The 57671-nt window shown below is 34.1% G+C and carries 53 protein-coding genes and 1 tRNA gene (2 of these 54 cut by a window edge); 2 read left to right on the top strand and 52 right to left on the bottom strand.

The window, feature by feature from the left end; translation table 11 throughout:
* The 46 genes from AC6FXG_RS01315 to AC6FXG_RS01090 form a co-directional block, all read right to left on the bottom strand.
* On the bottom strand, window positions 1-2295 hold the 5' portion of the coding sequence (locus AC6FXG_RS01315; protein ID WP_500571254.1) for a PolC-type DNA polymerase III. The gene continues 1749 nt to the left of window position 1, outside the view; the window shows 2295 of its 4044 coding nt (coding positions 1-2295); the start codon lies at window positions 2293-2295; its stop codon lies beyond the left edge, outside the window.
* A 163-nt stretch (window positions 2296-2458) separates the two neighbouring features.
* Complete coding sequence (locus AC6FXG_RS01310; protein ID WP_500571253.1) at window positions 2459-3412, bottom strand: helix-turn-helix transcriptional regulator; 954 nt, start codon at window positions 3410-3412, stop codon at window positions 2459-2461.
* A 220-nt stretch (window positions 3413-3632) separates the two neighbouring features.
* Window positions 3633-4724, bottom strand: a complete 1092-nt coding sequence (ispG, locus tag AC6FXG_RS01305) for a flavodoxin-dependent (E)-4-hydroxy-3-methylbut-2-enyl-diphosphate synthase (protein WP_500571252.1) — start codon at window positions 4722-4724, stop codon at window positions 3633-3635.
* A complete protein-coding gene (locus AC6FXG_RS01300; protein WP_500571251.1) occupies window positions 4705-5697 on the bottom strand; it encodes a M50 family metallopeptidase in 993 nt (330 codons plus the stop codon). Before AC6FXG_RS01300 ends, ispG begins: the two co-directional genes overlap by 20 nt.
* On the bottom strand, window positions 5697-6473 hold the full coding sequence (locus AC6FXG_RS01295) for a phosphatidate cytidylyltransferase (protein WP_500571250.1): 777 nt from the start codon (window positions 6471-6473) through the stop codon (window positions 5697-5699). Before AC6FXG_RS01295 ends, AC6FXG_RS01300 begins: the two co-directional genes overlap by 1 nt.
* On the bottom strand, window positions 6473-7150 hold the full coding sequence (uppS, locus tag AC6FXG_RS01290) for a polyprenyl diphosphate synthase (RefSeq protein ID WP_500571249.1): 678 nt from the start codon (window positions 7148-7150) through the stop codon (window positions 6473-6475). Before uppS ends, AC6FXG_RS01295 begins: the two co-directional genes overlap by 1 nt.
* A 205-nt stretch (window positions 7151-7355) precedes the next feature.
* Window positions 7356-7910 (bottom strand): ribosome recycling factor, encoded by a 555-nt coding sequence (frr, locus tag AC6FXG_RS01285; protein WP_173651638.1) that lies wholly within the window; start codon window positions 7908-7910, stop codon window positions 7356-7358.
* Window positions 7906-8622 (bottom strand): UMP kinase, encoded by a 717-nt coding sequence (pyrH, locus tag AC6FXG_RS01280; RefSeq protein ID WP_075573721.1) that lies wholly within the window; start codon window positions 8620-8622, stop codon window positions 7906-7908. Before pyrH ends, frr begins: the two co-directional genes overlap by 5 nt.
* A gap of 11 nt (window positions 8623-8633) precedes the next feature.
* Window positions 8634-9281, bottom strand: coding sequence for a translation elongation factor Ts (gene tsf, locus AC6FXG_RS01275; protein WP_500571248.1), 648 nt, complete (start codon window positions 9279-9281; stop codon window positions 8634-8636).
* A 28-nt stretch (window positions 9282-9309) separates the two neighbouring features.
* A complete protein-coding gene (rpsB, locus tag AC6FXG_RS01270) occupies window positions 9310-10086 on the bottom strand; it encodes a 30S ribosomal protein S2 (RefSeq protein ID WP_075573723.1) in 777 nt (258 codons plus the stop codon).
* Between the two features lie 380 nt (window positions 10087-10466).
* Window positions 10467-10706, bottom strand: coding sequence for a hypothetical protein (locus tag AC6FXG_RS01265; protein WP_500571247.1), 240 nt, complete (start codon window positions 10704-10706; stop codon window positions 10467-10469).
* Between the two features lies 1 nt (window position 10707).
* Window positions 10708-11739 (bottom strand): sensor histidine kinase, encoded by a 1032-nt coding sequence (locus tag AC6FXG_RS01260; RefSeq protein WP_500571246.1) that lies wholly within the window; start codon window positions 11737-11739, stop codon window positions 10708-10710.
* A complete protein-coding gene (locus AC6FXG_RS01255) occupies window positions 11724-12383 on the bottom strand; it encodes a response regulator transcription factor (protein WP_500571245.1) in 660 nt (219 codons plus the stop codon). The genes AC6FXG_RS01260 and AC6FXG_RS01255 overlap by 16 nt, the downstream gene beginning before the upstream one ends.
* A gap of 86 nt (window positions 12384-12469) precedes the next feature.
* Window positions 12470-14533 (bottom strand): type I DNA topoisomerase, encoded by a 2064-nt coding sequence (gene topA / locus AC6FXG_RS01250; protein WP_500571244.1) that lies wholly within the window; start codon window positions 14531-14533, stop codon window positions 12470-12472.
* A 14-nt stretch (window positions 14534-14547) separates the two neighbouring features.
* The gene (gene dprA / locus AC6FXG_RS01245) at window positions 14548-15648 is read right to left on the bottom strand and encodes a DNA-processing protein DprA (protein WP_500571243.1); all 1101 of its coding nucleotides are present in this window, start codon (window positions 15646-15648) and stop codon (window positions 14548-14550) included.
* Between the two features lie 2 nt (window positions 15649-15650).
* Window positions 15651-17177 carry a YifB family Mg chelatase-like AAA ATPase gene (locus AC6FXG_RS01240; RefSeq protein WP_500571242.1) on the bottom strand — a complete coding sequence of 509 codons (1527 nt, stop codon included), beginning with the start codon at window positions 17175-17177 and terminating at the stop codon, window positions 15651-15653.
* Between the two features lie 11 nt (window positions 17178-17188).
* Window positions 17189-17950 (bottom strand): EFR1 family ferrodoxin, encoded by a 762-nt coding sequence (locus tag AC6FXG_RS01235; protein WP_500571241.1) that lies wholly within the window; start codon window positions 17948-17950, stop codon window positions 17189-17191.
* A gap of 27 nt (window positions 17951-17977) precedes the next feature.
* A complete protein-coding gene (locus tag AC6FXG_RS01230; RefSeq protein WP_500571240.1) occupies window positions 17978-18343 on the bottom strand; it encodes a YraN family protein in 366 nt (121 codons plus the stop codon).
* On the bottom strand, window positions 18330-18920 hold the full coding sequence (gene rnhB / locus AC6FXG_RS01225; protein ID WP_500571239.1) for a ribonuclease HII: 591 nt from the start codon (window positions 18918-18920) through the stop codon (window positions 18330-18332). The genes AC6FXG_RS01230 and rnhB overlap by 14 nt, the downstream gene beginning before the upstream one ends.
* Complete coding sequence (ylqF, locus tag AC6FXG_RS01220) at window positions 18892-19746, bottom strand: ribosome biogenesis GTPase YlqF (protein ID WP_500571238.1); 855 nt, start codon at window positions 19744-19746, stop codon at window positions 18892-18894. The genes rnhB and ylqF overlap by 29 nt, the downstream gene beginning before the upstream one ends.
* A 56-nt stretch (window positions 19747-19802) precedes the next feature.
* Entirely contained in the window at window positions 19803-20144 is a 342-nt protein-coding gene (rplS, locus tag AC6FXG_RS01215) for a 50S ribosomal protein L19 (protein WP_075573734.1), read from the bottom strand.
* Window position 20145: 1 nt separating this feature from the next.
* On the bottom strand, window positions 20146-20877 hold the full coding sequence (gene trmD, locus AC6FXG_RS01210; protein ID WP_500571237.1) for a tRNA (guanosine(37)-N1)-methyltransferase TrmD: 732 nt from the start codon (window positions 20875-20877) through the stop codon (window positions 20146-20148).
* Entirely contained in the window at window positions 20868-21368 is a 501-nt protein-coding gene (gene rimM, locus AC6FXG_RS01205) for a ribosome maturation factor RimM (protein ID WP_500571236.1), read from the bottom strand. The genes trmD and rimM overlap by 10 nt, the downstream gene beginning before the upstream one ends.
* Window positions 21368-21604 (bottom strand): KH domain-containing protein, encoded by a 237-nt coding sequence (locus AC6FXG_RS01200; protein WP_075573737.1) that lies wholly within the window; start codon window positions 21602-21604, stop codon window positions 21368-21370. The genes rimM and AC6FXG_RS01200 overlap by 1 nt, the downstream gene beginning before the upstream one ends.
* Before the next feature lies 1 nt (window position 21605).
* Window positions 21606-21914 (bottom strand): 30S ribosomal protein S16, encoded by a 309-nt coding sequence (gene rpsP / locus AC6FXG_RS01195; protein WP_075573738.1) that lies wholly within the window; start codon window positions 21912-21914, stop codon window positions 21606-21608.
* Window positions 21915-21931: 17 nt separating this feature from the next.
* A complete protein-coding gene (ffh, locus tag AC6FXG_RS01190) occupies window positions 21932-23260 on the bottom strand; it encodes a signal recognition particle protein (RefSeq protein WP_075573739.1) in 1329 nt (442 codons plus the stop codon).
* Window positions 23261-23263: 3 nt separating this feature from the next.
* Complete coding sequence (gene ylxM, locus AC6FXG_RS01185) at window positions 23264-23617, bottom strand: YlxM family DNA-binding protein (RefSeq protein WP_500571235.1); 354 nt, start codon at window positions 23615-23617, stop codon at window positions 23264-23266.
* 83 nt (window positions 23618-23700) lie between these two features.
* Window positions 23701-25035, bottom strand: a complete 1335-nt coding sequence (gene ftsY / locus AC6FXG_RS01180; RefSeq protein WP_500571234.1) for a signal recognition particle-docking protein FtsY — start codon at window positions 25033-25035, stop codon at window positions 23701-23703.
* Window positions 25036-28524 carry a chromosome segregation protein SMC gene (smc, locus tag AC6FXG_RS01175; RefSeq protein WP_500571233.1) on the bottom strand — a complete coding sequence of 1163 codons (3489 nt, stop codon included), beginning with the start codon at window positions 28522-28524 and terminating at the stop codon, window positions 25036-25038.
* 47 nt (window positions 28525-28571) lie between these two features.
* Window positions 28572-28811: an acyl carrier protein gene (locus tag AC6FXG_RS01170; RefSeq protein WP_075573743.1), complete on the bottom strand. Its 240-nt coding sequence runs from the start codon at window positions 28809-28811 to the stop codon at window positions 28572-28574.
* A gap of 1 nt (window position 28812) precedes the next feature.
* On the bottom strand, window positions 28813-29790 hold the full coding sequence (gene plsX, locus AC6FXG_RS01165) for a phosphate acyltransferase PlsX (protein ID WP_500571232.1): 978 nt from the start codon (window positions 29788-29790) through the stop codon (window positions 28813-28815).
* 64 nt (window positions 29791-29854) lie between these two features.
* Window positions 29855-30034 carry a 50S ribosomal protein L32 gene (gene rpmF / locus AC6FXG_RS01160; protein ID WP_075573745.1) on the bottom strand — a complete coding sequence of 60 codons (180 nt, stop codon included), beginning with the start codon at window positions 30032-30034 and terminating at the stop codon, window positions 29855-29857.
* A gap of 31 nt (window positions 30035-30065) precedes the next feature.
* Entirely contained in the window at window positions 30066-31259 is a 1194-nt protein-coding gene (locus tag AC6FXG_RS01155; RefSeq protein ID WP_500571231.1) for an acetate/propionate family kinase, read from the bottom strand.
* Window positions 31260-31341: 82 nt separating this feature from the next.
* Entirely contained in the window at window positions 31342-31686 is a 345-nt protein-coding gene (gene rplT / locus AC6FXG_RS01150; protein ID WP_075573747.1) for a 50S ribosomal protein L20, read from the bottom strand.
* A gap of 16 nt (window positions 31687-31702) precedes the next feature.
* Window positions 31703-31894, bottom strand: coding sequence for a 50S ribosomal protein L35 (gene rpmI / locus AC6FXG_RS01145; protein WP_075573748.1), 192 nt, complete (start codon window positions 31892-31894; stop codon window positions 31703-31705).
* Between the two features lie 19 nt (window positions 31895-31913).
* Window positions 31914-32438 carry a translation initiation factor IF-3 gene (infC, locus tag AC6FXG_RS01140; RefSeq protein WP_157884893.1) on the bottom strand — a complete coding sequence of 175 codons (525 nt, stop codon included), beginning with the start codon at window positions 32436-32438 and terminating at the stop codon, window positions 31914-31916.
* Window positions 32439-32573: 135 nt separating this feature from the next.
* Window positions 32574-33968, bottom strand: coding sequence for a dipeptidase PepV (gene pepV, locus AC6FXG_RS01135; RefSeq protein WP_500571230.1), 1395 nt, complete (start codon window positions 33966-33968; stop codon window positions 32574-32576).
* The gene (gene thrS / locus AC6FXG_RS01130) at window positions 33969-35882 is read right to left on the bottom strand and encodes a threonine--tRNA ligase (RefSeq protein ID WP_075573751.1); all 1914 of its coding nucleotides are present in this window, start codon (window positions 35880-35882) and stop codon (window positions 33969-33971) included.
* Between the two features lie 301 nt (window positions 35883-36183).
* Window positions 36184-36257, bottom strand: a tRNA-Cys gene (locus AC6FXG_RS01125).
* 84 nt (window positions 36258-36341) lie between these two features.
* Window positions 36342-37787 carry a TrkH family potassium uptake protein gene (locus AC6FXG_RS01120; protein WP_500571229.1) on the bottom strand — a complete coding sequence of 482 codons (1446 nt, stop codon included), beginning with the start codon at window positions 37785-37787 and terminating at the stop codon, window positions 36342-36344.
* A 1-nt stretch (window position 37788) separates the two neighbouring features.
* Complete coding sequence (trkA, locus tag AC6FXG_RS01115) at window positions 37789-39144, bottom strand: Trk system potassium transporter TrkA (RefSeq protein ID WP_500571228.1); 1356 nt, start codon at window positions 39142-39144, stop codon at window positions 37789-37791.
* A 36-nt stretch (window positions 39145-39180) separates the two neighbouring features.
* Entirely contained in the window at window positions 39181-39615 is a 435-nt protein-coding gene (locus AC6FXG_RS01110; protein ID WP_500571227.1) for a deoxycytidylate deaminase, read from the bottom strand.
* Window positions 39608-41359, bottom strand: a complete 1752-nt coding sequence (gene pyk / locus AC6FXG_RS01105) for a pyruvate kinase (RefSeq protein WP_500571226.1) — start codon at window positions 41357-41359, stop codon at window positions 39608-39610. Before pyk ends, AC6FXG_RS01110 begins: the two co-directional genes overlap by 8 nt.
* 8 nt (window positions 41360-41367) lie before the next feature.
* The gene (gene pfkA / locus AC6FXG_RS01100) at window positions 41368-42324 is read right to left on the bottom strand and encodes a 6-phosphofructokinase (protein WP_075573755.1); all 957 of its coding nucleotides are present in this window, start codon (window positions 42322-42324) and stop codon (window positions 41368-41370) included.
* The gene (locus tag AC6FXG_RS01095; protein WP_500571225.1) at window positions 42321-45737 is read right to left on the bottom strand and encodes a DNA polymerase III subunit alpha; all 3417 of its coding nucleotides are present in this window, start codon (window positions 45735-45737) and stop codon (window positions 42321-42323) included. Before AC6FXG_RS01095 ends, pfkA begins: the two co-directional genes overlap by 4 nt.
* A gap of 4 nt (window positions 45738-45741) precedes the next feature.
* The gene (locus AC6FXG_RS01090; protein ID WP_500571224.1) at window positions 45742-46950 is read right to left on the bottom strand and encodes a hemolysin family protein; all 1209 of its coding nucleotides are present in this window, start codon (window positions 46948-46950) and stop codon (window positions 45742-45744) included.
* A 170-nt stretch (window positions 46951-47120) separates the two neighbouring features.
* Between AC6FXG_RS01090 and AC6FXG_RS01085 the strand changes: the two genes are divergently transcribed.
* Window positions 47121-48839 (top strand): ABC transporter ATP-binding protein, encoded by a 1719-nt coding sequence (locus AC6FXG_RS01085; RefSeq protein ID WP_500571223.1) that lies wholly within the window; start codon window positions 47121-47123, stop codon window positions 48837-48839.
* Entirely contained in the window at window positions 48832-50580 is a 1749-nt protein-coding gene (locus AC6FXG_RS01080; protein WP_500571222.1) for an ABC transporter ATP-binding protein, read from the top strand. Before AC6FXG_RS01085 ends, AC6FXG_RS01080 begins: the two co-directional genes overlap by 8 nt.
* 88 nt (window positions 50581-50668) lie before the next feature.
* On the opposite strand, the gene tkt is transcribed toward AC6FXG_RS01080, so the two are convergent.
* From tkt to alr, 6 genes are all read right to left on the bottom strand, one after another.
* Entirely contained in the window at window positions 50669-52624 is a 1956-nt protein-coding gene (gene tkt / locus AC6FXG_RS01075) for a transketolase (RefSeq protein WP_500571221.1), read from the bottom strand.
* A complete protein-coding gene (locus tag AC6FXG_RS01070; RefSeq protein WP_500571220.1) occupies window positions 52621-53361 on the bottom strand; it encodes a WecB/TagA/CpsF family glycosyltransferase in 741 nt (246 codons plus the stop codon). Before AC6FXG_RS01070 ends, tkt begins: the two co-directional genes overlap by 4 nt.
* A complete protein-coding gene (gene csaB, locus AC6FXG_RS01065; protein ID WP_500571219.1) occupies window positions 53348-55552 on the bottom strand; it encodes a polysaccharide pyruvyl transferase CsaB in 2205 nt (734 codons plus the stop codon). Before csaB ends, AC6FXG_RS01070 begins: the two co-directional genes overlap by 14 nt.
* A complete protein-coding gene (locus tag AC6FXG_RS01060) occupies window positions 55552-56490 on the bottom strand; it encodes a GNAT family N-acetyltransferase (RefSeq protein ID WP_500571218.1) in 939 nt (312 codons plus the stop codon). The genes csaB and AC6FXG_RS01060 overlap by 1 nt, the downstream gene beginning before the upstream one ends.
* The gene (locus AC6FXG_RS01055; RefSeq protein ID WP_500571503.1) at window positions 56490-56831 is read right to left on the bottom strand and encodes a type II toxin-antitoxin system PemK/MazF family toxin; all 342 of its coding nucleotides are present in this window, start codon (window positions 56829-56831) and stop codon (window positions 56490-56492) included. Before AC6FXG_RS01055 ends, AC6FXG_RS01060 begins: the two co-directional genes overlap by 1 nt.
* 134 nt (window positions 56832-56965) lie before the next feature.
* Window positions 56966-57671, bottom strand: the 3' portion of a protein-coding gene (alr, locus tag AC6FXG_RS01050; RefSeq protein ID WP_075573762.1) for an alanine racemase. The gene runs 455 nt beyond the window's last position; 706 of the gene's 1161 nt are visible here — the last part of the coding sequence; its start codon lies beyond the right edge, outside the window; it ends in the stop codon at window positions 56966-56968.

The raw sequence follows: 57671 nt of genomic DNA, 5'->3' as shown, positions 1-57671 counted from the left end.
AAGTTCCTTTTCAAGTCTCTTCTCAACTATTTCAGGTAAGTCATCACCATAAATAGACCTCGCTTTTTTAAGACAAGACTCTCTTAATTCCACATCTGAGCCTTCAACTATAGGTGGAAACTTTTCTTTAGGAATTGGTCTTAACTGTTCACATGCATCCAAAAGTTCATTTGTATTTTCAACTGCAAATTCGTAGGCCCTATCAGAAATAAAGTTAAAGCCCGCTAGCATCTCATCTGTTGTCTTCAAGAACATAGGGGGATCATTTTCACCTCTAAAGTCTCCACGACCCTTGGCCAAAATTCTTCTAATAATTACATCATTTGGAACCATCTCATAGACATTGCCGCCCGCAATTATTTTTTTATTATAAAAATCAGCAGTACCAATATATTCTTTTAAAATAGAAGTTAAATCATCAACCGAATTATATCTATTGGACATCAGAAGGCCTGCATAGTTATCAAAAGGTTGAATTTCAACAAAATCGTATTTGCTAATCATATCTTCAAGATCTTCTTTTAAAAATCCCGATTGAATTTTATTAAATAAATCGCCCTTTATTGCCTCTGCACCAAGGATTAATCCTTCTCTATATTTTTCCAAATCACTTAACATAATCTTTGGCCCATGCATAAAGCTATCTGTATGAGAATCTGAAACCAAGTGATAAAGATTTATCAAACCTGTATAGTTCCTCGCATAAATAAGTGCATTAAAACTAGAAAACTCATTGATATATTTAATATCCTTTAGGCCATAGTAGTCTTCTATATCTCCTTGCCTAATCAAAATATTTACAAGAGCAATAAAAATTTCTGCTGTAGCGTTGGCGTCGTCTACTGCCCTGTGGTGGTTTTGTAGACTTACCCCTAATCTTTCAGCAACAATATCAAGCTTATGTCTCTTTAAGTCAGTTAAAGTATATCTGCTGATTTTAAGCGTGTCAGCGTATGGATTGTCTAAATATATTCCATATTCGCTGTATTTTCTTTTCATAAAGCCAATATCAAACTCAGCATTGTGGGCAACCAAAATAGTTCCCTTGATGAAATCATAGAAGTCATCTTTTATTTCTTCAAAGCTTGGTTTATCAGCCAAGTCTTCGTTAGTAATACTAGTTAATTGCGTTGTAAAAGCAGATATAGGCCTGCCTGGATTTATTAATTGGTTGTACCTATCAACAATTTCACCATCCCTAATCTTTACAGCACCAATTTCAATTACATCGTCGCTAAATGGATTAAGCCCAGTGGATTCAATATCAAAAACAACAAAGTCTTTGAAGCCATCTTTATAATCAACAATAAGCCTTTCGTTATCATCAATTAAAACGCCTTCAATACCATATACAATTTTAAAATTTTCATCAGAAGCATCCATTACATCAGGATAACTTTGAACGTTAGATAAGTCTGTAAGGCAAAAGCCCCTGTGTCCCCATGCCTTTAATTGCTTGACCAAATCTCCAGCATCAATTGACCCCGCTAAAGTACTCATCTTTGTATGGGCATGAATTTCTACTCTCTTAACATCTGCATTGTCTTGACGAGCTTCTTTCTCTACAATCTCATAATTACGCATGGTAAGAGCCATACACTTATCAAAATTGTTGTAAGCGTAATCACCATTTAATCTTATATACTGACCATCAAATAAATTGTTCTTTATTTCATCCAATTTATCTGAATTTATAAAAGCCCTAACCATTAAAGATTCAGTCTCATCATATACATAAAAGCCAAGAATCTTAAGATCCTCACGTCTGGTATCTCTAATATTTAAAGCAAAAATTTCCCCTTCTACAGTAGGAAAAACATCATCTTGGGTTAGATCTTTTATTTTAATAATATTCTTAAAATCTTTTTTGGAGAATTTATAAAAACTCTTCTTGTTTTCAGTCTTCTTACTTTCCTTTGCTGGTTCCACTTCTTCGGTTAAAACTTTATTTGTAAAAGCTAAATCCTCTTCTTCGAACTCATCATCAAATTTATATTCATCTACTAAACTTTCGGTGCTATCAAGCAAGTTCTGAGCATCAACATCCTTCTCGTCTTCAACGTCAGTCTTTATAATTTTGTTGTTTACTATAACTTCCAGAGAAGATAAGTACTTTTCAAAAGCCTTCTTGATGAAATCTAAATCAATTTGATTGATGTTTTGATTAGAACAAGAGCTGACTTTTATAGAATTGGTCTTGGTATCTAAGTCCACCCTTTCAACTTTAAAGTTCAAACTATTAAAATGTTCAATATCATCGCCAGTTAATATCACTTCTAAAATCGAATTATCCATTTTACTCACCATCCATTCTTTTACTCTTTTTCTGCCTATCAAACTGTCTTATGTTCATTTATGACTCCTTTTCATTATTTATTAATGAATTTCTCCATTTTATAATCCTTTAAATATTAATATTTCTAAATCTATCTATAGCAAATACAAGAAAATGTTGCTGCTAGTTCTTATAACTATTGTTATTTAAAATCCTTATTATCTCTTCCCTAACATTTATTGGTTCAACAACCTCTACATATTCTAAAAATTGTAAGGCCCAATAAACCAAGCCTTTTGTTGGTCCATTAAATTCTGCCGTAAAAAATTCCTCATCCTCTTTTTTAATATTGATATTATTTCCAAGCTCTTCTATCAGATAGTCTATCACTTCATTTTTACATCTTAAAATAATTTTTTCTGGACTACCACTAAATGCATAAATAGAATTTTCTATTTGTTTTTTAATGTCTTCATCCTTGATTTCCAACGAACTTTCTTCTAAAATTTTTAAATCTTTTATCAAATCCAACCTATAAAAAGAAATGTTGGTATACGGATCTTTGGAGCATATTAAGTAATATTTGCTATTTTTTACAATCAAGTCAAAGGGATTTACAACATATAATTCATTTTTCCTTGGTACAAGTTTCTTGTTTAAATCATATTGTAGATATACAAACGATACTTTTCTTTTATTTGAAATAGCTTCTTGTAAAATCTCAATATTTAAAAAGATCTCTCTTATTGTTTCTGGATTAGTGTCTGTTAAATCTTTATATTCCTTGCGTTTATAAATTGATACTAGGCTTTTCAATTTTCTATCAATATCTTTTTTGTATTTGATATCAAGAAATTTAAAATTGACAATCATATCTGAAAGCATCGATATTTCACTTGCTTCAAACATTCTGTCCCTGAGAAAGTATCCTTTACCATTTTCTTTATACTTTGAAATATCATATCCAAAGTCAATTAAAGTATCGATTGCTTTATAAATCGACCTTCTATCAGGACTTATACCATATTCATCTTCCATATAGTTTTGAATTTGATCAATGGATAAAATATGATTCTCATCAGAATATTTTTTTAAGATTTCTAACAATCCCAACAAATTAACCCTTGAATAATTCATATATAAACCTCTTTCTCATCTCTTTTTTATATTATAACACGGAAGATTTCTCTCTGCTATACACAAATATGTACAGTAACCATTAATAAATTTTTTTATAAAAATATTATATGTAAATAGACGTGACTATTTATCACGCCATTAATTCTAAATTATTTGAGCATAAGCATGCTAAATACAAAAACCTTAGTTAACCCATTTTCTAAAATACGAAATAGAATCAATTATTAGCTTCATAATCCATTATTTTTATCTCATCGATCAATTCACTAACAGCCATATACTTATCAAGAGTTCTAATGATTTTTCCCTTTTTAAAGAGATTTACCTTGTTTTTCATAAGAGCAATTCCTATGTCAGCCTCTCTGGCTTCTCCAGGTCCATTTACGCTACAACCCATAATTGCAACATTTATCTTCCCATTAATATTTGGCATTTTCTCTTTAAATTCTTTAACCATCTCAATCATTTGACCATTTGTCCTTGCGCAAGTTGGGCATGAGATAAGGTTAATTCCTTTTGCATTTAAATTAAGAGACTTTAAAATATTTTGACCAGCTATGACCTCTTTATAAGGATCATCTGTCAAACTAACTCTAATAGTATCACCAATGCCTTCGTGTAGTAATATTCCCATTCCTATCGCTGATTTTACCATTCCCTCTTCGTATGGGCCAGCTTCAGTTATCCCTAAGTGAAGAGGATAGTCCATGGCTTTAGAAAAATTTTCATAGGCTGCAACAGCCACATATATATCCGAAGATTTAATGGAAACTTTGATGTTTGTAAAATTTAAATCCTCTAAGGTCTTAACCTCAGAAAAAGCACTTTCAACCAGGCTTTTTGCATTAACTCCACCAAATTTATCGATTATTTTCGTATCAATAGATCCAGAATTAACGCCAATTCTAATAGGAATATCCCTTTCATTTAGCAAGGTAACCAAGGATTTTAAACCCTCTTTGTCTTGCATGTTGCCTGGATTTATCCTAATACAATCAGCCCCATTTTCAGCGGCCCACATAGCGAGCTTATAATCGTACTGGATATCTGCAATAAAAGGTACATTAATTTTTTCTTTAATTTTTTTAATGGCAAGAGCATCCTCTTTTGTATTAATAGCTGCCCTAACTAAGTCCAAACCGTAGCTTTCGCACTCTAAAATTTGCTTAACAGTAGCATCAACATCAGAGGTTATGGTATTTGTCATTGTTTGAACACTAATAGGAGCGTCTCCACCTACAAATACATTACCAACTTTAATTTTTTTAGTAGGCCTTCTCTTGTACTCACTAAAATCTTGAAAAGTCATTCATTAAACTCCTTATAAAAATATAAAGTATAAAAACTATACCAATACTCATAATAATCGTTTTGGCTTTGTCGCTAAGTTTTCTACCGATTATACTTTCAATTAATACAAGTAAAATTTGTCCACCATCTAGCGGCGCTATAGGAAGTATATTAAATACTGCTAGTGATATAGAGATATTTACTATAATCATCAGTATTACATTTAAGTTAACCCCTTGCATTGTGCCAACTGTGGCAACAAAACCGACTATGCCCATCAAATTATCAGCCTTGCCGACAAAAATCTCTTTGATGGCCTTAAAAATTTCACTTATAAACATGCCTGCTGTAGCAAAACTCTGTTTAATGGCAATTCCAGGATTTTTTCTCACTGCAAAATAAACTCCGATCTTGCCATCCTTAGAGTCTATTGGAATTAAAAGCTCTTCCCCACTTCTAATTACAGTAAGAGTATATTTTTTATTTTTATATGCTTCCGTTCCCATTAGTTCACTTGCGGTATTGACTTTGATATCGTCAATCTTTAAAATATGGTCTCCTTCTTGGATGCCCACTTCCTCTGCTATAGATCCTGGGACAATTTTTTCAACATAGGTTGAAGGATATCCATAAAAAGAAAACATCAAAAATAAAATTAATAAAGCAGTAAACATATTCATAAGAATACCACTTATTAAAATAATTAGCTTTTTGCCATTTGATGCATCCTCATAATCAACTTTGTCAGAAGATTTATAAGAAAATCCAAGGTTCTCTTCGTCCTCCTCATCGTCAAATCTGCAATAGCCACCAAGTGGCAGAGCTCTTATGCTAAATAAAGTTTCCACTCCCTGCTTTTGATATAATTTTGGTCCAATTCCTATAGAAAACTCCTTGACCCTTACTCCGACAATTCTGGCTGCAATAAAATGCCCAAACTCATGGATGGTAATTACGCCAAGTAAAATTAAAAATGCGTAGATAAATTTCATTATAAAAATAACTCCAATGCAAATGCCACAAATAAAATGCTATCAAACCTATCCAAAAGTCCTCCGTGGCCTGGTAGAAGATTACTAAAGTCCTTAACTCCCAAGGCCCTTTTTACAGATGAAGCGAATAAGTCTCCAAATTCAGCCATAATTGATGCAAACAATAAAACTAAAATGCTTTTAAAATTAACAGATAAGTTTAATACTAACGAACCTGCAAGTAACCCAAGTCCAATACCACCCAATAGGCCGAAAACTGCACCTTCAATTGTCTTTTTAGGACTGATTTTTGGCATGAGTTTGTGTTTGCCAAGCAGGCTGCCACCTAGGTAAGCAAAAACATCAGCACCAGTTGTAATGGCAATAATTAATAAAAATCTGTCAGAATTAAATACCTGATAGGTATAGAAAGTTCTGCCTAAAATCAGGATATATACATAGATAAAGGTACTTGCACATACATTCATAAGCTTATTTTGACTATCATCAAAAATAAAATAAATCAGCATGGCTAAGATTAAAATATTATCTATATGAAAATAACTGTATTTAAAAAGCAGGAATGAATTTATTGATCTAAAGATTACTATTCCCATCAAAAAAATACTATAAGGCCTTATGTCCTTTGTTTTAAAGCACTTATCAAGCTCATAGATAATGCCCAATATAATAAGACTAGTTGCTATTGTTGCAACAGTGCTACCCAGTAAATACATTCCTATATAAAAAATCGCTATTCCAATCGATGTGATCAACCTTGTTTTAAATGTGCTCATTACTTAAGTCCCCCAAAATTTCTCTTTCTGTGATTGAACTCTTCAAGACAAGCGTCCAAATCGTCCCATGTAATATCTGGCCAAAAAAGATCCCTAAAAATAAATTCTGAATAAGCCGCTTGCATCAACATAAAATTAGATAGACGCAGTTCTCCTCCAGTCCTTAAAATAAAATCTGGATCAGGCATTCCAGCGGTAAATAAATTTTTCCTAATCAAATCCTCATCAACTTTTTCTGCACAAATACCTGACTCTACAATCTTTTGTGTGGCAAAAACTACATCTTGCCAGGCAGAATAATTTATTGCAAAGTTTACTACTAGGCCAGTATTATTTTTTGTCAAATCAACAGCATACTCAAGTTTCTCGCGACACTTTTCTGGAAGCTCTTTTAAACTTCCAAAAATATTTACCTTGGCATTCTTTTCGTGAAGAGTTCTAAGCTCCTTATCTATATATTCAATCAAAAGGTTCATCAAAAAAGAAACTTCATTTTGTGGCCTCTTCCAGTTCTCTGTTGAAAAAGCATAGAGGGTTAAGTATTTAATATCATTTTCATCAGCCCACTCTATGGATTCGATTACCTTTTGCATTCCTTTTCTGTGGCCAAAGGCTCTTGGCAAACCACGTTTTGTAGCCCACCTACCATTGCCATCCATAATTATTGCTATGTGCAAAATATCACCTCTTTAATAGATATAGAATATCATATAAAATAAAAAAATACAAAATTCACTTTATTCTGTAGAAGTATTCAAAAACTCATGATAACAAAGACTTAATGAATTGTGAATTTAATTTAAGTTTATTATTAAGAAAAATTAAAATAAAATACCCACAAAAAAAGCACCTTGCATAAAGCAAAGTGCTTTGACATGAAAATTAAATTTCCATCAGTTCAGCTTCTTTTTCTTTTGTAAGCTTATCAATACTTTCAATAAATTTATCTGTTAGCTCTTGAGCTTCAGTTTCTGATCTCTTTCTATCGTCTTCTGTGATTTCTTTATCTTTTTCGAGTTTTTTAATTCCATCAATCAGGTCACGACGAATATTTCTAATATTAACCTTAGCTTCCTCGCTAGACTTTCCTACAAGCTTTGTTAAGTCTTTACGTCTTTCCTCAGTGAGTTGTGGGATTGCAAGTCTAACAACCTTTCCATCATTAGCAGGGTTTAGTCCCAAATCAGATGCCAATATTGCCTTTTCAATTTCAGGGATAACATTTGCATCGAAAGGTTGAATTACAATCAGCCTTGGTTCTGGAGCAGATATATTTGAAAGTTGTTTAATTGGAGTCATTACGCCATAGTAATCAACATCAATTCTATCTAACAAAGCAGGATTTGCTCTTCCAGCTCTAACAGCTGAAAGATCTTCTTTATAAACAGATACTGACTTTGACATTCTGTCTTCAGCATCTTTAAAAATTTCGTTAATCATTGTTCCTCCTTATGATAGTTCCAATTTCTTCGCCTTTTAGAGCTCTAGTTATATTTTCTGTGTCGTCAATTCCAAATACAAGCAAAGGAATATTGTTATCCATACATAGGCTTGTAGCAGTGGAATCTAATATTTTTAAGTTTAATCTTAAAATATCGGAGTATGTCAAGCTGTCAAATTTAGTAGCACTTGGGTCAATCTTTGGATCAGCTGAATAAACACCATCAACACCTTTTTTTGCAACAAGTATTGATGAAGCACCAATTTCAGCAGCCCTCAAGGCAGCAGTAGTATCAGTCGAGAAGTAGGGATTACCAGTACCAGCTGCGAAGATAACTACTCTTCCTTTTTCTAAATGACGAATAGCCCTTCTCATAATATAAGGCTCTGCGACTTCTTGCATTTGTATAGAGGTTTGAACTCTGGTTTCTACACCAATTTTTTCTAGAGAAGATTGAAGTGCCAAAGCATTCATTACTGTTCCAAGCATACCCATATAATCTGAGGTTGCCCTTTCAATAATCTTGGCATCTCTGCCCCTCCAAAAATTGCCTCCACCAACAACAATTGCAATTTCATTGTCTGCTGTCTTACCTTCTTTGATAGATTTTGCTAATTCATAAACAAAATCCATATCAATTCCAGTACCTTTTCCTCCAGCCATTGATTCGCCAGATAGTTTTAATACTACTCTATTTTTCGTTGACATAAAAGCTCCTATTAAACGTTCATTTGCTTTGCAACTTCATCAGCGAAGTTTTCTTCTCTTTTTTCTAGTCCTTCACCAACTTCATATCTTGTAAAGCGTCTAACTTTAATGTTTTCTCCAATTTTTGTAATCAAATCATTTAAGAGATCTTGAACTGACTTGTCTGGATCTTTGATGAATGGTTGTTCTAGCAAGCAAACTTCTGTGTAGTATTTTTTGATTCTACCTTCAACCATTTTGTGAGCAATTTCTTCAGGTTTTCCTTCATTAACTGCTTGTTGTTTTAGAACTTCTTTTTCATGTTCAATAACTTCAGCTGGAACTTCTTCTCTTGAAACATATTGAGGATTGCTTGCTGCAACTTGCATTGCTAAGTCTTTAACAAAAGCTTTGAAGTCTTCGTTCTTTGCAACAAAGTCAGTTTCAGTATTTACTTCAACCAAAACACCGATTCTTCCACCGTGAATGTAGCTTTCAACAATACCTTCAGCAGCAATTCTGGATGCTTTTTTAGCAGCTTTTGAAAGTCCTTTTTCTCTTAAATAATCAATAGCTTTTTCAACATCTCCATTTGTTTCTTGAAGAGCTTTTCTGCAGTCCATCATGCCTACGCCAGTTTTATCTCTTAGTTCTTTAACCATGCTTGCTGTAATTTCCATAATTTACCACTCCTATTCTTAATAATATTTATTCTTGATCTTCTTTGGAGCTGTTGATTTCAGCTTCCATTGTATCTTGATCTACTTCTTCTTCAGCGTCATCTTCTTCAACAGAATATTGTTCACCTTGTTTAGCTTCGATAACTGCATTAGCGATTGTTTCTGTAATAAGTTTAACGCTTCTGATAGCATCGTCATTTGCAGGAATTGGGATATCAACTTGATCTGGGTCACAGTTTGTATCTACAACACCAACTACAGGAATTCCAAGAATTCTTGCTTCATTAACAGCAATGTATTCTTTGCTTGGGTCAATTACAAATAAGCATTGTGGTAGACCTGGGAAATCCTTAATTCCGCCTAAGAATTTTTGTAATCTTTCGATTTCGTGACGAAGTTCGATAACCTCTTTCTTAGGAAGAGCTTCAAAAGTTCCATCTTCTTCCATTTGTTCTAGTTCTTCTAACCTATCAATTGATTTTTTAATTGTTTGATAGTTTGTCATCATGCCGCCTAACCATCTTTGGTTAACAAATGGCATTTCGCATCTCTTAGCTTCTGATTCGATAGCTTCTTGGGCTTGAGTCTTTGTTCCTACAAACATAACTTTGCCGCCATCTTCTACAACTTCTTTTACAAATTTGTAAGCCTTTTCAATTTGCTTAACAGTTTTTTGTAGGTCGATAATGTAGATTCCATTTCTTTCTGTAAAGATGAACTCTGCCATCTTTGGGTTCCATCTTCTTGTTTGGTGTCCGAAATGAACACCTGCTTCTAATAAGCCTTTCATAGTAATTACACTCATTTTACACCTCCGGTTTATATTCTTCCGCACCCATCTTCTGCAAGTGAGACCTTAAAGGCAACCGTACCTGCATCAAAGTGCGTGAGTAATCACAGACGTATTGTACCATAAAAATAGGATTAAAGCAAGCGTTTTAGTAGATTTATTGTGATTTAAAGAAACAAAAATACTGCTAAAGATTATGGTCTTATCCTTAGCAGTCTTTATCTTTTTTATTAACTTCTTTCAACTTTTATATTAAACCTATATTTTCAAAACAGTTCTTAAAATCATACCAACGACAATCCCTGCTACAAATAAAAATACATATTTAATATATTTTTTCTCGTTATTATCTCTTGCCATTTTTATTATCCTCCTTCATAAATTCAAAACTCGTTCTACTCTTTTACTTCTTCCATTTTATTTAAGCATCTTAATATAAATAAATAGCATATAAACATATACATTAAAGCAACATACAAGGCTTCAATTATTATGTTATCTAAAATATACCTGTAAATTATAACCAGCGATAGCGGCCTATAAAAAGTATAAAAGTCAATTCTACCTCTAAGTATTTTATATAAGTCAATCAATATAAATAATGCAAGCACTGTTATAAATAAAATATTTTCCATATTATTCACCCCTACTAACTGGGATTTGCATTCTCTGCAATGCCCCGCCATCATTATTGTTTTGTAAAATTAACTCACCCGATAAACTTTCCATATAGGAATCTACATAATAGAGTCCAATCCCATAACCCTTTCCAGAAGTCCTACCATAATTATCTGTATAAAATATTTCCTTTGCTCTGTTTATCGATTCTTTATTAAATCCCAAGCCATCATCTATTACATCAATTAATAGTTTTTCATCTTGAATACTTGTTTTTATTTTAATATACTCTCTTCTATGCTCGTATGCATTGTTCAAAAGATGAACAAAAGATTTTTGTAGCTTGTTCATATTAGCTATAACATAGACGTCTTCACCCACACTACTTTCAAAAATAATCTCTTCTTCTCTTAAATCAGAATATATCTCCACATTCTTTTTTAAATTTGCTAACAAATCAACAATTTTTATTTTTTCCCTTTCCTCTATCTCATAAAAACTTTGACTTACATCCATTAATTTTTCTATATAATCCGATACTTTATCTGCTTCAGCTTCTATCCTATTTAATCTTTCTATATTCTTTCCTTCAAGCATTTTTGTGTTTTTTATTAAATTCACATTTGTATTTATTACAGTAATTGGCGTTTTCATATCATGGCTTATATAGGATAGACTTGAGTAAACAAAATTTTCCTTTTCTACAATTTTTTTATTTTTATCAATTAATGCATCTTGAATCATTTTAAATTCTACAGTATTCATATCACTTGTATAGTAATTGTAGTTTATTCCATTGATTATATTGCCTAAATCTTTCATTATCAGACTATCTATTTTTTCATAAAACTTATAAGAGAAAAATATAAACGCTAATACAAAAACTCCAAATGTAAACTCAATCGAGGTTTTAAATTTAATATTAATAAGTCTAAACCCATATTTTTGATATATATTAATGACTATTAACGATAGTATTGTTGTAAGTAATATTTTTAATAAATAACCCAATATATAGCTAGATATTATCTGCCTTATCTTTCTTTCCATCTATATCCTACTCCCCATTTATTTTCTATTGGATCATCTGCATTTATCTCCAAAATCTTTTTTCTAATATTATATATATGAGACACAATTGTCCGCTCTGTAACCTCTTCACTTTGTGTTGGCAACATTGAAATCATCTGTGCTTTTGATAAAATTTTGTTTATATTTGTATAGAGTAATTTTAAAACTTCTAATTCAAAATTTGTCAGTCTAGAAATTTCGCCCTTCTTGCTAATGGTCCCTATATTTAAATCAAATTCAGTTTCCTTAAATACAACTTTTTCTTTATTTTGATTTCTTAATTGCGTATTAATTCTTGCTATTAAAATATCTGCATCAAATGGTTTTGTAATGTAATCATCTGCTCCAAGATTCAAACCTTTTATTTGGTCATGTTTTGAAGATTTTGCTGTTAAAATTAAAATCGGCCTATTTATATCATTACGAATAATTTTTAAAAAATCTAAACCATCCCTCTTGCCAAGCATTAAGTCCAAAATTATTAAGTTATATTTATTAAGGATCATATAATCTTCAATATCATCTATATCATAATAATAATCAACTTCATACCCTTGAGATTCCAATAAATCCTTCAGGGATTCAACCAATGACCTGTTGTCTTCTATAAGTAATATCCTCATCCCATCACCACCTTAAAGATATTATAACATAAGAAAAATCAAATTATAGTAAAGAAAAAATGCAGCCTTTTTCAGCTGCATTTAAATTATTTTTCTCTTTTTTCTGTGTAATCACAATTTGTGCATTTGATTTGCTTGTACTTGGAGTAATTTTTTTCTGTCAGCGTGCCTCCGCACTCTGGACATTTTTCTTTTATAGGCAAGTCGTAAGTTGCAAAGTCGCAATCTGGATATTTGTTACAACCGTAAAAAACTCTTCCGTACTTGCTTTTTTTCTTGACTATTTCTCCATCCTTACACTTAGGACACTTTACTCCAACCTTTTCTTCTATGCTCATTGTGTTTTTGCATTCAGGAAATCCTGGGCAAGCCAAGAACTTACCGTACTTGCTGTATTTGTAAACCATCATACGGCCACACTTGTCGCACTTTACATCTGAAACTTCATCTTCAATCTTGACTTCTTCTATATTTTTATTCGCTTTTTCAACATCTTTTTCGAATGTCTTATAAAAATCTTTTAAGACTTTTTGCCAAGCTAGGTCTCCATCACTAACATCGTCCAGGACCTCTTCCATCTCTGCTGTAAATTTAACATTGATAACAGATGGGAAATTTTCCTTTAATATTTCATTTACTATTTCCCCTAATTCTGTTGGGACTATAGTTTTTTTATCGAATTTTATATAAACTCTATTGACCAAGGTTGAAATTGTAGGTGCGTATGTGCTCGGCCTGCCAATCCCTTCATCTTCAAGGGTCTTTATCAAGCTTGCTTCTGTAAATCTTGCAGGCGGTTTGGTGAAATTTTGTTCTGGAATGATTTTATTTGGATTTACCTTTGAACCAATTTTAAATTTATCAAAATCAACTTCTTTAAAGCCAGACTCTATTCCATTAACGCGCATATAACCGTCAAATATAATGGCCTCTGCTTCTGTCTTGAATAAATAAATTCCATTTTCTAAATCAATGGTCTTCTTTAAAATTTTAGCACTTGCCATCTGCGAGCTTACAAACCTATTCCATATCAAAGAATATAATTTGTATTCATCGGCAGATAAATATTCCTTAATAGATTGTGGAGTCCTGTTTACATCTGTAGGTCTAATAGCTTCGTGAGCATCTTGAGTCCCCTTCTTTTTATTGTGATAGTGCTTAGGTCCAGAATAATATTCATTGCCAAAACTTTTATTAATAAATTTACCAGCTTCGCTAATAGCTTCTTCACTTAAACGGTAAGAGTCTGTTCTCATGTAAGTGATAAGCCCTACTTCTGAGCCTGCACCAACTTTCTTACCTTCATATAGCCTTTGGGCAATTTGCATGGTCTTAGATGATTTAAATCCTAAGCGCCTATTGGCATCTTGTTGCAATAAGGATGTGGTAAATGGTGGAAATGGATTTTTTGATCTCTTTGTTTCTTTGTTGGCAACTACTATATAATCGTTTTTCTTTAGATCTTCGATTATCTTGTCGCTAGCCTTCTTATTTGGAATTTCAATTTTCTTATATGAACTTCCGTCTTTAAATTGCTTTAGATCAAAAATTATCTCATCAGCCTTGTCTTTAAAAAGAGCTTTTATAGTCCAATATTCATCTGGTTTAAAATTTCTAATCTCTTCTTCTCTATCGCATATAAGCATAAGGGCAACTGATTGAACTCTACCGGCACTGAGTTTTCCCTTTACCTTTTTCCAAAGTACTGGGGAAAGATTATAGCCAACAACCCTGTCCAAGACTCTCCTAGCTTGTTGAGAGTCCACCAAATTTTCATCAATAGTCCTTGGGTCTTCCATTGCTTTTAAAATTGATTTTTTGGTTATTTCATTAAACTCAATTCGATTTTTTTCGCCTTCAAGGCCCAACAGGTATGCAACATGCCAGGCTATTGCCTCACCTTCTCTATCATTATCTGTTGCGATATAAACTTTATCAGCTTTTTTGGCTGCGCTTTTAATTTCATTTATAACAGGTGCCTTGCCCCTAATATTTATATATTCGGGTTCGAAAGTTTCAAGGTCAACACCCAGTCTTGATTTTGGTAAATCTCTTACGTGTCCCTTAGTGGCTAAGACCTTATTATTTTTTCCTAAAAATCTTGAAATTGTCCTGGCCTTGGTAGGAGATTCTACAATAATTAAATTCAAAATAAACTTCCTTTCTAAAGTTTTAACATATATTTTCCAGCAGCTGTGCTCTTTACAATATCGAGTAATTCAAGTTTGGTTATAAGCATCTGCGTGGTTTGAACATCAAGTTCAGTCTTATCCATAATTTCATCCATAGAAAATTCTCCCAATTGGAGGACGTCAACTATGGATTTTTCTTGGTCAGATAAGTCCAAATTATCTGTTGAAACTTCTTTTGATTTATAGTCGTCAGTAAATTCTTCAAATTCACGAACTTCATTATATATATCTTGAGGCGAAATTACAAGTTTTGCTCCATCTTGTATTAATCTATTGGCTCCCCTCGAGTAAACACTATTTATATTCCCAGGAATTGCAAACACATCTCTGCCTTGTTCTCCAGCTATTCCCGCGGTTATTAGTGATCCGCTTTTCTCCTTAGCTTCTACAACTAAAACGCCGAGGCCTAGTCCACTAACTATACGATTTCTCCGTGGAAAATTATATGGAGCCCCCTTTGTGTTTGCGGGAAACTCGCTTATTACGGCTCCGTTTTGAGAAATTTCATGGTAGAGTTTTTCATTTCTCTTTGGATAAATAACATTTAAACCCGTACCTAAGACAGCAATCGTTCTACCACCGACTTCTAAAGCTGCTTTATGGGCAACTGTATCAGCCCCATTGGCCATGCCAGAAACAATGGTTATACCGTTTTTAGCTAGGTCACTTGCAATATACCTGCAACTCTCTTTGCCGTATTCAGTAATCTTTCTACTGCCGACAATAGAAAATGCAAGCTCATCTTGAGGAAGAATTTCACCTTTTACATACAAAACTGCAGGTGCATCATCTACATTGCTAAGTCTTTTGGGATATTCATCATCAAAAATTGTAATAATATGGGCACCAAAATTCTCGTATTCTTTAAAAATCTTTTTTATTTTATCCTCGTCTCTAGAAGACATTATAAAATCAATCTTTTCCTCACTTAAGATAGCAGAATTCTCTATTTCTTTTCTATCGCAGGAAAAAATTTCCTTAATATCCCCAAAGTATTCAATTAACTTTAATATTTGCTTGTTTTGGACAAATAAATAATTTAACCAAACAAGTGCTTCTCTGTTATTAATCATATCTAAAAATACTTTGAATCAAAGGACCTATATCTCAAGGCCTCTAGCAAGTGTTCGTCTTTTATATTTTCTGAAGAGTCTAGATCTGCAATTGTCCTAGCCAATTTTAATATTTTATTATAGGCTCTAGCAGAGAAAGAATATTTCCTGTAAGCCATATCTAAAATCTTTTCAGAACTGTCCGTCAAGTGGATGTATTCATGTAAGTGTTTGCCAGAAAGCTGTGAATTGTTGGTGATATTTATATCCTTGTACCTTTCGATTTGCAAGTTTCTTGCATTATTAACCCTCTGGCGTATGTCCTTAGACTTTTCGCCTTCAGCTTTCCCCTTCAAATCATCATAGTTTACAGCAGAAACCTCAATATGCATATCAATCCTATCCAGAAGTGGATTCGAAATTTTTCCAAGATACCTGTCGATTTGATTTTGCGTACATGTGCACTCATGATTAGGATCGCCGTAGTAACCACAAGGACAAGGGTTCATAGACGCAACAAACATAAAATTTGCGGGATAAGTTATTTGTGCATTTACACGCGAGATATTTACAACCCCATCTTCCAAGGGTTGTCTCAACACTTCAAGTGTACTGCGGTTAAATTCTGGTAGCTCATCCAAGAACAAAACGCCGTTGTGGGCAAGACTAACCTCACCTGGTTTAGGTATCCTGCCACCGCCGACCACGGCAACAGAACTTGAACTGTGATGTGGCGACCTAAAGGGTCTGGTTCTTATTAATCCATCGTCAGTTGTAAGTCCTGCAACTGAATAAATTTTTGTTACTTCTATGGCCTCTTCTTCAGTCATATCTGGTAGTATAGTTGGAAGTCTACGGGCTGCCATTGTTTTGCCAGCTCCTGGAGGACCAATAATTAAAATATTATGGTTTCCTGCAGCTGCAATTTCAAGAGCCCTCTTTAAGGTCTCTTGAGATTTTATTTCAGAAAAATCAACGTCGTAGTGAACTTCTTTGTTGATATTTGTATCTGATTTAAATGGTTTGAACTCTCTTTCATTATTTAAAAAGGTAAATACATCTCTTATATATTCAAAAGCGTAAACATCAACATCTTTTAAAATAGAACACTCTTTTCTATTGGCAAAGGGCACAACAAATTTACGGTAACCCAAGTCCCTCATAGAAATTACCATAGGTAATACGCCTTCAACTGCATTTAATTTACCTTCTAAGCTAAGTTCTCCAATAAAAATGTAAGGGTCTGAACTTCCCTCGACCAAGTTTCCATTAGCAGTTAATACAGCAACTGCAATTGCGAGGTCAGTATGTGAGCCTTCTTTTTTTATGCTTGCAGGTGCAAGGTTAATTGTAATTCTTTTATCCAAAGGAAATCTGATTCCAGAATTTATTACAGCCCTTGTTACACGCTCTTTCGATTCTCTAATTGCAGCATCAGGTAGACCAACTATATTAAAAGCAGCTTGTCCACCCCCAGATACGTCGCATTCAACTTCTATCATGCTTCCTATAAGTCCTGTAAGTGCAGCACTTTTTACGCTTGAATACATATCTCCTCCTATTAATTGTTTTTTATTATTTTCTTAAGTAAGTATCTATCCTTGCCAACAGTTTTTTTGCCATATTCAATAGCACCTGTAGGACATTTTGAAATGCAGGCAGCGCAATGAGTACACTTTCCATTCCAGCGAGGATATCCATCGACATAATCTATATTGTTTAAAACGCATACTTGTGAGCACCGGCCGCATTTTATACATTTTTCTGTATAATAAAATTTCTTATCCTTGACCATAAAGTTAAAGAAAAAACTGTTTACTGGGCCAGAAATAAAACGGTCAATTAAACTTATCTTGGCTTTTTTAAATTGCTTTTTATTATTAATAATATCTGCGATTTTTCTTAATTCTTTGTTAGCATCTAAAACTATATTTTTATTTGTTTCTGCATCATCAAGATTAAATAGCATTATATAATTTTCTGGCATTTTAATACCATAAAGACCCATAAAGTTTAGGCCCCATGAGCTCACATCTTCTTTTATATATTTGTAGGCATTGCCAGATGATGATCCATAGTTAAGTATGACATACATATCTTTGCTGCCTGTAAACTCACATTTATTTAAATATTCAGTAATAAACCTTGGCACCCGCCAAGAATATGTAGGTGTAAGCAATACAAAGGCTTTATCTGAGTTAAATACTTCTTTTTGATTGCTTTTTATATAAGAAAAAAGATCCACAGCTCTATCATCTATTTCTTTCGCAAGTGATACTGCTAAGTACTCACTGTTTCCAGTTCCCGAAAAATATAATATCATTCTTGTCTCCTTATCTGCTATTAAAAACTAAAATTCTGATATTTGAAAAGCGTTTTCTATATGATTAATATACTTTTCCTCAAATATTATTTCTATTATATCATATCTCCTTCTTAATTTATACCAATTTTTCTCAGCAACAAAAATATTGGCTGTTTTATCTATTTTATGCCTCTTTATATCATTTACAGCATCCTGAGGTAGGCCAAATCTCCTATTTTTTCTAGCCTTTACTTCGACAAAGACAAGGACGCCTCGGTCCATTGCGATTATATCAATTTCTCCCTGCTTGTTTCTGTAATTTCTTTCAAGTATATAGTAGTTTTTCTCTTGCAAATACTTACAGGCCATGTCTTCCCCAAGATTTCCTACTATCTTATTATCTGCCTTCATATTTTTTTAAAAAACTCCTTCTATGCAAGTCAGTTATGCCTTCTTGGTCTAAGCCTAAGTAGTGGTTTTTGGTCCCGTATCCCTTGTTATTTTTTAAATCATATCCTGGATATATTTTATCCCATCCATAGCATAAGTTATCCCTAGAAACTTTTGCAATAATAGACGCTGCCGCAACATTATAGCTAATCTCGTCCCCATGATCTATTGAAAGTAAATTATCATATCCACTGAGCTTAACTGAGTCAATTATTATCAAGTCTGGCTTAAGGATTTTACTTGCATTTTTTATAGCCTGATCCATGGCGAGCTTCGTAGCTTCTAAAATATTTACCTTGTCAATTACTTTCTCATCCATATAGCCAAGTCCAATTGCAAGTGACCTCTTCCAAATTTCATTAAAAAATATCTTACGCTTTTTCTCTGAAAGTTTTTTGGAATCATTTATTCCCATAATAAAAATATTTTTGGGCATGATAAGAGCAGCTGCAGCGACCCCACCAAATAGCGGTCCCCTGCCAACTTCGTCCACGCCCATAATATATTCTTCATTCCTCGTCTGTTCTATCCAAGTCATCTACTCTCTCCAAAGAAATTCTGCCCAATTTTCCTGACCTAAAATCTTGCAATAGTATTTGTCCTGCTCTTGAATAATCGATTTCTCCTCCACGCAAAAGCGTGCCACGAGCTCTACCTATATCCTCAAGTATTGCAACCCTATCGGCGTCTTCATTCACATCGTATCTATCTTTTAAAACACCAGGATATAAGTCCTTTAATATATCTATTAAAATAATTGCAAGCTCTGCAGGATCATCTTCTATATTTTCAATGCCATTTACAAGTTTTAAATTGTTAACCAAAGTTTGATTTTTGCGTGATGTTGAAAGAATACCCGGTGTATCCAAAATCATAAATCCGTAGTCTGTCTTTACCCACTGCTGATTTTTTGTAAGCCCCGGTGTGTTTCCAACACGAGCAGATTTTTTTCCTTTTAGTGCATTTAAAAGTGTAGATTTACCCACATTAGGCATTCCAACCACAATCATCTTTAAAGTAAAATCTTCAACTCGGCCATCTTTTTCTTCTAGCATTTTATTTTTTATGTTGCTTATTTCTTTTAGAATTCTATTAATATCATTTCTATTGGACAAATTAACAGCAAAACTCGTCCTATCTTCGTTAAATTTATCAACAAATTCTTCGGTTGCCTTTGGATCGGCAAGATCACTCTTACTTAAAAGTAAAAGTCTTCCTTTGTTAGCAAACAATCGGTCGAAGATTGGATTTAGTGTAGCAACTGGGACTCTGGCATCGACAACCTCAATAACCATATCTACTAGCTTTAATTTGCTTTCAATTTCTTCTATAGCTTTTTTCATGTGGCCTGGATACCAACTCATAATACTCTCCTTTATTATAAAAAAAGGAGCATGCATGCCCCTTTGATTAATTATACTTATTTAACTTCTTTAACCTTTGCGGCCTTACCTTGACGATCTCTTAAGTAGTAAAGTTTAGCACGACGAACGCGGCCTTTTCTTGTAACTACAATTTTGTCAATTCTAGGTGAGTGAAGTGGGAATGTTCTTTCAACACCTACACCGTATGAAAGTCTTCTAACTGTAAATGTTTCTTGAACAGCGCCTCCTTGGCGTTTAATAACAGTTCCTTCATAAACTTGAATTCTTTCCCTTGTACCTTCTACGACCTTGTAGTGTACTTGTACTGTATCCCCTACTCTAAAGTTTGGAATATCAGATTTTAATTGTTCTTTATTTAAAGCTTCTAGTACATTCATCCTAGTTACCTCCTTCCTCTTTTAATAATTTTTTTATATCTTTATTTTCTTTATTATTTTCCATAAATTGTTCATACAATTCTGGTCTTTTTTCTTTTGTTAGTCTTAGAGACTCTTTCAAGTTATATAACCTAACTTTCTCATGGTCACCAGATAATAATATATCTGGAACTTTTTTCCCTTCAAATTCATAGGGTCTTGTGTACTGTGGGTGTTCTAATAAACCATTATAAAAAGATTCAATTTCAAAGCTTGCATCTTCTTTTAATACGCCAGGTATTAACCTTGTAATACCATCCATAACAACCATAAAAGGAATTTCTCCACCTGTTAGGACATAGTCTCCAACAGATATTTCCATATCAATATAATTGTCAATTACGCGTTGGTCAACGCCCTCATAATGTCCACAAAGAAAAGTTAAATTTTCTTCTTTTGATAATTCATTTAGTAAATCTTGATCTAACTTCTTTCCAGCTGGTCCCAGGTAAATTCTCTTGCCTGGATTTTTTATAGAATGCATTGCATCTACGATTGGTTGGCAAGTCATTAACATGCCTAGCCCTCCGCCATAAGGATAATCATCAGTTCTCCTATTGGGATCATCGGAGAATTCTCTAATATTAATAGTATTTAACTCTACTCTACCATCTTCTATTGCTCTTTTTATAATAGAATAAGATTTCATATTTTCAATAAATTCAGGAAAAGTAGTCAGACAATTTATAACCATGGTATCAAACCCTCTATCGAATTTATTTCAATTTTATTATTTTCTATATCAACATTTGAAAAAAATTCTTTTACAAAAGGAATCATAGCCTCATTATCATTGTGAGAAATAACTATTATATCTTGGCTGGTCCCATTGATTACATTGGAAACCCTACCAATACATCTGTCGTTTTCATATACATCCAATCCTATTAGATCTCTATGAAAAAACTCTCCATCCTTGAGTTCTGAAAAATCAGCTTCATCTACATAAATAGAATCACCAACAAGTCTTTCAATTGTGTCTATATCATCTATGCCCTTTAGTTTTAAATATACCGATTGTTTTTTTGTATATACATCAGCTATTTCAAAAGGTTCACTATAGCCAAAGACATAAATTTCTTTAAACTGAAAGAATTCATCTATATCATCAATGTATCTTTCAATTTTAAAGGCTCCCTTAAGTCCATGGCTCGATGATATTTTTCCAATTTCAACTAGGTTCACTAATCAGCAATCTCCAAGTTAACATTCTTTGTAGATTCAAAGTTAGCAGCCTTTAAAATAGTTCTAATACTATTTGCAATTCTGCCCTTTCTACCTATAACCCTTCCCATATCGTCTGGATTAACACGAAGGGTTAAATTGATGGAATTTTCTGTTTCATCTACATCGATTACAACATCTTCCTTATTAACTACTAAGTTGTCTACCAAGTAGGCAAGTAATTCTTTTGCTTGCATCTTATACCTCTGTTTCTTTTTCTTCTTCAGCAACTTCTACTTCTTTTTCAACACCTTTAGATTTAACATCTAAAACATTGTATTGTTTTAATAAGTAGTTAACTGTATCTGTTGGTTTAGCGCCAACGCCAATCCAGTATTCTGCTCTGTCACCATCGATCTTGCAAACCTTTGGATTGCTTACAGGGTTGTAATATCCAATTTCTTCAATAAATCTTCCGTTTCTTGGAGCTCTTGAGTCTGCAACAACTACACGATAGAATGGATTCTTCTTTGATCCCATTCTTCTTAATCTAATTTTTACTGCCATATCCTACACCTCCTTTATTAAAAGAATGGAATTCCCATTCTTCCCTTAGATTTTTTTGACATCTGATTGAATTTTTTCATCATTTTTTTTGTATCTTTAAACTGTTTTAGAAGCTTTGAAACCTCATTTGATTTCACGCCAGCACCAGATGCAATCCTGTCTTTTCGAGATTGATCAATTATTTCAGGCTTATACCTTTCTTCCTTGGTCATACTCTTTATAATAGCTTCTATTCTCGCCATTTGCTTTTCATCAACTTGAATATTTTTAAGCGCCTTGTTGTTGCCAACACCAGGAAGCATTCCCAGCAATTCATTTATCGGCCCCATCTTTCTGACTTGTTCCATTTGATCTAGGAAGTCATCAAGAGTAAATGTCATCTCACGCATCTTTTGTTCAAGTTCTTTGGCCTTCTTTTCATCATAGGCCGCTTCTGCCTTTTCGATTAATGTTAGTACGTCGCCCATGCCAAGTATTCTGCTTGCAAGTCTATCTGGCTTAAAGCTTTCGATTTTATCTAGCTTTTCGCCTGTGGTAATAAACTTTATAGGCTTATCTACAACTGATCTAATACTTAAAGCTGCACCACCACGAGCATCACCGTCAAGTTTTGTTAAGACAACTCCAGTAAGCTCTAATGTGTCATTAAAAGACTTAGCAACATTTACTGCATCTTGACCCGTCATAGAGTCAAGGACGAGTAATATTTCACTTACATCAACTGCAGATTTAATATCTCTTAATTCATTCATTAAATCTTCATCAATGTGGAGTCTACCAGCCGTATCTATAATAATTACATCGTGATTATTTTGCTTTGCATATTCTACAGCTTCACTTGCTGTTTTTGCAGGTTCTTGAGTTCCTCTTTCAAATACTGGAACCTTAACCTTTTCACCAACAACCTGAAGTTGCTTAATAGCAGCTGGACGATAAATATCAACACCAACTAGCATTGGATTTTTGCCTTCTTTTTTCATAAGACCAGCCAGCTTTGCACTTGTAGTTGTCTTACCAGCACCTTGCAAACCGCACATCAAGATTATAGTTGGCTTATTAGAAAAATCAATTTTTTCTTCTTTGCCGCCCATAAGTGCAGTCAGCTCTTCATTTACTATCTTGATAACTTGTTGGGCAGGAGTTAAGCTTTCCATGACTTCTTTGCCTACGCAGCGTTCTTTAACGGTTTTTGTAAAGTCTTTAACAACCTTAAAGTTTACGTCTGCCTCCAAAAGAGCCATCTTGACTTCCCGCATAACCATATCGACGTCTTTTTCGCTTAATTTTCCTTTTCCGGTAATTTTAGCAAGGGACGATTGTATTCTTTCACTTAAACTCTCAAACATATTTCACCTTTCAATACTTTTAAATTCATCTATTATGTTTTCGATTTCTAAGAGGATATCTTCAGGAAAACCTTCTGTTTTCTTTCCCTTTTCGTGTAAGGAAATTAAATCCTCTTTAATTTTTTGACTCTTATAAAACATATCAGCCAAGTGAAGGTCTTCTTCAAAGGCCTGTAACTTCTCATTAGCACTTTTGATCAAATTGCTAACTGCCTGTTTAGATACGCCTAAATTGTCGGCGATCTCTGTCATAGTCAAATCATCGTTGTAATACAAATCAATAGCATCTTTTTGTTTGTCAGTTAAAAGAGTACTATAGAAATCATACAAAACACTTGCTTCAAAATGATAAATCATCTTACCACCTGTCAACTTTTTTTGTTGACTTGTTTATTTTACCATGCATTTTACTTGTTGTCAACCCCTTTTAGCTAATAATTTTAATTTTCTTCAAAAATTGCATCTACAAATAATTTTGGATCAAAAGGTTGCAAGTCATAGATGCTTTCACCGACGCCAATAATCTTTACAGGAATACCAATTTCATGTTGAATAGGGATAATTACACCGCCTTTAGCCGTTCCATCTAACTTTGTAAGAGCAACACCTGTTACTTCAGAAACTTCTTTAAATTCTTTGAGTTGCAGAAGTGCATTTTGTCCTGTAGTTGCATCCAAAGCCATAATAACTTCTAGTGTTGCATCTGGCATCTTTTTATCAATTATCCTTCTGATTTTATTAAGCTCATTCATCAGGTTGACTTTGTTGTGCAAGCGTCCTGCTGTATCAATTATTGTAATATCAATATTATTCTTAATAGAATAATCCAGTCCATCAAAAACAACACTTGCTGGATCAGCGCCCTCTGCTTGGCTAATAACTTTTACGTCTGCTCTTTGACCCCAAACTTCAAGCTGCTCGATAGCTGCTGCCCTAAAAGTATCAGCTGCTATAATTGCAACGCTCATACCTTCTTGTTTGAACTGATAAGCAAGCTTTCCAACTGTTGTAGTCTTGCCAACACCATTAACACCTACAAGCATGACAATTGATGGTGTAGGTAAAAGTTTTAAATCATTTGAAACGATATTTTCATTTAAGGTATCGAGCATGACTTCTTTTAAAAGCTCCTTAGCATCTGCTGCGTTATGAATATTTTTATCAACAATTCTTTCTTTGAGTTCATCAATTATTGTCATGGTAGTCATAGCACCTATGTCGCTCATAACTAAAATTTCCTCAAGCTCATCGTAGAAATCATCATTTATTTCATTGGCTTGGAATACTGAATTCATTTGGTAAACAAGATTTTTTCTGGTTTTATTTAATCCATCAAAAAGCTTTTTAAACATACCTTTTTGCTCAGGTTTGTCTTCTTTAATCTTTTCAGAAACTCCCTTTGCTTCTTCTTTAATTAACTTTTTTTCTTCATTAACTTTAGCCCCTATTTTTTCAATCTTTTCATCTGTTTTTTCTTCTGCTGCATTTATATTATCTTTTACGTCATTTACAGTTTTGTCAAAAGCATCATCTGCCTTATCCATAAATTCTTCAGTTTTTTCAGCCACATTCTCTTGGACTTCAGTTATTTTTTCAGATAATTCTTGAGTTTTTACTTTAATGTCATCAGCTTTTTCCGAAATATTTTCTGATAAATTCTCCACTCCTTCAGCAAAATTATCTGAAAGATCTTCTAATTTTTCTTCGACATCCTTGGATGCTTCAACTATTTCTTTATCTTTTTTCTTAAATTTATCCTTAAACCAATTAAACATCTATATTGCCTCCTCAATATAATCTTCTACCCTAACGCTAATTATCTCGCTTACACCCTTGTCTCTCATGCAAACACCGTAAATAGTATCTGCAACTTCTAAAGTGGTTTTTCTGTGAGTAATAATTAAGAATTGTGAATCTCTAGCTAGCTCATTTAAGAACTTAGTGTACCTTGAGATATTGATATCATCAAGAGCCGCATCAATCTCGTCAAGAATACAAAATGGTGCAGGCTTTAACTCTAGTATTGCAAATAAAAGAGCCATTGCAGTTAGCGTTTTTTCTCCACCTGATAGCAAGCTCAAGGCTTGAAGTTTTTTCCCTGGTGGTTTCGCAACAATCGTAATACCTGAGTTTAATGGATCTGATTCATCTACTAAATATAAATCAGCCTCACCACCATTAAATAAATTTTTGAAAACCTTTTGAAAGTTAAAGCGGATTTTTTCCATATTATCTTTAAACTGGACTTTCATATCTTGATTAATTCCTGCAATAATAGAATTTAAATCACTTATGGTCTTTTCTATATCGGAAATTTGTTTCTCATAAAAAACTTTTCTTTCACTTAGCTCTTTAAACTCATTTATTGCATTTAGATTAACCATTCCCAAGTCTTCTATAATTTTATCAATTTTTGCAATAGTATCTCTTTTTTCTCTTAAATTTTTAGTATCTCTTGCTTCATTAATAAATTCTTGGTAAACATATCCCCTATTAGAGATGTCTGCTTTAAAGTTTTCTATACTTTCATCCAGGCGAACTTCTTTAAGGTCTTGTTGGTTAAGCTTATTTTCTAGTTTAATAGTATCTTCTTGTTTAATCTTCAAGAGACGATCTAAATCTAAAATTTTATTTTTTACCTCTTGCTTTTTATTCTGTATAAGCAAAATTTCATCGTCATCATGCTTTTGTAGCTCTTCTATCCTAGAGAGCTCTTTTAAACTTTGATCAGCTAGACCTTTTAACTCATTAAGTTCTTTTTCTCTTTCTAATAATCTTTCTTTTTTTAGCCTAATCTCATTCTTAATTTCTTCTAGCTTACTTTCATTACTTTCAATCTTATACTTAATATTGGACCGTTCTAATATCTTATCAACTGAGTCCTGCCTCTTGCTTTCTAAGTAATCAATTGAATTAATCAAGATTTTTTGCTCTTCTTCTAGTTGATTCAATTTTAAAGTATCAATTTCTTTAAATTCAACAGTTGAGTCTACGTTAGATAAATCTTCCAGATCTGATTTTATCCTATCCTTAGAAATTTGTTTCTCTTCTAAAAGATTTTTCATAGCATCTATTTCGTTTTCTCTTTGGGCAATTGTATCTTCTAGGATCCTTGTTTGAGATTTTTTATCTAAAAGAATATTATTGGTAGATTCAATATTTTCTTTTAGAGCTTCAATTTGACCTTGATAATCCGCCCTGCTTTTTTCAAGTATGATGATCTCTTCACTATATTTTTTAATATCTTCTTCAAGTTGGTTTATCTTAGCTTTAATTGATAAAGGAGTTTGCTTTTCCCTATAAGATGTACCTCCAGTGATGGCTCCATATTGGTTAAACTGCTCACCATTTTGAGTAACTATCATTTTATATTTCTTTTGATACTTAATTCCTGTGTCAATATTATCTACAATCACTATGTCCTTTAACAAGTATGAGATAATTGATTTGTATGGTTCTTCTGCTTCCACAAACTCAATTGCATAGCCCAAAACACCGTCTGACTTGTTTGGCATGACTTGTGTCTTGGACGTATTAGTTGTATCTAGTGGTAAAAATGTTGCCCTACCAGCTTTTTTTGCATTTAATTCAGCAATCATAGCCTTGGCATCTCTTACTGATTTTGCAAAAACATATTGCAATCTTGAGCCCAGGGCAGTTTCAATTGCTTTTACATAGCTTGAATCAGTATTTATTCTGCTAACTAAAGTCCCTAAATAACCATCCTTTTCATTGTAATTTTTTTCTAAAAACTTAATCGGCTGATAAAATAGTTCATTTGTATCCAAAATATTCTTATTAAAATCTAAATTGAGCTTAGCATTATTATTTTGATTTGACAAATGGGAAATATTGATAGAAATATCCTCATATTCTAAGGTTTTTGACCTTAGCAAGTCATTGCAATCAGCAAGCTTACCATTTAAATTATTTACTTCGTCTTTTAAACTCGTGTTTTGTTTATTCTTCTCTTTTAAATCAGCTGTATACTCTTGGATTTTAGTATTTAATTCATTTAATTCATTTGATAATTTTTCAAATTCACCTTCATAGAGTTTAATCTTTTCGTCCCTAATTTGAGTGTTAGCTTGACTTTCTAGTTTCAACAGTTCATTTTTATGGTCTTCTTCCCTAATTGTGTTTAATTCACTCTCAACTTCTTTAAGTCTTGACCTCTTATTATTTATTTCTGAGTCAAAAGAATTTGAATCCTCTGTCTGCCAATTGTCTAGTGAATCTTTAAGAGATAAATTTTCATTAGATATAGTATCTATATTTTTATAGGCACTTTCAATGCTATTATTCAACTCTTGTATAGAGTCTTGAAAATGTTTTTTTCTTTCAATATTTATGTTATGTGAAGATTTTATTTCAGAAAATTCCCTTAATTTAGACATTTTAACATCATTTAAGGCCTGAATCTTAAGGTCTAAATCCTCAATTTCTTTATTCATATCACCTTTGTTGGATTCAAGTTTCTCAATCTCAGCTTTGGTGGAATTTAAATCAGATTGGATAAGTTCTTTGTCTTTGGAAATGTTTTCAAAATCTTCTAAATTCTTTTTTATGCCGTAGTATAAAAGATCAAGCTCTAGAGTGTTTTTTTCTAAAATTACATTATTATACTTCTCTGTCTTTATACTCTCGGCTTCTAAGTAAGTATATTGCCTATTTATCTCATCAAAAATATCGCACAAACGATCTAGATCATCATTTGAGCGTTCAATTTTCCTTAAGGCTTCTTCTTTTTTATATTTGTAAAGGGAAATACCGGATGCTTCTTCAAATATATCTCGCCTATCCTCTGGCCTATTTGAAAGAACATTATCGATTTGCCCTTGACCTATAAGTGAATAACCATCTCTACCAATACCTGTATCCATAAATAGCTCTCTTATGTCGCGTAGGCGAACCTTGTTTTTATTTATAAGATACTCGCTAGTCCCATCCCTAAAAAGTCTTCTGGTAACAACAACTTCATCATATGGAATATCATCAATCTTGCAATCAGAAAATGTTATAGAAACTTCAGCAAAACTAACTGGCTTGATATTATCTGTTCCCTTGAAGATAATATCTTCCATCTTTGCTCCCCTAAGACTTTTAACACTTGATTCCCCTAAGACCCATCTAATTGCATCAGAAATATTGCTCTTACCTGAACCATTAGGACCGACTATTGCGGTAACACCTGGCGGAAATTTTATTATTGTATTATTTAAGAAGCTTTTAAAGCCCCTAATTTGTAACTCTTTAAGTAACAATTTTCCTCCAACTTTAACAAAATCCAGATATAATATCTGGATTTCACTTATGCATTTTGCACTTTATTCACGTAATCTAAGCAATCTCCAATTGTAGCGATAGAATCTAGATCACCATCTTCGGCTTCAAGGCCAAGTTCAAGTTCAATAGCCATTATAAGTTCTACTAAATCCAATGAATCTGCATTTAAGTCATCCTTAAATGAGACTTCTCTAGTTAACTTTTCGATTGGAGTACCAAATTGCTCACTTATTAACTCTAAAATCTTGTTATCCGGATTGCTCATCTTATACCTCCGTTTGAAATAAGTTCGTTAAATATTCTATAAGATTCGACTCATACGTTTCTTTTGCAACTTTTATTGAATTATAAAAAGCCTCAGCGTTAGAATTCCCATGAGCTTTTACAACTACTTTTTTTAGACCCATGATTGGAACGCCACCATATTGGTTTGCATCAAGCTTTTTAAAATTATTTTTCAAATGTTTTTTAATAAGAAGCATGCCTAGCTTTGTAAAAATATTTGTGTAAGCTGTATCTTTTAATAACTTCAATACAAATCTAAACTCCCCTTCAAATCCTTTAAGCAAAAGATTTCCAGAAAAACCATCTGTTACTATAATACCGGCCTCTCCATCAAAAATATATCTTGCTTCCAAATTGCCTTTAAAATTAAGATCAGATTCTTTAAGAAGCTTGTAAGTTTCTCTTGTTAGAGCTGTCCCTTTGCTTTCTTCTATGCCATTATTTATTAGCATAACTGATGGATGTTCTACGTTTTTAATAAGCTTCACATAATTGCTAGCAATAATTGCAAAATTCTTGAGCATCTCAGGTGTACAATCAACATTAGCTCCAGCATCTATCATATACGAAAAACCTTTAACTGTTGGTACTGGAACCATAAGTGCAGCTCTGTCAACACCTGGAATTCTACCAACTATTAAAGAAGCTCCAGCAAAAACTGCTCCTGTGCTTCCACCTGAGATAAATGCGTCATATTCACCTTTTTTTAATGCGTATAAGCCCTTCGTTATTGAAGAATCTTTTTTGTTTCTAATAGCAAATGCAGGATTGTGTTCATCTGTGCTAATTTCTTCACTTGCAAGCAAAAATTTACAGCCACTTTTAATAACTGCATCTTCAATATCTGCCTTACCTATAATGGTAATATCTATACCGAGTTTTTCTCTTGCCATTCTACCTGCATCAATTACAACTGAACTGCCATCGTCTAGTCCATTTGCATCTAATAGAAACTTCATTTATACCTCTCTTATTTTATTAAAAGAATATGGATGGCATAGAAAAATACCATCCATATTAATATTACTCAACTGTAATTACTTCTTGTTTATTATAATATCCACAGTGTGGGCATACTCTGTGTGGTCTCTTTGGTTCTCCACATTCAGGGCAATTTATAACTGTTACTCTTGGAAGAGTATAAGAAGAAGCTCTTCTCTTAGCTGTTCTAGCTTTACCAGTTTTTCTCTTAGGTACTGCCATATTACACCTCCATAATTATTTTAAAGATTAATTATTTTGTAGTTAATCTTAATGTATCTCTTGCAATCATCAATTCTTCATTGGTAGGAACAGTAATTGCTACTACCTTTGAATCATCTGTGCTAATAATTGCTTCTTTTCCACGAACATTGTTCTTTTCTTTGTCAATTTTTGTTCCCAAAAATTCTAGCTTGGACATAATGTCTTCTCTCATTTCTACAGAGTTTTCACCAACGCCAGCTGTAAATACGATTACATCAACGCCACCCATTTGAGTTGCATAAGCACCAATGTATTTTCTTACACGATTTGCAAATTGATCTAGGGCAACTTTAGCTCTCTTGTTTCCCTTTTCAGCTTCTGCTTCAATATCTCTGAAGTCTGAGCTTACACCTGAAATTGCAAGTACACCGCTCTTTTTATTAAGCATATCGCTAATTCCTTGAGCATCTAAGTTTTCCTTATCCATAATGAAAGGAATAATTGCAGGGTCAATATCTCCTGATCTTGTACCCATGCATACACCTTCAAGTGGAGTAAGTCCCATTGATGTATCGATAACCTTGCCATGGTCAATAGCTGCCATTGAGCTGCCATTTCCAAGGTGACAAGTAATAATTCTTAAATCTTCACGTTTTTTACCTAAAATTTCTGCTGCTCTTTTAGATACAAAGTTATGACTTGTACCGTGGAAGCCATATCTACGTACAGCATACTTTTCATAATATTCATATGGCAATGCATATAAATAGTTTTCCATTGGCATTGTTTGGTGGAAAGCTGTATCAAATACTACAACGTTTGGTGTGTCTTTCATCAATTCTTGAATAGCTTCAATTCCCATGATGTTTGCTGGGTTGTGAAGCGGAGCTAACTCTATGCAAGCTCTGATTTCTGAAATAACTTCATCGTTGACTACAACTGAGTCATTGAATTTTTCTCCACCGTGAACAACTCTGTGTCCAACAGCTGAGATTTCATCCAAACTCTTTATAGCGCCATGATCTTTGTGAAGAAGTTGTTCTAAAACAAGTTCAAGAGCCTTTTTATGGTCTTTCATTTCTTCTTCAACAACAAATTTTTCACCATTGATTTTGTGAGTTAGAACTGAACCTTCAATTCCGATTCTTTCTACCAAGCCTTTGCATAAAACATCTTCATTTGTCATATCAATTAATTGATATTTTAATGAAGAACTTCCACAGTTAATTACAAGTATATTCATATTCCGTTCCTTTCAATAAATTATCACTTATATATTATATTATCTTATATGCTTTTAAAAATCAAGCAAGAATTCGTAAAGCTTATTTTACAGATTCAACAAGTTTTTCGAAGCCTGCTGGGTCATTAATTGCCATTTCAGACAGAATCTTTCTATTAACTTCGATATTGTTTTCTTTAAGAGCTGCAATGAATTTTGAATATGAAAGACCATATGGTCTTACAGCTGCGTTAATACGTGTAATCCAAAGTTTTCTAAAGTCTCTTTTTCTTTGCTTTCTTCCTTCGTAAGCATAGCTTTGGCTCTTTAATACAGCTTCCATCGAAGTTCTATATAATTTCGATTTTCCACCATAGTAACCTTTAGCTTGCTTCATTACTTTGTTTTTCTTTTTACGTCCTGAAACAGATCTTTTTACTCTAGCCATTCTAAACCTCCTAACTTTATGGAATCATATGAGAAATTCTTCTCATATCACTTTTGCTAACTAATGTGCCTTTTCTTAAACTGCGAATTCTCTTAGGAGATTTCTTTCCTGTAATGTGGCTCTTATAAGCCTTAAATCTTTTTAATTCACCGCTTGCAGTTCTTTTAAATCTCTTCGCACTTGCGCGGTGTGTTTTTAATTTTGCCATAATTTCCTCCTTCTGGTATTTAACTCTTTGGCAATACGTACATAACCATATTGCGTCCTTCTAATTTTGCAGGTTTGTCGATAACTGCCAAGTCCTCGATCATTTTAAAGAATTGCTCAAGTACATCTACACCTTTTTCGGTGTGACCCATTTCTCTGCCTCTAAATCTAACAGATATTTTTACCTTATCTCCATTATTTAGAAATTCTTTAACCTTATCTGCTTTGACTAACATATCATTTTCTTCGATATTCGGTGTCATTTTCATTTCGCGAACTTTGATAATCTTTTGATTTTTCTTAGCTTCTTTTTCGCGTTTTTGCATTTCATATCTGTATTTACCGTAATCTAAAATTTTACATACGGGCGGTTTAGCATTTGGTGAAATTTTCACAAGATCTAAACCTTGGTCATTTGCAAGATCTAATGCTCTTTCAATTTCACAAACACCAATTTGATCACCATTTTGATCAATGAGTCTTACTTTGCTATCCCTTATTTGTTCATTAATTTCGAGTTCCTTAATTTCCTTTCCCCCTTCCAAATATAAAAAAGAGCCCAGAAGGCCCTTTTAAAAATCAATAAATAAGATTTTGTTGTAACCTTATGCACAACAGGTGATAAGGTGAGAAGGGGCCTTCTACTTTTCTTCACAAGCATGAGTATACCACATGCTTAATTATTTGTCAAGCACTTTTTCTTCAGATGCTAAATTTTTTAATGCAATTGCATAAATCTTTGCAGCGTCCATTAAGCGATCAATTTTAATTCTTTCATTTTTTTGGTGCATTCTGTCTTCATCATCCAAGAACATAGCTCCGTAAGCAACGCAGTTTTTCATAGCCTTTGCATAAGTTCCGCCACCAATTGTCATTGGTTTTGATTCTGTATCGCCTGTTTGTTTTTGATATGCATCCATCAATATTGAAACAAGCTTTCCATCTGGATCAATAAAGAGTGGATCTTCTCCACCGGTCCTTGTAAATTCACCCTTGTATTCTTTAGTACCCTTATTGATTTTATCCATGATTTCTTCTTTTGTAACACCTTTAAGAGGATGGCGCATATTTAATACAATGTCAATTTCCTTGTCTGTGTTTGAAATCATTCCAACATTGAAGTTTAACTTGCCACTTAGCTCGTCTTCATAATCAATGCCAAGTCCTTCCCCATGCATATGGAAGCCCATGACTTCATTGTAAAATTCTGCAAATGCTCTGAAAGAATCTTCAACTGGCATTAATTTTGCAAGTTGTTCCATAAGTTTTGAAATTGCGTTTACACCAAGTTCTGGTTTTGAACCATGTGCACTAATACCTTTTGCGGTAATATGAATTTCTCCATCTTTTTCCTCAACTTTGAAGTCAGGGAGTGTCGCAATTGATTTTACTTCATTTGTAACTTTGGATCCATCCATTACAATCGTGCAAAAATCTGGAACCATGTTAGGAGCATTTCCACCCTTAACTGCTTTAACCATTGTGTCTTTGAAGTTATAGTTTAATTTTAAAGTACCAGTAATGATTCCTTTTTCTCCAAATATAACCGGGAATTCAGCATCTGGAGTAAATCCAAAATCAGGCATAGCCTTATTCTTTACATAATAATTCATGCCGCCCCAACCAGTTTCTTCGTTGGTTCCCAAAATCAATCTAATTTTTCTGATTAATTTTTCATCTGTTTCTTTTAGAGCACGCATTGCGTAATAAGCAGCAATTGCTGGTCCCTTATCGTCTTGAGTTCCGCGACCTTGTAGGTATTCTCCGTCGTTTACCATTTCAAATGGATCAGTATCCCAGTTACCACCAGCAGGTACAACGTCAACGTGAGCTAGTATTCCTACGCTTTCTTCGCCTTCACCAAATTCTATATCTCCAGCATAGTTTTGTAGGTTGTTGATTCTAAATCCATCTCTTTTACCAATTTCTAAAAAAGCTTCTAGGGCTTCTTTAGGTCCATCACCAAAAGGTGCGTCTGCTGTTGGTTCGCCTTCGACTGAATTAATGGCAATTAATTTGCCTAAGTCTTCAATCATTTCTTCCTTGTGTTCATCAATCCATTTTAAAAAATCCATTTAATCACCTATCCTTTTTGTTTTTATTTCATCATGCAAATCTTTTATAAATGAATTTAGATCTGCATCATTGACGTTTTCACCATTTCTCTTTCTAATAGAAATGTTTTTATTTTCTTTTTCGTTTTCACCAAGGATTAGCATGTAATTAATCTTTTTAAGTTGAGCTTCTCTAATCTTGGCTCCCATCTTAGCGTCTCTAGAATCCAAGTGAACTCTAATTCCACTTTCTTTTAGTGTATCATAAACTTCTTTTGCATATTCATTTGTCTTTTCACTAACAGGTATAACTTCAACTTGTACTGGAGCTAACCATAGTGGGAACTTGCCTGCCAAGTGTTCGATTAAACTGCCCATAAATCTTTCGAGGGATCCAAATATTGCCCTATGAAGCATAACTGGACGCTTTCTTTCATTGTTTTCATCAACATAGACAAGGTCAAAGTTTTCTGGCATTTGGAAGTCCAATTGAATTGTTCCGCATTGCCAAGTTCTGCCAATTGCATCTTCTAGGTGGAAGTCAATCTTAGGACCATAGAAAGCGCCGTCGCCTTCATTTAATTTAAAATCTATATCCATGTCATGAAGGGCATTTTCAAGGGCCTCTTCTGCTATATTCCATGTTTCAATTTCGCCCATAAAATCTTCTGGTCTTGTGGATAGTTCAACAGTATATTTAAACCCAAAAGTTTTATACATATAGTCCGCTAGCTTTACCATCTTTTTAATTTCATCTTCAACTTGTGATGGAAGGCAGAAAATATGAGCATCGTCTTGAGTGAAAGCCCTAACTCTCATAAGTCCGTGTAAGGCACCAGATAATTCATGTCTATGGACAAGGCCAAATTCAGATAATCTAATTGGCAAATCCCTATATGAATGAAGGTCATTTGCATAAACAATCGTAGAACCTGGGCAGTTCATAGGTTTAATAGCAAATGGAACTTCGTCAACACTTGTAAAGTACATGTTTTCTTTATAGTGATCCCAGTGGCCTGAACGGTGCCACAAATCTTCATTCATAATAATTGGAGTTTGAATTTCTCCATAGCCATTATCAATCAATACGTTTCTCCACCAATTTAAAAGTTCATTTTTCAAAATCATGCCGTTTGGATGGAAGAAAGGAATTCCTGGAGCTTCTTCATGAATGCTAAATAAATCAAGTTCCTTACCAAGTTTTCTATGGTCTCTCTTCTTAGCCTCTTCAAGCATATCTAAATATTCATCTAGCAGAGACTTTTTAGGAAAACTTATTCCGTAAATTCTTTGGAGCATTTCATTTTTTTCATCTCCACGCCAATAAGCACCAGCAACACTTAAAAGTTTAAAAGCTTTTATCTTTGAGACATCTTTTAAGTGTGGTCCTCTACATAGGTCTACAAACTCATCTAATTGATAGAAGGAAATAACTTCTCCTGATGGGAAGTGTTCAATTAAATCTACCTTGTATTTTTCATCCAATTTTTTGAAATGTTCAATGGCTTCATCCCTGTCCATTTCAAATCTCTTGAGTTCATTTCCTTCTTTTACAATTTTTTTCATTTCTGCTTCAATCTTTTCTAGATCTTCTGGAGTAAATCTGTGCTCAGTATCAAAATCGTAATAAAAACCTTGGTCAATTGCAGGACCAATTGCAAATTTAACTCCTGGGAATAATCTTTGAATAGCAAGAGCCATCAAGTGAGCAGATGTATGCCAAAAGACTTTCTTGCCTTCCAAATCATCAAATGTTAAAACTTCAAATTTGCCATCGTGACTTGGCACATCTTGCATGCCAATTACATGTCCATCAAGGACTGCTCCTGTAGCATTTCTTTGTAGGCCTGCAGAAATTTCCCCTACAATATCATACACATCCATGCTATCATCAAATTCCCTGATGCTTCCATCAGGTAAAGTTAATTTTCTCATATATCCTCCTTAAAAAATTAATTTTATCAACAAAAAAAGACCACCTCCCCAAGGGACGAATGATCTTTAAATCCGTGGTTCCACCCTAATTACTTCTCAAACCTTTAACGTAAAGGATACGGTTTGCAATTTCTTGCATCTTACATAAGCGCCGGTACATTTAAATTCACACTAGCCCCATCACAGCTCCTAGGGCCTCTCTGAAAATGCAAGCTTAAATACGCTTCAATACTTAGTATTTAATTCAATTAAATTATAGCACTAATAAATAAAAAAAGCAAGCATTCAGCTTGCTAAATTTTGGAGGCGGCAACCAGATTTGAACTGGTGGTCAAGGTTTTGCAGACCCGTGCCTTACCACTTGGCTATGCCGCCACATCTTTAAATAATGTTTTTCAAACATCACTTAAAGATTATACACGATAAAATTTTAATTGTCAACCAATTATTAATTTAATTTTAATTTTTCCAAATACCAGGATTAAATAAAAATAATACTGGAACAATTTCAAGTCTGCCTGCAATCATTGCAAAAGACAAAATAATTTTTGCTATTGGATGAAACATTGCAAAACTTCCAGTAGGACCAACAACACCAAGGCCAGGTCCTATATTATTAAAAGTTGCTGCAACAGATGTAAAGGCTGTTTCAAAATCCGGTGTAAAAAATGATATGAGTCCAAGTATTGCCATAAATACTATTGCATATATAAGCAGATAATTTGAGACCCCTCTTTCCACCGACTGTTCAACTTTTCTATTATCTACATTAACGACCACACACCTATTTGGCGATACAATTTTCTTTACCTCAGCAACAGCTGTTTTAAAAATTATAATAACCCTTGAGACCTTAATTCCTCCAGCAGTCGAACCAGCGCATCCTCCGATAAACATTAGTGTTACCAAAACCCACTTACTAAACATGGGCCAAGTGTTAAAATCGGCAGTAGAATAGCCAGTTGTCGTCATAACAGATGAAACACTAAAAAGTGATTGGCGAAGTGCACTTCCAGAAGTTATTTGACTTGGTAATATATTTATAAAAATTAAGAGTGTAGCAATGGCGATTATTGATAAATATGTTTTTAATTCTTCTGATCTTAGAGCATCTTTTACTTTGCCAATTAAAATCAAATAAAAAACATGGAAATTTACCCCAAATAAAATCATCCCAATCGAAATAATAATTTCAATAGCAGCCGAGTTATAATAGCCAATACTAGTAGCTTTTATACCAAAGCCTCCAGTTCCTGCTGTGCCAAACGCATGAAGAACACTATCAAAAACTGGCATTCCAGCAATTACAAGAGCAAAAATCAAAATTATTGTCATACCAATATATATCAAATATAAAAGTTGAGCAGTACTTTTTAATTTGCTAAGCATCTTTCCAAACTGTGGCCCAGGCACTTCTGCTTTCATAAATTGAATATCACTTAAACTGGTGTTTGGTGAAATTGCAAGGACCAATACTAGGACTCCCATCCCACCAATAAAGTGGGTAAAACTCCTCCAAAATAGCATAGAATTTGACAAAGATTCTACATCTGTCAATATACTTGAGCCTGTTGTGGTAAATCCACTTGCTGTTTCAAAAAATGCATCTACTAAGCTTGGAATCTGTCCGCTAAAATAAAAAGGCAAGGATCCAAAAAAGCTAATTAAAATCCAAGAAAGACTTACAACAATCATGCCTTCTTTAATATAAACTCCAGAATTTTTTGGCTTCTTTATAGCAAAAGGTAGGCTTACGAGTGCAATTATTAGTATCGATATTAAAAATGCAGCTATATTATAAAAACTTTCCCTATAATATAAAGCTACTAAAATCGGTAAAAAAAGCAAGAGCCCTACCAATAAAAGTATTCTAGATATATTGTATAATACTACTCTTCTGTTCATACTAATCAACTATTGCCTCATCAAAATTATCCAGATATTTAGTCTTTGTTACAACTAAAACCTCATCATTAATTTGAATTGAATCATTACCACCCGGATAAATAATCGACCCATTTCTCTTTATACAAGCTATTAATATCCCGGGTATAGTGTGCAAGTCCTTGAGCGGAATATTCAATGCTCTTGATTTTTCTGTAATCGAAAAGTGAATAACTTCTACTTCGTTGTCTAAAATCCTATTAAAATTCTCTACCCTTGATCCACTTGAATCAATTTGCGAACGAACAAATCTGATTATCTTGTCTGCAATAATTTTTTTAGGTGTAACTATTGTATCAAGTCCCAATTTATCAACTATGACCTTCATAATATTTCTGTTAATTTTAGTAATGTTTTTTGAAACATTCTGACTGATTGCAAACATAGATATTATAATATTTTCTTCATCAATGCCAGTTAAACTTACAACTGCATCATAGTTTTCAATTCTCTCTTCCAAAAGAACTTGCTGGTCTGTCCCATCTGCATTTATAACTACAATTTGCGGATAAGTTTCTGAAAAAAATTCAGCCATTTCAGGGTCTTTTTCTATAAGCTTCACACTTATATTTTTTTCTAATAATAATTCTATTAGGTAGAAAGCAATTCTGCTGCCCCCTACTATTAAAACAGATTTAATTAGTCCATCCTTGTATTTGCAGTTTCCTATAAATTGCTTCAAAGCTTTACTGGTCCCAGTAATATAAAATCTATCGCCCTCCATTAACATAAAGTCCCCTGCAGGAATATAGACTTCTCCATTTCTTTCTACGGCACAAATAAGAATTTTTTCTTTGGTAACATTGTAATTTTTTAAAACCAATCCATCCAAAGGCGAATCTTTTTCAACAACTAACTCAACCATATTAACTTTATTAGACAAGAAATTCTCTACACTAAAAGCACAAGGATATTTTAGAGTATTCATTATATCATATGCAGTCTCTTTTTCTGGATTTATCATAAACTTTATACCAAGATTGCCTTTTACAAAATCCATATTTTGAGAATACACTGGGTTTCTCACTCTTGCAATTGTATCCTTTGCTCCAAGTTTTTTTGCAATAATACAAGCAATTATATTTAATTCATCAGATTCGGTTATAGCCATAAACATTTCACAGTTTTCTACACCTGCTTCAATCTGAATATCTACACTTGCACCATTGCCAACAACTCCTGTAATATCTGATGTTTCCATAACTTTTTCAAGAGTTTTTTGGTTAAGTTCAATTAATACAATATTATTTCCTTCAGATGCCAGATCCTTGCAAAGTGCTTCTCCAACTTTGCCAGCTCCAACAATTACAATTTCCATAAACTATCTCCTCGATTTACATATAAGCTCAATATACTATCTCTCCATTTGAACAACTTCTATATTGTTTTTATTTAGAAGCTCAATGGAATAATCGTCAAGCCTATATGCATTTATATATACTATTCTTCTTATGCCCGCTTGTATCAAACTCTTAGTGCAATTCAAACAAGGAAAGTGAGTTACATAAGCTGTACATCCTTTAACACTTATACCTTCCTTTGCACAGTACAAAAGAGCATTCATTTCTGCATGAATTGTAGCAATACAATGGCCATCACGCATAACGTGACCAACATCAATGCAGTGTGGATTTCCACTTACACTCCCATTGTAGCCAGTGCTTACTATACGATGATCATTGTTTACAAGTACGCAGCCAACATAAGCCCTGTCGCATGTTGAGCGCTTGGCAACTATCTCAGCGATATCTAAAAAATAATCATCCCAACTTTGCCTTTTATTAGACATTTTCTACGCTCCCTTTAAAAACTTGTCCGCTAGGAATATCTACAGTGATAATGTCCCCTGTTTTAATTTCTTTTGTGCAATCATTAGCACCAACAATTGTTGGTAAGCCAAGCGACAAACCAATAATTGCACCGCTACTTGTAAGACCACCCTCTTCAGTAATAAGAGCACTAGCACGCTGAGCATAAGGAGTCATATCTCTATCCATTCCCAGAGTAACGATTATATCACCATCTTTAAAATCTTTCAAAAGTTCTTCTTGCGAATTTGCAACTACAGCTCTACCTGTAATTTTTCCGCTTCCTATTCCCATTCCCTTTGTCATCATTTTTGCGATTACTTCTACTCTAAGCAAGTTTGTGGATCCACTCTTTGAAAATGGAATACCTGCTGTGAGTACAACTAAATCTCCCTCCTTAAAATATATATCCTTGCATTTTTCAATGCCTGCTTTAAATAGCTCATTTGCGTTATCAATTCCTTTAATTATAACAGGAAAAACTCCCCACTCCATGGTTAGCTTTCTTTCAACTCGTTCATCATCTGTTATAGCAATTATAGGTTGCCTAGGTTTAAATTTTGATAAAGCCCTGGCCGTTTGTCCACTGCTAGTTGCAGAAATAATTGCAGCTGCATGTAAATCTTTTGCTATTGAATAAGTGGCCTCTGCAATTGCATTTGTAACAGTGATTCTATTAATATCTACCCTGTCTCTTTGCATTCTTTCGTATTCTGGGCTCTCTTCAGTCGATATAGAGATGCTTCTCATCATTTTTATAGACTCAACTGGATATTTACCGGCTGCACTTTCACCTGAAAGCATAACCGCAGATGTCCCATCGAGTATTGAGTTTGCAACGTCCATTACTTCCGCTCTTGTAGGTCTTGGGTTTCTGGTCATTGAGTCAAGCATTTGTGTAGCTGTTATTACAACCTTATTTGCAAAATTACATTTTTTTATAATTTCCTTTTGCACATGAGGAATATTTTGCGATGGAATTTCAACTCCAAGATCTCCTCTAGCGACCATTATACCATCACTAACTGCAAGTATATCATCTAAATTATCCAGGCCTTCTTGGTTTTCAATTTTAGATATAATTGAAATTTGATAGCCATCATTTTCTTCTAAGATTTTTCTGATTGATAGAACATCATTGCGATTCCTAATAAAGCTTGCAGCTAAAAAGTCCACATCATTTTTTATACCAAATTTTATATCGCTTATATCTTGTTCTGTTAGGGTCGGCAGTTTTATTTTAGCCCCAGGAATATTTACGCCTTTCCTATCTGATAACTCACCACTATTTATTGCTTTAAGCTCAATTAAATTTGAAAAAATATTTACAATTTCAAACTCCACAAGACCGTCATCAATTAATAATCTGCCGCCTAATTCCACGTCATTTATTATGCCATCATAAGAAACGCTAACCATATTTTGATCGCCAAGTATATCATCAGTTGTAAGAATAAATTTTTGCCCTTGTTCTATTCTAATTGGTCCTTCTCTAAATCTGCCAATTCTGATTTCGGGCCCCTTTGTATCGAGCATTATTGCAACTGGTATGCCAAGTTCTTTGCTAACTTTTTTTATCCTATCAATTCTAACTTGATGTTCCTCATGAGTGCCATGAGAAAAGTTTAAGCGAGCAACATTTAGGCCATTTAAAATCATATGCTTTAAGGTTTCTTCGCTCTCACTTGCTGGTCCAATAGTGGCCACAATTTTTGTACTATTCATATCTTCTCCTATATAGATAATATGTCTGCGATTTCAAATATTTCTTGATCAATTCTCTTTGGTATCTTCAAAGCAGAATCAATATCCAATTTAACAATCTCGTTGCACTTCAAGCCCAAGGCTATATTAGTTCTATTGTTAGATAATAATTTTACTGCAATATTTCCCATGCGTGAAGCCATAAGTCTATCAAAAACAGTTGGCATACCACCTCTTTGTACGTGGCCAAGAACAGTTTCTCGAGTTTCTATACCAGCCCTATTTTGAAGTTCTTTACTTATTTCATAAGCACTTGCAGCTCCTTCTGCAACGACAATTATGTGGTGCCTCTTGCCTCTTTTAATTCCGCTAACAGCTTTTTCAACCATTTTGTCTAAATCAAAAGGTATTTCAGGGACAATAATGGTCTCTGCACCACCTGCAAGTCCAGCAGTTAGTGCTAAGTCTCCACAATTCCTGCCCATAACTTCAAGCACATTTGCCCGTCCATGAGAACTGGATGTGTCACGCAATTTAGAAATTGCATCAACAATCGTCTCAGTTGCCGTCATAAATCCAATTGTATAGTCAGTGTATCCTAGGTCGTTGTCAATTGTAGCTGGAATTGCAACCACATTTATTCCCTTGTCTAAAAGTTTAGAAGCACCTGTTAGAGTTCCATCTCCCCCAATTACTACAAGACCATTAATTCCTCTTTTAAGCAAGTTCTCAGCAGCAATTTTCTGTCCCTCTTCTGTCATGAACTCATCGCTTCTTGCGGTTCCTAAAATAGTTCCGCCCCTGTGGATGATATCAGCAACACTTGAGACATTCATCTTATTCATATCATCAGCAATAAGGCCATTATATCCCATCCTAACACCATAGACATCAATGCCGAGATATATGGATGTCCTTACAACAGCTCTTATGCAGGCGTTCATGCCCGGTGCATCTCCGCCACTAGTTAAAACTGCAATCTTCATTGGTCTCCATTCCTTTTAATATTTTCTTTGCCAAAAAGTTTTTCTAAAAAATCTATATTCTTACTATTTAAATATAAGGCACTCGCATCCTTGAAAGTCCCTATCGCATCTTTATCTGAAAAATAAAATACAACTTCCCCGTCACCTGGGTTTGATTGGATAAAGCCCCTAGCCATATTAATTTCATTAGAATTTTTTTCTGAATCTGTTTTAATATAAAGTGTTTCCCTTTGTTTTAAATCGCTAACCTCATTTACAATTAGCTTTGGTTTTTCAACATCGCTGTAGGACAAGTCGCCGCTCAGTAAAACTCTGCTGCCATCTACAAGCTTGTCTCTATACTTTCTATAAACATTTGGAAAGACAACTACATCTATCCTGCCAGTTAAATCTTGGAGTTCAAGAGTCATCATCTTTTCGTTTCTCCTAGTGATTAATACACGAGATCTTGAGACAAGACCTGCCAACTTTAGCCTGTATCTATTAAATGAAATTCCATTTGATAAGTATTCTTCATACTCTTCATTTATAGTTGCAATATCTTTGTTTTTCAAAGAATTAATTATTTCTTCGTAAGACTCCAAAGGATGACTGGACACATATACGCCCAGGACATCTTTTTCTAATTCCAAGAGCTCATCCTTATTAAACTCTTCCAAATTAACCAAAATCATAGAATCAGATTCAGAGCCGAACATATTAAATTGACCTCTTACATTTGACCTCTTCTCAATATTTACTGTATCGATTATAACGCTATATTGATTTAGGGCTGACCTCCTGTTTACGCCAAAAGAATCGAAAGCTCCAGCGTAAACAAGTGATTCAAAAGATCTTTTATTAAGGGCGGCTGAATCTATTTTTGAAATCGCCCTGATTAAATCCGTAAGAGATGTAAATTTATTTTCTTTTCTTGCCTCTACAATAGCATCTGCTGTATTGTGGCCTAGGCCTTTAATTGCCTTAAAGCCCATCCTTATATCATCGCCCTCAGTAGTAAATCTCCATTCAGATTTATTTACATCTGGTGGAATAATTTTTATTCCCATTCGCCTTGCTTCTTCAATATAAAGAGCGACCTTGTCTTGTTGACCGGCAACCGAAGTTAAAAGGCTCGCCATAAATTCCTTAGGATAGTGGGTCTTGAGCCATGCAGTCCTCCATGCATCAAGACTGTATGCTGCAGAGTGACTTTTGTTAAAGGCGTATTTTGCAAAATCTATCATGTCATCAAAAACTTCTTCTGCAAGTTCTTTTGATGCCCCTTTTTCAATAGCGCCCTTGATAAATATCGGCCTTTCTTCTTCCATAACATCCATTTTCTTTTTACTCATAGCTCGCCTAATCAAATCAGCTCGTCCAATTGTATATCCTCCAAGTTGTTGAACGATTGCGATAACTTGCTCTTGGAAAACTATTACTCCATGGGTATCTTTTAAAATTTTTTCAAGAATTGGATGCTTATAGTCTATCTTCACATCAGAGTTTTTGCGTTCACAAAAATCGGGAATGCTATCCATTGGCCCCGGTCTAAAGAGTGAGTTAGCTGCAATTAAATCTTCAAAACGATCAACCTTTAGCTCTTTTAAGAAGGCCCTCATGCCAGGTGATTCAAATTGGAAGATTCCAATTGTATTTACATCTGCAAATAGTTTTATCGTCTCAGGATCGTCCAGCTTCATATCTTCAAAACTCGGTCTGTGGCCAGTATTTTTTTCAATTAATTTTAATGAATCTTCTATAACAGTTAAAGTCCTTAAGCCCAAGAAATCCATCTTCAAAAGACCAAGCTCTTCAAGTGTAGTCATAGTGTACTGGGTTACAGGTTGGTCTTGAGCAGTTGCCAACGGGGCGTAATTTACCAGTGGGCTTTTTGAAATAACAACGCCGGCTGCATGAGTGCTTGCGTGTCTAACATGACCCTCTATCCTCATTGAGATATCGATTAGTTTTTTTACTTCCCTATCGTTGTCATAGGCATCTTTTAATTCTGGATTGTCATTAAGTGCCTTGTCAATTGTAATATCCAGTTCATTTGGAATCATTTTTGCGATTTTATCGACTTCGTTATAAGGCATGTCCAGCACGCGACCAACATCTCTAATCGCACCTTTGGCAGCCATAGTTCCAAAGGTAATTATTTGTGCCACATGGTCGTGGCCATATTTCTCTTTTACATATTGAATGACTTCTTCTCTTCTTTCATAGCAAAAGTCAATATCAATATCTGGCATGGTTACCCTATCAGGATTTAAAAATCTTTCAAAAACCAAGTCATATTTTAATGGATCCAAGTCAACTATGCCAAGAGCATAACAAACTATTGATCCAACGCTTGACCCACGGCCTGGACCTACAGGAATGCCTTTTGATTTAGCAAATAAAATAAAATCTTGGACAATCAAAAAGTAATCCACAAAGCCCATGTCTTTAATAATGCTTAGCTCGCTTTCAACCCTTTGCCATACTTCATCTGAAACCTTACCATCTTTTTCATATCTTTCAAGTATACCATCATGGGTTTGTTTTTTTAAGTATTCAAAGTGGTCAATATTTCCCGGTGTATCAAAGTTAGGCAAATGATAGTGGCCAAATTCAATTTCCACATTACATTTGTCTGCAATCTCCTGGGTGTTTTTAATTGCATCTGGCATATCTGCAAAAAGTTCTTCCATTTCTTCTGAAGATTTGAAATAAAATTCGTCACTTGCAAAGGTCATCCTGGTCTCATCATTAATGGTCTTGCCCATAGATATAGCCATCAGAACCTCTTGAATAAAAGCGTCCTCTTTATTTAAATAGTGGCAATCATTTGTTGCCACTAACTTTGCACCAAAACGGTCCCTAAGAGTTTTAAAATAATGCCTTATAACATCTTCTTCTCTAATGTCGTGGTTTTGAACTTCTAAGTAAAAATCATCTTTAAAAACTTCTGCATACCATTTATATGCTTTTACGGCAGAAACTTCATCCCCATTTAAATAATGGGATTGAATTTCTCCACCAAGACAAGCAGAAAGTGCAACTAAGCCTTCGCTGTGTTCTTGCAAGAACTCGTGGCTAACACGCGGCCTATAATAAAATCCATTTAAAAATCCTTCGCTAGAAATTTTCATCAGATTCTTCAAGCCTATTTCATTTTTGCATAGCAAAATAAGGTGATAACCTGACCTGTCGTCTGGATTTTTCAGCCTGTGATCACCTCTAGAAATATAAACCTCAGAGCCAATAATGGGTTTTATGCCAGCTTTTTTTAACTCTTTGTAAAAGTTAATAGCCCCGTACATATTCCCATGATCGGTAATGGCTACTGAGTTCATCTTGTATTCTTTTGCTTTCTCTGCCAAGTCACTGATTTTTATTGCCCCATCGAGCAGCGAAAACTCAGTGTGCAGGTGTAAGTGTGTAAACATTACATCACCTTTCTATGCGCATCTTTAGCCTTTCAAGTTTATTTGGACTAGCCTTGTCGATTATAAATGTATAATTTTCATATTTGTAGATCTCGCCAACTTTTGGAAATTTTCCAGCAAGGCCAATTACAAATCCACCGATACTTTCATATTCATCGGACTCAAGATTTGTAGAAAGCCTATCATTTATATCATCTAAATCTGTATCCGCTTGAATAACAAATGTGTTTTCAGTAACTTGCTTAATAGAATTATCCGCTTCGTCAAATTCATCATCAATATCACCGACAATTTCTTCAACTATATCCTCTACAGTAACAAGACCGGCCGTTCCACCGTACTCGTCAAGAATTATAGCCATACTCATCTTATGTTTTTTTAATTCACTCAAAAGCAAAAAGTTTGGCCTAGATTCATATTGAAATATAGCTTCACGCAAATGATTTCTTATATTGAAATTTTCTTTGTCAACTGCCAGTAGGTCCTTTGCAAATAAAAGTCCAATAATGTCATCAATATTCTCATCAATTACTGGATAACGAGAGAAGTTATTGTTTTTCACAATATCCATAACCTCATCATAAGTGGAATCCACAGGAATACTGATAATACTAGTACGATTGGTCATAACATCTTTGGCTTGTGTACCTGCAATAGAGAAAACATTTTCCATCATCTCTTTTTGTTCGTTTTCAAGTATACCTTCTTCATGGCTGACATTTAAAATTGTTATCAGGTCATCTTCGGTAATCTTGTCTTCTTCAGATTCACTTACTATAGCCTTGCTAAGCGCTCCAAAAAGCATCGTAAGAGGTGTGAAAATCTTAACAATATAATAAACAAAAGGTGCAACTGCAAGGGCAAATTTTGTAGAATTTGCTTTTGCTAAATTTTTTGGAATAATTTCTCCAAATATTAAAATCAAAATTGTCATTACAACTGTCGATATGGCGACCCCATTTTTCCCAAACATCTCCACAAAAATCACTGTGGACAAGGATGAGGAAAGAATGTTTACAATATTATTCCCAATTAATATTGCCGAAATTGTCCTATTGGAATCCTCTATCAAATATTCAAGCTTGTCCACATTTTTTATCTTGGACTCAACAAGCTGCCTAAGCTTAATTGAACTTAATGAAGTAATTGATGTTTCACTGCCAGAAAAGAAAGCAGACATAGCTATTAAAATCAAAATTATTACTATATTCAAAATAGTCCTCCTTAGCTTATATTATAGAATATAGGCCCCTAATAGTCAAATAAATTAGCCTTTATTACATTTAAATTAAATCTTGAATTTATAGCCAATCTGCTCTTTTATATCTTCTTTAAATATGTTAAAATACATTTATATGATTTTTATTTATTTAGAGAGGATTTATGATTAAAACACTTAAACGATATTACAATTTAATAGGCAGTCACAAGGCCTCCGTCTTTATCGCTGTAACTTTTTGTATAATTTCTGGCGGTCTTGCGATACTTCCCGCGACATTTACAGGAAATATAACAGATGCTATTAAGGCAGGCTCACTTGAATATGATTCTTTAATGCGATCAATTTTTTGGCTTGTTTTTATGCTTGTTTCAACTTATTTCTTAGACGCGTATTATAATTATGTTATTTTTAGAAATTATTATTATGTAGATGCAAGTGTGAGGGTTCAACTTTTAAAAAAATCTATTAGGCAAAACCCACCATTTTTTATTAAATACAATGCATCAAATATTATCACTAAGGCAACATCTGATGCCGATGCAATAGCGACCGTCGCTTCTTATGGAATCATGACCACAACCGAGGGGGTGCTTCTGCCAATAATTTATTTTATAACTATGGCCACCATCAGCCCATGGCTCTTTTTGATTGCACTTACTGCCCTTCCAATAATGATTTATGTAGTTGTGCAGATTTCCAAAAAGCTAGACGGGAAATACGACCAGTCTCTCGAAACGCAAGACGCAATGAATGAACACACCCTTGAAAGTTTTACGGCTATAAAAGTTATAAAAGCCTTTGATACAAAAAGTAGGCGGCTAAATGAATTTTTAGAAAAAGTTTTAATAAATAATAACAAGGAACTAGAAGTAAACAATATAGAAAATCTCTATGTACCAGTTGTAAATGGGATAATGTCTTTCTTTGCAATTTTAAGTATTATAGTCGGGGGCTTTCTTATTAGCAAGGGCAAGATTACCCTTGGCGAACTTATAACCCACTCCATGCTCTTGCAAGAGCTTGATTGGCCTGCCTACGCTGTGGCCGATTTAATTACTGTTTCAAAGAGCGGATCAATTTCTTTAAGAAGGGTTGATAAGGTTTTGAATTATAAAGAAAGAGAAAGAACTTCTGATCCTGTTCTTATAAAAAATATAGATAAGATTGAAATGAAGAATTACTCTTTTAAATATCCAAACGCAGAGTCCTATGCTCTTAAAAATATTAATCTTTCCATCAAAGCTGGGCAAAAAATTGGCCTTGTTGGCAAGACTGGATCTGGTAAGTCTACCCTTCTCCATCAAATTGTTGCAGAGTATGATGACTTTGAAGGATCTCTATTTATTAATGGCAATAATATTATGGATATCAATCTGGATTCTTACAGAAAAAACATCGGCTATGTTCCCCAAGAGCATTTCTTGTTTTCAAAATCCGTTAAAGATAATATTTTGTTTTATAGGGATGGAGACTACGACAGGGCTATCGATATAGCAGCTTTTAGAAATGACCTTTCATCATTTGCAGATGGAATAGACACTCAATGTGGAGAAATGGGAATCACTTTGTCTGGCGGACAAAAGCAAAGAGTTTCTCTGGCTAGGGCTGTTCTTTTGGATCCCGAGCTTTTGATACTTGACGATGTCCTATCTGCTGTTGACAATAATACAGAAAAAGAAATTTCCGAAAATTTAGCAAATAATTTTCCAAACACCACAATTATCATCAGCTCCCACAGGCTTTCTGTTGTAAAAGATGCTGATGAAATAATTGTGCTTGATAATGGACAAATTTCTGAGCGAGGTAAATTTGAAGACCTGATTTCAAGTGGGGGTTGGTTTAGCGACCAATACCACTTGCAGGAGGTGGACCATGAGTAAAAAAGAAAAATATAGCAAGAGTACCATCCGCCTTCTTTTTAATTTGTCAGGCAAAATTAAAAAAGAACTTATTATTGGCGTATTTTTATCCACTGGCTTTATGCTTTTGAATATTTACCTGCCAATTATATTAAAAAATATTATAGACAATGAAATCTCTCCCACAATCGGTATTATAGATTTACAGAGATTCCTCTGGATGTCAGCTTTTTATTTATTTATGAATCTAATGTTTGGATTAATGCAATATGTACTCATCCATCATTATAAAAAGACGTCCAATAAAATAGCTTATATACTAAGAGGAGATTTATTTAAACACATAGTAAACCTCCCCATGTCATTTTTTGATAAGACGCCTGTTGGTAAAATCACGAGTAGAACCACAAGTGATATAAACGAGTTCAAGCAACTATTTTATATTGGATTTACAACTGTTGTAAACGCAGTTTTTTATTTAATAGGCAGTATAGTTTATATTAGCTTTACAAATCCAAAGGCCCTGTACATTGTGCTTGTGCCAATTCCAATATTTATTTTCACAATTTTAAGCTACAACAAGTACCAGTCAAATCTTAATATTAAATATCGTAAAATAAAATCAACTATAACCTCCGATTTAAATGAGATTATAAAAGGGGCAAATATAATACAAGCCTACGCAGTTTGTGAACCTGTTGAAGAAGAATTTGTCGATAAGAACAAAGATCTGTATAAATACGGTAAGAAAATCGAATTATTTGACTCCTTCTTTTCATATAACATTACTGACATGCTTAGACTCATGAGCATAATTGCAATTTTATATTTTGCTGGTATGTCTAACCTAAGAGGAAACACTACTTTTACCGTAGGATATATACTGATTTTAATCCAGTACACTTCACAGATATACGCTTATCTGACCAGACTTATGAATAGGTTAAATGTTTTTGAAAAAGGCATGAGCAGCCTTGAACACATCAATACAATTCTCTTAGAAGAACAAGAAGATGATGGAACAAATGCAATTAATAATATAAAAGGCCAAGTGGAATTTAAAAATGTTTACCACGAATACATCGAGGACAGCCCTGTGTTACAAGATATTAATTTCAAAAGAGAGCCCGGCTCTTCTACTGCTATTGTCGGCAGCACAGGCTCTGGCAAGAGTTCTATTATTTCTCTTTTGTTTAAATTTTATAGCCCTTACGAGGGTCAAATACTAATAGACAATCAGGATATTCAAGAGATTAGGACCGCTGATTTAAGAAAGCACATGGCTCTTGTCCTCCAAGATCCTATCCTTTTTAAAGGCAGCTTACGATACAATATAACGCTTGGCAATGATTATAGTGACCAAGAAATTAAAGCAGCCCTAATAAAAAGTGGTGGAGAATCTATTTTAAATAAATTAAAAGATGGTCTGGACACCAACCTGCTCGGAGAAGACGGTGGCCTAAGCCTAGGTGAAAAACAAATAGTAAACTTTGCAAGAACTATCATCAGGGACCCAAGTATATTAGTTTTGGATGAAGCAACCGCGTCAATCGATACAGAAACTGAACAACATATACAAAAAGGCCTTGAGGCCCTGATGGCAAATAGAACTTCATTTATAGTCGCCCACAGGCTTTCAACTATTAAGAATTGTGACTCAATAATTGTAATCGACTCTGGTCGGATTATTGAATCCGGCAGTCATGATGAACTAATGGAAATGGGTGGAAAATATTACGAGCTAGTTGAGGCTCAGTCATAAAAATTAAAAATTAATTATAAGCAAAATAAAATCACCTCTCAGTACAAAATATTCTGTACTAAGAGGTGATATTTTTATTATATGATTTTTATTTTACAGATTTTTTAACTGCTTCTACAATTGACTTTGAATTTATTTTGAAGTGTTCAAATAAATCGCCGCCCTTGCCACTTGCTCCAAATGAATCCATGCCTAACTTTATTCCACCTTGAGTGTACTTATCCCAGCCAAATGTGGACAAGGCTTCAACAGAAACTTTTGGTGTATCCTTTGGTAAAACTGAGAGTTTGTATTCATCTGTTTGATCTTCAAAGAGATCCCACGAAGGCATGCTGACAACTCTTGTGCCAATTCCATCAGCTTCTAATTCCTTTGCTGCGTCCATGGCAATTGAAAGCTCAGATCCGGTTGCAATTACAATTGCATCGAGTTTTTCATTTTCTTTTTTAGCGATGTATGCACCTTTTACAAGGTCTCTTGCATTAATATCAAGCGTAGGCAAACCTTGTCTTGTTAATACAAGTGCTGTTGGTTTATGATTTTTAATTGCGACTTCCCATGCAACGATTGTTTCGTTGTAGTCTGCTGGACGAATTGTTGTAAAGTTTGGCAGACTTCTTAACATTGCAAGTTGTTCTATAGGTTGATGGGTTGGTCCGTCTTCTCCAACCCCTATTGAGTCGTGAGTTAGTACATAAACAACAGGAACATCCATAAGAGCTGAGAGTCTCATAGCTGCTTTCATATAGTCACTAAATACAAAGAAGGTTGCGCAGTATGGGCGAACGCCTCCGTGAAGAGCCATACCATTTGATATTGCAGCCATTGCAAATTCACGAATACCAAAGTGAATATTGCGTGGACTGTAATCGTCTTTTGAAATAAATCCTTGGCCATCAATAGTTGTATTATTTGATCCAGCCAAGTCAGCTGAGCCGCCAATCAAACTTTGAACTTGCTTGGCAACTTCTTGGATTGCCTTTCCACTAGCTGCCCTAGTTGCAATTTTTTCTTCCTTATCCATCAAAGAACTTAGGTCAACTTCTTTTTCTGTGTGGATAAACTTAACAAATTTTTCGTATCTTTCTAAATCTACTGCCTTGAGTTCATTTAAGCTTGCCTTATATTCGTCATAGGCCTTAACTTTTTCATCGATAATTGCCTTTACATGGTCTCTCACTTCTTGAGGAACAGTAAAGGAATCGTATTCCCATCCCAGTCTTTCTTTTAAAATCTTGTAGTCATCTTCTTTTAGAGGAGCCCCATGACTTTTATTCTTGCCTTCCACACTTCCTGCGCCAAAACCAATAACAGTTTTAATTTCAATTAGTGAAGGTCTGTCATCTTCCTTGGCCTTGCTAATAGCATTCGAAATAGCCTCAATATCTGTTCCGTCTTCAACTTTTTGAGTATGCCAGCCATAAGCTTCAAATCTTTTTAGTGTGTCGTCAACAAAGGTAATGTCAGTTGACCCATCAATTGTAATATTATTTGAATCGTAAAGGACAATTAATTTTCCTAACTTATGGGAGCCTGCAAAACTTGCTGCTTCGTGGCTAATGCCTTCCATCAAACATCCGTCTCCTACTAGAGCGTATGTGTAATGGTCTACAGGATTGTTTGCTCCTTTAAATGTATCGTGGAGATGTGCTTCTGCTAGTGCCATGCCAACAGCCATGGCAAGTCCTTGACCAAGTGGTCCTGATGTAGCGTCAACTCCCAATGTGTGACCGTACTCTGGATGCCCTGGTGTCTTTGAATTTAATTGTCTAAAATCTTTTAAATCATCCATGCTTAGTTCAAAGCCAAAGACATGAAGCAAGCTATACAAGAGTGCTGATCCATGTCCTGCTGATAAAACAAACCTGTCCCTATTTGACCAATGAGGTTTGTTTGGATTAAATTTTAAATGATCTTTAAATAAAGCATAAGCCATAGGTGCTGCTCCAAGCGGTAAGCCTGGATGTCCAGAGTTTGCTTTGCCAATCATATCGACAGAAAGCATTCTCAGCGTATTAATTGTAAGATTATCAATGTTATTCATAATTCCTCCCTTATAGATTTTTTATTAGCCACTACTTTTATTAAAAAATGTGGTATTACTAACTGCCTTTTAATTCTGGATGGTTCTTTTAACAACCTATAAAACCATTCCATTCCAATTTTTTGCACCCATTTTGGTGCGCGCTTTAAATTTCCACTAATTACATCTAGGCTTCCTCCAACGCCTATAGACATTGAAGTTAGTCCGTCTAGTTTTGATATAAAATATTCTTGTTTGGGAAAGCCCATTGCGGAAACCACTAAGTGCGGTTTTTTATTTTCTATATCCTTTAAAATTTCTTGCTCTTGGGGCGAATTTAATTCAAAATACCCATTATGGGCCCCCACTATATTTAAATTTTTATAATCTTTTTTTATATTTTCTATTGCCTGGTCCAGAGTCTCTTGTTTTGCTCCAACTATATAAATATCCAAATTCCTTTCATCTGCTATTGATAAAATTTTCTTTAGAGTATCAAAGCCAGTTTGTCTGCCCTCACCTTCTATGCCGGCAATCTTTTGGGCAATTACAATCCCAACTCCATCTTTTAGTACGAGGCCAGCACTATTTATAAGTTCTATGAGGTTCTTGTCCTTTTTGGCCCTCATAACAATCTCTGGGTTTGGCGTAATTATTTTAAAATTATTGGACCCGCTTATATTTGACCTTAAAATTTCGTCCAACTCTTGGTCATTGATATCAGAAAATTTTACACCAAGCACATTAATTTTTCTCATCTATATCCTTTAGCAAGCCAAGTGCTTCAATCGCATTTAATCTTGCTAATTCCTTTCTTTCTTCGTCTTTATTTTTTATATTGCTTAAATAATCTTCATCATCTAAGCATCTTTTTATTTCTTGGTAAACTTTTTGCCCGTCAATATCATTGATATCTATTATATAATCTGAATCAATGCTTTCCATAAAGCTTTTTACCTTTGGGTCATAGGATATAGCAAGTGGCTTTGTATGAACTGCGGCCGAGTAAATCACACCGTGGAGTCTCATGGCTAGAACCATCTGAGCCTTGGAAAAAATACCCATAAGCGTAGTGACGCTCATATCTTCATAATAAGAATAAAGGTTTTCGTTCCGACATTTATCCTCGACTCGCTTTAATATTGGAGTATCCTTTGACATATGCATGGGTATAAGCAAAATCTTGTGGCCTTGGTCCATGAGTTTATTTATAGCAATGGCCATCTGGTCTATCATTTTTTCATCATCAGTCCATGGTCTCAAATTCACAACAATAAATTCATCATTAATATTTATGTCTGATAAAATTTTCTCAGCCTCTTCTATATTTTCCTTTAACAAGAAAACTGGATCAGACCTTACCAGGCATTTGTCTTTTTCTATGCCAATTTCCTCCAAGTACTTAGCCGAATCATCGTCTCTTAGAGTAATCAGATCAACATCCTTTAGGACTTTTTTGGTAAGTTTCCTATTAAACTTTCCATTTATTGGCCCGACCCCATTGGCATAGATGCAAACTTTTTTATTCTTGCGTTTTGCAACAGAAATTACATATAAATAATACCAAAGAGACCGTGAGCTCGTAACGTCTTGTAGGAGACTCCCTCCTCCAGATATGAGCATGTCTCCTTTCTTTATAGTTGATCCAATAACAAAGGGGTTAAACCTATAAACTGCATCGACATCGTATACCTCGCGGGTCTTATTTGGATTGTTAGATAAAACTTTTAAGCGGAGAGTTTTGTCTCTTCTTTTTAGTTCACCAAGAATAGCTTCAAGAATGGCGTCATCGCCTTGGTTATCAAAGCCATAAAAACCAGACAAGACAATAGTTTTCCCAAACAAAATCTTATTGTAAATATCCAGTTGCATCCTGGACATGCTATGGCTGCTATATTTTTCCAAAACTATTTCATGGAGATTTTTTCCGTATTGAATTCTTTTTTCATCATTTTTTGCCAAGTCAAGCAAGCGTTCGCTTAGTTTTTTATAATCGCCGGGCTCATAAGTGTATCCGCTATAATCATCTATTACTACCTTTGGAATACCTCCCACATGAGTCGCAACCATAGGCTTAGAGTACTTAGCCCCCTCCAAGATAACATAAGGGAAACTTTCTGATAAACTCGATAAAACATTTATATCTATAGCGTTAATAAATGAAAATGGATCTTTTACCTCGCCTAAAAAATGAACTCGGTCTGATATACCAAGATCTTCTGCCGTTTTTTTGAGCTCGTCCAAAAGCCCTCCGCTGCCACCTATTAAAAAGTCAGCATCGGCCTCTTTTAAAAATTCTCCAGCCGCCCTAATAAAAGTCCTGTGGTCTTTAACCTCATCAAGCCTTGCAAGAATTCCAATTTTAATTCCATCATGGCGAATATTATACCTATCTAAAAATTCTTCTTTGGGCACATATTTATCTTCTGCCTCAAGATTTATTCCATTATAGACAACGTCAATATTTTTCTTGGAAAACCCACGATTGAGGAGCATGTTTTTAAAATCGTCACTGACAGCTACATAATTTTTAAAACGTTTTAGGGCAAAGGTATTTAGGTTTTTAAATATCAATTGCTTATAAAAGTTTCCCTTAAAGTCTAACCTTGGATCTGAGTGGACGGTTGATAAAAATTTGACCTTCTTTAATTTCTTCATCAAAAAAAAGGCAATAAAATTAGCCCTTGCACCATGGCAATGTACCAAGTCTATTCCCTCTTTATTAACATATTCTACTATATCATTAACGACACTTAAATCAAATCTACTCTTTTGTTCGAAAACAACAGTAGATATACCTAAGTCCTTGGCTTCATCCAAGAATACATCCTTAAAAAACACTCCCAGCCTAACGTCAATATGATTTTGCATCTCATTAAGTAGGGTCATAATATGGGTTTTTGCACCACCTGTATCGCCACCGCTAATAAGGTGAAGTACTTTAATCATTAATAAGTTTCCCCCTCAATAGGTTGTAAATACCATTCGTTTATGTTCAAGACCTCAGATAAATCGCTCTTTACAACGAGTGGAAATGAGCTCTTTGCATTTTGAAAACTCTTATTCTTAATTAATTTTGAAGTCTTTGGATTTTTCCAAATGCCAATTAAATTAACCTTTTCATCTTTAGCCTTCTTTAAAAAGTGATCATACATAGATTCCAAAGCTTCTTCGTTAGTATATAAAATATCCATTACCATATAGTATTTCAAATCAGCCTTGTCTATTTCTTTATAAATTATATATCCTTCTATGCCGTCCTTGTGAGTGGAAATAAATTTATAATTAGGTCTGTTATTAATCCTATTTGAAATCCATTCTCTTGACCTTTTAGCCATAAAGCCATAGTCAGCCTTGACCTTGTCAAAGAGCTTATCAACTTGACTCAAGTCCAGGTCATCTTTTACATCAAAACCTGAATAAGCAATCTTTTTTGTCCTTAAATTTGAAATTGAATTTATAATCTTGGCTATAAAGGTAAAAATTCCATTAGAAGTTACATTGGAAGGATCCAATATTTTTGCATAGGCATTGACCTCTCCAACGATTTTATAGTCTTGCTTATCAACCAGATTTATAAGTTCATATTGAAGAGGCAGCGCATACATAAGTTCATTTTTTACTTGATTTTCAAACTCCCTATATAAATTTGTGTATATGCCTTCTCTTCTTCTGTCTTTAATAACAATTGAGTCAGCAATAAAAGTAGATTTATATTCCCTAGCCTTGTAATTTAAATCCCGAATATTTGCTCCAACAAAACCAATGATCTTATCATCTTCACAATAAGTTCTAAATTTAGATTCTTCTTGGTATTTGCTTAAAATATCTTCTTTATTTTTTATTCCAGTATTTTCTAACAAAAATTCAATGTATTTATCTTCCATTAGTCCTCCTGCAAGTGGACGCTTATTCCCAAAGCCTTGTCAATTTCTTTCATTTTCGAATCGGTCATCCTTCCAATTTTTTCTCTTAAACGCCTTTTGTCAATAGTTCTAATCTGCTCCAAGAGAATAACTGAATCCTTTGGAAGACCTCCAACATCCTTGCCTACATTTACGTGGGTAGGCATACTAGACTTGTTTTTTACAGATGTAATAGCCGCCACAATAGTGGTTGGAGAAAATTTATTTCCAATGTCATTTTGGATAATTACAACAGGACGGACGCCCCCCTGCTCGCTTCCAATAACTGGCGACAGGTCAGCATAAAATAAATCTCCCCTCATGATAGTGATTTTCTCCCTACTTTGTTTTTGGTCGATTTTTTTTATATCCTGTTTTTGATTGTTATTATCTTTATTTTCTTTTGTATTTGCCTTATCTATCTTTTGATTGTTCTTATTATTCATATGTGCACATCCTATACATAGTTTATAATATCCTTAACCTCACCATTATCGATGATAACTCTTGGAATCCTGCGTGATAGCATGCACATTATTTCATAATGGATAGTTCCCATGATAGCTGCAAGCTCTGGTAGACTTGTATCCCCTTCACCTGAACCAAAGATAACGACTTCATCGCCTATTTTAACTTCAGTATTGTCAGTAACGTCAACCATAAATTGATCCATACAAATATTACCGATTGATGGAGCTTTTTTTCCATCTATGTTTACTGTAAATTTGTTTGATAGCAGGCGTGAAATCCCGTCAGCATAACCCAGTGGAATTGTAGCAACTTTTGTTATGCGTTTTGTAACAAAGGTTTGACCATAGCTTACTCCACTTCCTTCAGGTAAAATTTTTAAATTGCTGACCAAAGCTTTCAAAGTCATAAGCGGTTTTAAATCCCATTTACTTCTCATTTGACCTGAAGGCGGATAACCATACATGATAATTCCCGGCCTTACATAGTCAAGATCAAACTCAGGATAATCCATAATTGCACCCGAATTTGAAATATGTTTTTTTAATTTTTTTCCAAGAGCATGTTCAATCGAACTTACAAAAGTAGAAAATATTTGATATTGCTTCCTTGTGTTTCCAAGGTCCACCATGTCCGAAGTTGCAAAGTGACTGTAAATACCTTCGCATTCGATGTTTTCAAAAGAAATAATTTCC

Source organism: Ezakiella massiliensis (assembly GCF_059862345.1).
Note: the sequence above shows the minus strand (reverse complement) of the source record. Positions and strands in the feature narration are given on the sequence as shown.

Bases quoted from the DNA above. Each gene is read 5' to 3' on its own strand.
- AC6FXG_RS01310 (WP_500571253.1), bottom strand. From the start codon at position 3,412: ATGAATTATTCAAGGGTTAATTTGTTGGGATTGTTAGAAATCTTAAAA.
- ispG (WP_500571252.1), bottom strand. From the start codon at position 4,724: ATGACTTTTCAAGATTTTAGTGAGTACAAGAGAAGGCCTACTAAAAAA.
- AC6FXG_RS01300 (WP_500571251.1), bottom strand. From the start codon at position 5,697: ATGAAATTTATCTACGCATTTTTAATTTTACTTGGCGTAATTACCATC.
- AC6FXG_RS01295 (WP_500571250.1), bottom strand. From the start codon at position 6,473: ATGAGCACATTTAAAACAAGGTTGATCACATCGATTGGAATAGCGATT.
- pyrH (WP_075573721.1), bottom strand. From the start codon at position 8,622: ATGTCAACGAAAAATAGAGTAGTATTAAAACTATCTGGCGAATCAATG.
- tsf (WP_500571248.1), bottom strand. From the start codon at position 9,281: ATGGAAATTACAGCAAGCATGGTTAAAGAACTAAGAGATAAAACTGGC.
- rpsB (WP_075573723.1), bottom strand. From the start codon at position 10,086: ATGAGTGTAATTACTATGAAAGGCTTATTAGAAGCAGGTGTTCATTTC.
- AC6FXG_RS01265 (WP_500571247.1), bottom strand. From the start codon at position 10,706: ATGGAAAATATTTTATTTATAACAGTGCTTGCATTATTTATATTGATT.
- AC6FXG_RS01260 (WP_500571246.1), bottom strand. From the start codon at position 11,739: ATGGAAAGAAAGATAAGGCAGATAATATCTAGCTATATATTGGGTTAT.
- AC6FXG_RS01255 (WP_500571245.1), bottom strand. From the start codon at position 12,383: ATGAGGATATTACTTATAGAAGACAACAGGTCATTGGTTGAATCCCTG.
- dprA (WP_500571243.1), bottom strand. From the start codon at position 15,648: ATGATTAATAACAGAGAAGCACTTGTTTGGTTAAATTATTTATTTGTC.
- AC6FXG_RS01240 (WP_500571242.1), bottom strand. From the start codon at position 17,177: ATGTATTCAAGCGTAAAAAGTGCTGCACTTACAGGACTTATAGGAAGC.
- AC6FXG_RS01235 (WP_500571241.1), bottom strand. From the start codon at position 17,950: ATGATATTATATTTTTCGGGAACTGGAAACAGTGAGTACTTAGCAGTA.
- AC6FXG_RS01230 (WP_500571240.1), bottom strand. From the start codon at position 18,343: ATGAAGGCAGATAATAAGATAGTAGGAAATCTTGGGGAAGACATGGCC.
- rnhB (WP_500571239.1), bottom strand. From the start codon at position 18,920: ATGACTTGGATAGAACAGACGAGGAATGAAGAATATATTATGGGCGTG.
- ylqF (WP_500571238.1), bottom strand. From the start codon at position 19,746: ATGAGTTGGTATCCAGGCCACATGAAAAAAGCTATAGAAGAAATTGAA.
- rplS (WP_075573734.1), bottom strand. From the start codon at position 20,144: ATGAATGTACTAGAAGCTTTAAATAAAGAACAATTAAAATCTGATATT.
- trmD (WP_500571237.1), bottom strand. From the start codon at position 20,877: ATGGTTATAAATTGTCTGACTACTTTTCCTGAATTTATTGAAAATATG.
- AC6FXG_RS01200 (WP_075573737.1), bottom strand. From the start codon at position 21,604: ATGCAAGCAAAAGAATTACTTGCCTACTTGGTAGACAACTTAGTAGTT.
- rpsP (WP_075573738.1), bottom strand. From the start codon at position 21,914: ATGGCAGTAAAAATTAGATTAAGAAGAATGGGATCAAAGAAGAATCCA.
- ffh (WP_075573739.1), bottom strand. From the start codon at position 23,260: ATGTTTGAGAGTTTAAGTGAAAGAATACAATCGTCCCTTGCTAAAATT.
- ylxM (WP_500571235.1), bottom strand. From the start codon at position 23,617: ATGATTTATCATTTTGAAGCAAGTGTTTTGTATGATTTCTATAGTACT.
- ftsY (WP_500571234.1), bottom strand. From the start codon at position 25,035: ATGTTTAATTGGTTTAAGGATAAATTTAAGAAAAAAGATAAAGAAATA.
- AC6FXG_RS01170 (WP_075573743.1), bottom strand. From the start codon at position 28,811: ATGAGCAATCCGGATAACAAGATTTTAGAGTTAATAAGTGAGCAATTT.
- plsX (WP_500571232.1), bottom strand. From the start codon at position 29,790: ATGAAGTTTCTATTAGATGCAAATGGACTAGACGATGGCAGTTCAGTT.
- rpmF (WP_075573745.1), bottom strand. From the start codon at position 30,034: ATGGCAGTACCTAAGAGAAAAACTGGTAAAGCTAGAACAGCTAAGAGA.
- AC6FXG_RS01155 (WP_500571231.1), bottom strand. From the start codon at position 31,259: ATGAATATACTTGTAATTAACTGTGGAAGTTCTTCATTAAAATATCAA.
- rplT (WP_075573747.1), bottom strand. From the start codon at position 31,686: ATGGCTAGAGTAAAAAGATCTGTTTCAGGACGTAAAAAGAAAAACAAA.
- rpmI (WP_075573748.1), bottom strand. From the start codon at position 31,894: ATGGCAAAATTAAAAACACACCGCGCAAGTGCGAAGAGATTTAAAAGA.
- pepV (WP_500571230.1), bottom strand. From the start codon at position 33,968: ATGGATTTTTTAAAATGGATTGATGAACACAAGGAAGAAATGATTGAA.
- thrS (WP_075573751.1), bottom strand. From the start codon at position 35,882: ATGAGAAAATTAACTTTACCTGATGGAAGCATCAGGGAATTTGATGAT.
- AC6FXG_RS01120 (WP_500571229.1), bottom strand. From the start codon at position 37,787: ATGAACAGAAGAGTAGTATTATACAATATATCTAGAATACTTTTATTG.
- trkA (WP_500571228.1), bottom strand. From the start codon at position 39,144: ATGGAAATTGTAATTGTTGGAGCTGGCAAAGTTGGAGAAGCACTTTGC.
- AC6FXG_RS01110 (WP_500571227.1), bottom strand. From the start codon at position 39,615: ATGTCTAATAAAAGGCAAAGTTGGGATGATTATTTTTTAGATATCGCT.
- pyk (WP_500571226.1), bottom strand. From the start codon at position 41,359: ATGAATAGTACAAAAATTGTGGCCACTATTGGACCAGCAAGTGAGAGC.
- pfkA (WP_075573755.1), bottom strand. From the start codon at position 42,324: ATGAAGATTGCAGTTTTAACTAGTGGCGGAGATGCACCGGGCATGAAC.
- AC6FXG_RS01095 (WP_500571225.1), bottom strand. From the start codon at position 45,737: ATGTTTACACACTTACACCTGCACACTGAGTTTTCGCTGCTCGATGGG.
- AC6FXG_RS01085 (WP_500571223.1), top strand. From the start codon at position 47,121: ATGATTAAAACACTTAAACGATATTACAATTTAATAGGCAGTCACAAG.
- AC6FXG_RS01080 (WP_500571222.1), top strand. From the start codon at position 48,832: ATGAGTAAAAAAGAAAAATATAGCAAGAGTACCATCCGCCTTCTTTTT.
- tkt (WP_500571221.1), bottom strand. From the start codon at position 52,624: ATGAATAACATTGATAATCTTACAATTAATACGCTGAGAATGCTTTCT.
- AC6FXG_RS01070 (WP_500571220.1), bottom strand. From the start codon at position 53,361: ATGAGAAAAATTAATGTGCTTGGTGTAAAATTTTCTGATATCAATGAC.
- csaB (WP_500571219.1), bottom strand. From the start codon at position 55,552: ATGATTAAAGTACTTCACCTTATTAGCGGTGGCGATACAGGTGGTGCA.
- AC6FXG_RS01060 (WP_500571218.1), bottom strand. From the start codon at position 56,490: ATGGAAGATAAATACATTGAATTTTTGTTAGAAAATACTGGAATAAAA.
- AC6FXG_RS01055 (WP_500571503.1), bottom strand. From the start codon at position 56,831: ATGAGGGGAGATTTATTTTATGCTGACCTGTCGCCAGTTATTGGAAGC.